Source organism: Stenotrophomonas sp. STEN054 (assembly GCF_056854535.1).
This window is the reverse complement of sequence record NZ_JBXFWG010000028.1, coordinates 1-54,018: the sequence shown is the minus strand read 5'-3', so window position 1 is coordinate 54,018 and position 54,018 is coordinate 1. Positions and strand designations below refer to the sequence as shown.

General features: G+C 67.5%; 42 protein-coding genes. 22 read left to right on the top strand and 20 right to left on the bottom strand.

Annotated features, from left to right (window positions below; all coding sequences use genetic code 11):
- The first annotated feature begins 537 nt into the window (after nucleotides 1–537).
- Entirely contained in the window at nucleotides 538–1,725 is a 1,188-nt protein-coding gene (locus AC1VXD_RS12510; RefSeq protein WP_482992309.1) for a mechanosensitive ion channel family protein, read from the top strand.
- Nucleotides 1,726–1,795: 70 nt separating this feature from the next.
- On the opposite strand, the gene AC1VXD_RS12505 is transcribed toward AC1VXD_RS12510, so the two are convergent.
- From AC1VXD_RS12505 to typA, 3 genes are read right to left on the bottom strand one after another with little or no spacing between them, the layout of a single operon-like run.
- Entirely contained in the window at nucleotides 1,796–3,418 is a 1,623-nt protein-coding gene (locus tag AC1VXD_RS12505) for an amidase (RefSeq protein ID WP_482992308.1), read from the bottom strand.
- Nucleotides 3,419–3,459: 41 nt separating this feature from the next.
- Nucleotides 3,460–3,927: a DUF2127 domain-containing protein gene (locus AC1VXD_RS12500; RefSeq protein WP_313054533.1), complete on the bottom strand. Its 468-nt coding sequence runs from the start codon at nucleotides 3,925–3,927 to the stop codon at nucleotides 3,460–3,462.
- 9 nt (nucleotides 3,928–3,936) lie between these two features.
- Complete coding sequence (typA, locus tag AC1VXD_RS12495) at nucleotides 3,937–5,784, bottom strand: translational GTPase TypA (RefSeq protein WP_049456418.1); 1,848 nt, start codon at nucleotides 5,782–5,784, stop codon at nucleotides 3,937–3,939.
- Between the two features lie 249 nt (nucleotides 5,785–6,033).
- Between typA and AC1VXD_RS12490 the strand changes: the two genes are divergently transcribed.
- From AC1VXD_RS12490 to AC1VXD_RS12465, 6 genes are all read left to right on the top strand, one after another.
- Nucleotides 6,034–6,525, top strand: coding sequence for a peptidylprolyl isomerase (locus tag AC1VXD_RS12490; RefSeq protein WP_079220769.1), 492 nt, complete (start codon nucleotides 6,034–6,036; stop codon nucleotides 6,523–6,525).
- Nucleotides 6,526–6,642: 117 nt separating this feature from the next.
- Nucleotides 6,643–7,629 (top strand): malate dehydrogenase, encoded by a 987-nt coding sequence (locus tag AC1VXD_RS12485; RefSeq protein WP_482992307.1) that lies wholly within the window; start codon nucleotides 6,643–6,645, stop codon nucleotides 7,627–7,629.
- A 206-nt stretch (nucleotides 7,630–7,835) separates the two neighbouring features.
- Nucleotides 7,836–8,450 carry an RluA family pseudouridine synthase gene (locus tag AC1VXD_RS12480; protein ID WP_482992306.1) on the top strand — a complete coding sequence of 205 codons (615 nt, stop codon included), beginning with the start codon at nucleotides 7,836–7,838 and terminating at the stop codon, nucleotides 8,448–8,450.
- Nucleotides 8,451–9,131: 681 nt separating this feature from the next.
- Nucleotides 9,132–11,012, top strand: a complete 1,881-nt coding sequence (gene prpE / locus AC1VXD_RS12475) for a propionate--CoA ligase (RefSeq protein ID WP_482992305.1) — start codon at nucleotides 9,132–9,134, stop codon at nucleotides 11,010–11,012.
- Between the two features lie 230 nt (nucleotides 11,013–11,242).
- On the top strand, nucleotides 11,243–11,746 hold the full coding sequence (locus tag AC1VXD_RS12470) for a hypothetical protein (protein WP_482992304.1): 504 nt from the start codon (nucleotides 11,243–11,245) through the stop codon (nucleotides 11,744–11,746).
- Nucleotides 11,747–11,796: 50 nt separating this feature from the next.
- Complete coding sequence (locus AC1VXD_RS12465; protein ID WP_482992303.1) at nucleotides 11,797–12,852, top strand: suppressor of fused domain protein; 1,056 nt, start codon at nucleotides 11,797–11,799, stop codon at nucleotides 12,850–12,852.
- 59 nt (nucleotides 12,853–12,911) lie between these two features.
- Here the strand turns inward: AC1VXD_RS12465 and AC1VXD_RS12460 are convergent, their stop codons facing one another.
- The 4 genes from AC1VXD_RS12460 to yczE all read right to left on the bottom strand — a co-directional run bounded on the left by AC1VXD_RS12460 (nucleotide 12,912) and on the right by yczE (nucleotide 17,136).
- A complete protein-coding gene (locus AC1VXD_RS12460; RefSeq protein ID WP_482992302.1) occupies nucleotides 12,912–13,523 on the bottom strand; it encodes a glutathione S-transferase N-terminal domain-containing protein in 612 nt (203 codons plus the stop codon).
- Between the two features lie 81 nt (nucleotides 13,524–13,604).
- Complete coding sequence (locus tag AC1VXD_RS12455) at nucleotides 13,605–14,063, bottom strand: cell wall hydrolase (protein ID WP_004154513.1); 459 nt, start codon at nucleotides 14,061–14,063, stop codon at nucleotides 13,605–13,607.
- Between the two features lie 295 nt (nucleotides 14,064–14,358).
- The gene (locus AC1VXD_RS12450) at nucleotides 14,359–16,389 is read right to left on the bottom strand and encodes an oxidoreductase (protein WP_482992301.1); all 2,031 of its coding nucleotides are present in this window, start codon (nucleotides 16,387–16,389) and stop codon (nucleotides 14,359–14,361) included.
- Nucleotides 16,390–16,494: 105 nt separating this feature from the next.
- Nucleotides 16,495–17,136 (bottom strand): membrane protein YczE, encoded by a 642-nt coding sequence (gene yczE, locus AC1VXD_RS12445; protein ID WP_482992300.1) that lies wholly within the window; start codon nucleotides 17,134–17,136, stop codon nucleotides 16,495–16,497.
- Nucleotides 17,137–17,692: 556 nt separating this feature from the next.
- On the opposite strand from yczE, the gene AC1VXD_RS12440 reads away from it, so the two are divergent.
- The 4 genes from AC1VXD_RS12440 (at nucleotide 17,693) to AC1VXD_RS12425 (ending at nucleotide 20,771) form a co-directional block, all read left to right on the top strand.
- Nucleotides 17,693–18,787 (top strand): OmpA family protein, encoded by a 1,095-nt coding sequence (locus AC1VXD_RS12440; protein ID WP_481562128.1) that lies wholly within the window; start codon nucleotides 17,693–17,695, stop codon nucleotides 18,785–18,787.
- A gap of 219 nt (nucleotides 18,788–19,006) precedes the next feature.
- Nucleotides 19,007–19,519, top strand: coding sequence for a hypothetical protein (locus AC1VXD_RS12435; protein WP_482992299.1), 513 nt, complete (start codon nucleotides 19,007–19,009; stop codon nucleotides 19,517–19,519).
- 20 nt (nucleotides 19,520–19,539) lie between these two features.
- Entirely contained in the window at nucleotides 19,540–20,349 is an 810-nt protein-coding gene (locus tag AC1VXD_RS12430) for a pseudouridine synthase (RefSeq protein WP_482992298.1), read from the top strand.
- An 86-nt stretch (nucleotides 20,350–20,435) separates the two neighbouring features.
- The gene (locus AC1VXD_RS12425; protein WP_150453301.1) at nucleotides 20,436–20,771 is read left to right on the top strand and encodes a hypothetical protein; all 336 of its coding nucleotides are present in this window, start codon (nucleotides 20,436–20,438) and stop codon (nucleotides 20,769–20,771) included.
- Nucleotides 20,772–20,840: 69 nt separating this feature from the next.
- Here AC1VXD_RS12425 and kbl read toward each other — a convergent pair whose 3' ends face one another.
- Nucleotides 20,841–22,049 carry a glycine C-acetyltransferase gene (gene kbl / locus AC1VXD_RS12420; protein ID WP_482992297.1) on the bottom strand — a complete coding sequence of 403 codons (1,209 nt, stop codon included), beginning with the start codon at nucleotides 22,047–22,049 and terminating at the stop codon, nucleotides 20,841–20,843.
- Nucleotides 22,050–22,244: 195 nt separating this feature from the next.
- Here kbl and AC1VXD_RS12415 point away from each other — a divergent pair, with 195 nt between their 5' ends.
- Nucleotides 22,245–22,940: a TorF family putative porin gene (locus AC1VXD_RS12415; RefSeq protein WP_482992296.1), complete on the top strand. Its 696-nt coding sequence runs from the start codon at nucleotides 22,245–22,247 to the stop codon at nucleotides 22,938–22,940.
- Nucleotides 22,941–23,033: 93 nt separating this feature from the next.
- Here the strand turns inward: AC1VXD_RS12415 and tdh are convergent, their stop codons facing one another.
- Complete coding sequence (gene tdh / locus AC1VXD_RS12410) at nucleotides 23,034–24,056, bottom strand: L-threonine 3-dehydrogenase (protein WP_482992310.1); 1,023 nt, start codon at nucleotides 24,054–24,056, stop codon at nucleotides 23,034–23,036.
- A gap of 216 nt (nucleotides 24,057–24,272) precedes the next feature.
- Here tdh and AC1VXD_RS12405 point away from each other — a divergent pair, with 216 nt between their 5' ends.
- From AC1VXD_RS12405 to AC1VXD_RS12375, 7 genes are all read left to right on the top strand, one after another.
- On the top strand, nucleotides 24,273–26,435 hold the full coding sequence (locus tag AC1VXD_RS12405) for a S46 family peptidase (protein WP_482992295.1): 2,163 nt from the start codon (nucleotides 24,273–24,275) through the stop codon (nucleotides 26,433–26,435).
- Between the two features lie 273 nt (nucleotides 26,436–26,708).
- Complete coding sequence (locus tag AC1VXD_RS12400) at nucleotides 26,709–27,353, top strand: histidine phosphatase family protein (protein WP_482992294.1); 645 nt, start codon at nucleotides 26,709–26,711, stop codon at nucleotides 27,351–27,353.
- A gap of 35 nt (nucleotides 27,354–27,388) precedes the next feature.
- Nucleotides 27,389–28,660, top strand: a complete 1,272-nt coding sequence (gene folC / locus AC1VXD_RS12395; protein ID WP_482992293.1) for a bifunctional tetrahydrofolate synthase/dihydrofolate synthase — start codon at nucleotides 27,389–27,391, stop codon at nucleotides 28,658–28,660.
- A gap of 79 nt (nucleotides 28,661–28,739) precedes the next feature.
- On the top strand, nucleotides 28,740–29,774 hold the full coding sequence (locus AC1VXD_RS12390) for an SPOR domain-containing protein (RefSeq protein ID WP_482992292.1): 1,035 nt from the start codon (nucleotides 28,740–28,742) through the stop codon (nucleotides 29,772–29,774).
- Nucleotides 29,775–29,820: 46 nt separating this feature from the next.
- On the top strand, nucleotides 29,821–30,573 hold the full coding sequence (locus AC1VXD_RS12385) for a CvpA family protein (RefSeq protein ID WP_482992291.1): 753 nt from the start codon (nucleotides 29,821–29,823) through the stop codon (nucleotides 30,571–30,573).
- 59 nt (nucleotides 30,574–30,632) lie between these two features.
- Entirely contained in the window at nucleotides 30,633–32,099 is a 1,467-nt protein-coding gene (gene purF, locus AC1VXD_RS12380) for an amidophosphoribosyltransferase (protein WP_108767876.1), read from the top strand.
- A 10-nt stretch (nucleotides 32,100–32,109) separates the two neighbouring features.
- A complete protein-coding gene (locus AC1VXD_RS12375) occupies nucleotides 32,110–32,934 on the top strand; it encodes a ferritin-like domain-containing protein (RefSeq protein WP_482992290.1) in 825 nt (274 codons plus the stop codon).
- A 112-nt stretch (nucleotides 32,935–33,046) separates the two neighbouring features.
- On the opposite strand, the gene AC1VXD_RS12370 is transcribed toward AC1VXD_RS12375, so the two are convergent.
- A complete protein-coding gene (locus AC1VXD_RS12370) occupies nucleotides 33,047–34,519 on the bottom strand; it encodes a DUF2235 domain-containing protein (protein WP_482992289.1) in 1,473 nt (490 codons plus the stop codon).
- A 220-nt stretch (nucleotides 34,520–34,739) separates the two neighbouring features.
- Here AC1VXD_RS12370 and AC1VXD_RS12365 point away from each other — a divergent pair, with 220 nt between their 5' ends.
- Complete coding sequence (locus tag AC1VXD_RS12365; protein ID WP_482992288.1) at nucleotides 34,740–35,990, top strand: M12 family metallo-peptidase; 1,251 nt, start codon at nucleotides 34,740–34,742, stop codon at nucleotides 35,988–35,990.
- A 94-nt stretch (nucleotides 35,991–36,084) separates the two neighbouring features.
- Here the strand turns inward: AC1VXD_RS12365 and lpxH are convergent, their stop codons facing one another.
- The 10 genes from lpxH to AC1VXD_RS12315 form a co-directional block, all read right to left on the bottom strand.
- The gene (gene lpxH / locus AC1VXD_RS12360) at nucleotides 36,085–36,831 is read right to left on the bottom strand and encodes a UDP-2,3-diacylglucosamine diphosphatase (RefSeq protein ID WP_482992287.1); all 747 of its coding nucleotides are present in this window, start codon (nucleotides 36,829–36,831) and stop codon (nucleotides 36,085–36,087) included.
- A 53-nt stretch (nucleotides 36,832–36,884) separates the two neighbouring features.
- Complete coding sequence (locus AC1VXD_RS12355) at nucleotides 36,885–37,424, bottom strand: phosphatase PAP2 family protein (RefSeq protein WP_482992286.1); 540 nt, start codon at nucleotides 37,422–37,424, stop codon at nucleotides 36,885–36,887.
- Entirely contained in the window at nucleotides 37,405–38,550 is a 1,146-nt protein-coding gene (locus AC1VXD_RS12350; RefSeq protein ID WP_482992285.1) for a glycosyltransferase family 4 protein, read from the bottom strand. Before AC1VXD_RS12350 ends, AC1VXD_RS12355 begins: the two co-directional genes overlap by 20 nt.
- A 124-nt stretch (nucleotides 38,551–38,674) precedes the next feature.
- Entirely contained in the window at nucleotides 38,675–41,626 is a 2,952-nt protein-coding gene (locus AC1VXD_RS12345; RefSeq protein WP_482992284.1) for a TonB-dependent receptor, read from the bottom strand.
- Nucleotides 41,627–41,948: 322 nt separating this feature from the next.
- Entirely contained in the window at nucleotides 41,949–44,855 is a 2,907-nt protein-coding gene (locus tag AC1VXD_RS12340) for a TonB-dependent receptor domain-containing protein (RefSeq protein WP_482992283.1), read from the bottom strand.
- Nucleotides 44,856–45,224: 369 nt separating this feature from the next.
- Nucleotides 45,225–46,751 carry an exopolyphosphatase gene (gene ppx, locus AC1VXD_RS12335; RefSeq protein ID WP_482992282.1) on the bottom strand — a complete coding sequence of 509 codons (1,527 nt, stop codon included), beginning with the start codon at nucleotides 46,749–46,751 and terminating at the stop codon, nucleotides 45,225–45,227.
- A gap of 365 nt (nucleotides 46,752–47,116) precedes the next feature.
- Entirely contained in the window at nucleotides 47,117–49,204 is a 2,088-nt protein-coding gene (gene ppk1 / locus AC1VXD_RS12330; RefSeq protein ID WP_482992281.1) for a polyphosphate kinase 1, read from the bottom strand.
- Between the two features lie 4 nt (nucleotides 49,205–49,208).
- On the bottom strand, nucleotides 49,209–50,540 hold the full coding sequence (gene phoR, locus AC1VXD_RS12325; RefSeq protein ID WP_482992280.1) for a phosphate regulon sensor histidine kinase PhoR: 1,332 nt from the start codon (nucleotides 50,538–50,540) through the stop codon (nucleotides 49,209–49,211).
- Between the two features lie 104 nt (nucleotides 50,541–50,644).
- A complete protein-coding gene (phoB, locus tag AC1VXD_RS12320; protein ID WP_108767888.1) occupies nucleotides 50,645–51,334 on the bottom strand; it encodes a phosphate regulon transcriptional regulator PhoB in 690 nt (229 codons plus the stop codon).
- Nucleotides 51,335–51,450: 116 nt separating this feature from the next.
- Nucleotides 51,451–53,097: a M48 family metalloprotease gene (locus AC1VXD_RS12315; protein WP_482992279.1), complete on the bottom strand. Its 1,647-nt coding sequence runs from the start codon at nucleotides 53,095–53,097 to the stop codon at nucleotides 51,451–51,453.
- A 112-nt stretch (nucleotides 53,098–53,209) separates the two neighbouring features.
- Between AC1VXD_RS12315 and grxC the strand changes: the two genes are divergently transcribed.
- Together grxC and AC1VXD_RS12305 are read left to right on the top strand one after the other, a co-directional pair.
- Nucleotides 53,210–53,530 carry a glutaredoxin 3 gene (gene grxC, locus AC1VXD_RS12310; RefSeq protein ID WP_305888387.1) on the top strand — a complete coding sequence of 107 codons (321 nt, stop codon included), beginning with the start codon at nucleotides 53,210–53,212 and terminating at the stop codon, nucleotides 53,528–53,530.
- Complete coding sequence (locus tag AC1VXD_RS12305; protein WP_053519434.1) at nucleotides 53,527–53,919, top strand: carboxymuconolactone decarboxylase family protein; 393 nt, start codon at nucleotides 53,527–53,529, stop codon at nucleotides 53,917–53,919. Before grxC ends, AC1VXD_RS12305 begins: the two co-directional genes overlap by 4 nt.
- Nucleotides 53,920–54,018: the final 99 nt, after the last annotated feature.

The window sequence follows — 54,018 nt, the reverse complement described above, 5'->3', positions numbered from 1 at the left end:
GTAATGGCGGCTGTTGGTGGGTGCCGACCGTTGGTCGGCACATCTGTCGGTTATCGAGTGAATTCATCCACGCATGGCGTGGCTCTACTGGTAATGGCGGCTGTTGGTGGGGGCCGACCGTTGGTCGGCACATCTGTCGGATATCGTATGAATCATCCACGCATGGCGTGGTTCTAATGGGGCGCGAGGCCTTTGGTAGGTGTCGACCTTGGTCGACACGATTTTCCTGTCAGATATCAATATTCAAAATGGGGTTGGAGCCCGTTGCGCAGCAACGGGATCCGACCCCCGTACCGACCAACGGTCGGCACCCACCATCAGCAGCGGGAAACTGTCGAAGGCGGGGTGGGCCCGGTTGAGGGGGCGTGAGCCGCATGGATGCGGCGACCGAGCTTACATGGACGTACTTGCAGCGTCCCCCTCAACCGGACCCACCCCGCCAACCCTCAGGAAACCAGCTTTTGACGTTGACGTTGACGTTGCCGTTGCCGCTGCGGGTGCAGGGCATCGGCCCTGCATACAACACACTCATGCCCCATGCGCGACCCTGTCCATCCGCGTGTTCGAGTGGAGGTGGCAAGGGTGCATTGGGAGCACATGCAGGCCTATGCATGGCCGTTGGGGCTGGCGCTGGTGATCGGCGGCATCGGTGCATGGGTGATCCTCTGGGTCTATCACCGGTTGAAGGGGCGCGATCGGCGTCGTGCGCGCATCGGTCGCGTGCTCGGCCTGCCGCTGGCGACGGCGTTGCCGCTGCTGCTGCTGATACCCGCACTGCAGGCAACGCCACTGCAGGATCCGCTGCTGGGCAATCTGCAGCGCATCCTGCACATCAGCCTGGTGGCCTGCTTCATCTGGTTGCTGGTGCGCGGTGTCGGCGCCATCGAGCGCGCGATCCTGCGCAGCCATCCCATCGACGTGGCCGACAACCTGGAAGCGCGCCGCATCCAGACCCAGACCCGGGTGCTCAGCCGGGTGATCATGGGCGGCATCATCGTGCTCGGCGCCTCGCTGGTGCTGCTGCAGTTCGACATGGTGGCCAAGATCGGTTCGGCGCTGCTGGCGTCGGCGGGCCTGATCGGCCTGGTCGCCGGTATCGCCGCCAAGCCGGTGTTCGGCAACCTGATCGCGGGCCTGCAGATCGCGGTGACCCAGCCGATCCGCCTGGATGACGTGGTGATCGTTGAAGGCGAGTGGGGGCGCATCGAGGAGATCGGCAGCAGCTACGTGGTGGTGCGCATCTGGGATGAGCGGCGGATGGTGGTGCCGTTGACCTGGTTCATCGAAAACCCCTTCCAGAACTGGACGCGGCGCAGCGCCGACCTGCTGGGTACCGCGTTCTTCTGGCTGGACTATCGCGCGCCCATTGCGGCCATCCGTGCCGAGCTGGAGCGCATCTGCCGGGGCGAGCCGCTGTGGGATGGCCGCGTGTGCGTGACTCAGGTGACCGACACCAGCGAGCGTGCGATCCAGGTGCGCCTGCTGGTCAGTGCGCGCAGCTCCGGCGATGCGTTCGACCTGCGCTGCCTGGTGCGCGAACGGATGCTGGATTTCCTTGCCCGCGAACACCCGCAGTCGCTGCCGCAGGTGCGTGCACGGCTGCAGCACGAGGACGAGCTGGACATGCCGCGCGGACCGCGTGCGCGCACGGCGGACGTGCGTTCGCCGGGGGCGGAGGATGGTGAGGCGGCGATCGTGCCGGGGGAGCCGGAACCCGGACCGTAGCGCCGGGCCATGCCCGGCGAGCGCAGCGGCACGTGCCGTCCGCCGGGCTTGGCCCGGCGCTGCCAGGTGACTACGGATCGCCGGCGTCGATCAATGCGTCGGTGGCGAACCGCGGTGGCTGCCGTGCGCGGGTGCGCTGTTCGTAGGCATAGGCCATCTCGATCAGCTTCGGCTCGCTCCAGGCGGTGCCCATGAACAGCAGGCCGGCGGGCAGGCCGTCGATCCGGCCCATCGGCACGCTCAGGCTGGGGTAGCCGGCCACGGCGGCGGCGCTGTAGCTCTCGCCTGGGAAATCATCGCCGCTGCTGCGCAACGGCCAGGCAATGCCGGTGGTGGGCGCGACCAGGCCATCGAGCTGGTGCGTGGCCAGCACCGCATCAATGCCCTCAGGGCCGGCCAGGCGGCGCGCATCGCTGCGCGCACGGATGTAGGCGGGGTCGGCCAGGCCGGGGGTGGCGTCGGCCTCCTGCAGCAGCTGCTGGCCGAACAGACCCAGTTCCTGCTTCGCATGGGCCTGGTTGAAGGCGATCAGCGCGGCCAGGCTGCGCAGCGGCGCCTTGTAGGTGACCAGGTAGCGCTCCAGCCCCGCCTTGAACTCGTACAGCAGGACGGTGCGCTCGGCCTCTTCCCAGGCGCCCTGGTTGGGCATCGCCACCGGCACCACCACGGCGCCGGCACGGCGCAGCTCGCTCACGGCCTGGTCCATCAGCGGCGACATGCCGCGGTACTTCAGCAGCGGCGTCTGCAGCAGGCCCAGGCGTTTGCCGCGCAGGCCCTGCGGGTCCAGCCGCGCGGTGTAGTCGTAGACCGCCCGGCCGGGCATGGTCGCCGTGGCCGGGTCGGCGGCATCGCGGCCGGCGATGGCGGTAAGCACGGCGGCCGCATCGGCCACGCTGCGGGTCATCGGCCCGGCGGTGTCCTGGCTGAAGGAGATCGGGATGATGCCCTCGCGGCTGACCAGGCCGACGGTGGGCTTGAGCCCGACCACGCCGTTGATCGCCGCCGGGCAGACGATGCTGCCGTCGGTCTCGGTGCCGATCGCCACGCTGGCCAGGTTAGCGGCCACGGCCACCGCGCTGCCGCTGCTGGAGCCGCACGGCGAATGGCTCAGGCGGTAGGGGTTGCGGGTCTGACCGCCGCGCGCGCTCCAGCCGGAGATCGAGTCATTGCCGCGGAAGTTGGCCCATTCGCTGAGGTTGGTTTTGCCCAGCACCACCGCGCCGGCCTCGCGCAGGCGCCGCACCAGGTAGGCATCGCCGGGCTTGAAGCCCTGCAGCGCCAGCGAGCCGGCCGTGGTGGCCATGGGCGCCGCGTTGATGTTGTCCTTCAGCAGCACCGGGATGCCGTGCAGCGGGCCACGCAGGCGGCCTGCGTGGCGCTCGCGGTCGCGCTCTTCCGCTTCCTTCAGGGCATCGGGGTTGAGTTCCAGCACTGCGCGCAGGCGGGGGCCGGTTCGGTCCAGGGCGGCGATGCGCTGCAGGTAGGCGGCGGTGAGGGTGGCGCTGTCCAGCTCGCCGCTGACCATCCGCGCCTGCAGATCGGCCACGTCGGTTTCGGCATAGGGGAACGGCACGTTGCTGCTGCTGGGCGCGGCGGCGTGTGCCGCCGGTGTCGCCGGACTGCAGCCCACGGCAAACAGCGCGGGCAGGGCCGCGGTCAGGCAGGTCAGCAGGGAAGGCAGGAACGGGCGCATCGGACGGCTGGGTCGGCTCCAATCGTCAGTGTAGCGGCTGCTCAGTGGCGGCGCTTGCGCAGGTCGCGGGCGAGCACGTAGACGACGATCAGATTGATCGCCAGCACGCTCCAGGACGCCCAGCCGGGGTGGCGGAGCACCGCGTAGATATCGAAGGGCAGGTAGATGGACGCGGTCAGGCAGCCGAGCCAGGAGGCCCAGGCCCTGGCCTTCCACAGGCCCCAGGCTTCGACCAGGTGCAGCAGCCCGTAGCCGATCATCGCCGCCGCGGCCAGGTGCACCGCGTCGGGACTGATCATGTTCAGCAGCGAGGGCAGGGTGCCGTGATCCGGGTCCAGGCTGAAACGCCGGATCAGGGCATTGACCCCATCGCGAAGCGGCTGCGGACCGAGCATTTCCAGCCCGGTCGCAGCCAACAGCGCCAGCATCGCCTTGCTCGCTTCGAGCAGGGCGATGACGTGGAGACCCGGATGCCGGTGCGGATCCGGGTTGTAGCCGTTCTGGCTCACGGGTCAGGCTCAGCCGCCGCGCGAGGCCTTCTTGCGGTCGCTTTCGGTCAGGAACTTCTTGCGCAGACGGATCTCCTTCGGGGTGATCTCGACCAGCTCGTCGTCCTCGATGAAGTCCAGGGCCTGTTCCAGCGAGTACTTGATCGCCGGGGTCAGCTGGATCGCATCGTCCTTGCCCGAAGCGCGCATGTTGGTCAGCGGCTTGGTCTTGATCGCGTTGACGGTCAGGTCGTTGTCCTTGGAGTGGATACCGACCAGCTGACCTTCATACACGTTGTCGCCTTCAGCGGCGAACAGCTTGCCGCGTTCCTGCAGCGGGCCAAGCGAGTAGGCCGGCGTGGTGCCCGGCGCATTGGCGATCATCACGCCGTTGATGCGCTTGGCGATCGCGCCCTGTTCCTTCGGACCGTAATGGTCGAACACGTGGAACAGCAGGCCCGAACCCTGGGTCAGGGTCTTGAACTCGTTCTGGAAACCGATCAGGCCACGGGCCGGGATCGAGTATTCCAGGCGCACACGGCCCTTGCCGTCCGGCTCCATGTTCTTCAGCTGGCCCTTGCGGGTGCCCAGCTTTTCCATCACGCCGCCCTGGTGGATTTCTTCGATGTCCACCACCAGCTGTTCGATCGGCTCCATCATCTGGCCGTCGATTTCCTTGATGATGACTTCCGGGCGCGACACGGCCAGTTCGTAGCCTTCACGACGCATGTTCTCGATCAGCACCGACAGGTGCAGTTCGCCACGGCCGGAGACCAGGAACTTGTCGGCGTCTTCAAGCTGCTCGACCTTCAGGGCCACGTTGTGGACCTTTTCACGGTCCAGGCGGTCCTTGATCTGGCGGCTGGTCAGGAACTTGCCACCGGACAGGTCCTTGTTGCCGGCGAACGGCGAGTTGTTGACCTGGAAGGTCATCGAGATGGTCGGCTCGTCGACGGTCAGTGCCGGCAGCGCTTCCGGGGTATCCGGGTGGCACAGGGTGTCGGAGATGGTCAGCTCCGGGATACCGGAGATGGCGACGATGTCGCCGGCTTCGGCGGTGTCCTGCTCGATGCGCTCCAGGCCCAGGAAGCCCAGCACCTGCGCGACCTTGCCGTTGCGCTTCTTGCCTTCACGGTCGATGACCGCGACCTGCATGTTCTTCTTCAGGGTGCCGCGCTGGATGCGGCCGATGCCGATGACGCCCACGAAGTTGTTGTAGTCCAGCTGGCTGATGCGCATCTGGAAGGCGCCTTCCGGATCGACTTCCGGCTTCGGCGCGTGCTGCATGATCGCTTCATACAGCGGGGTCATGTCGCCGTCGCGCACGGTGTCTTCCAGGCCGGCGTAGCCGTTCAGGGCCGAGGCGTAGACGATCGGGAAGTCGAGCTGCTCGTTGGTGGCGCCGAGCTTGTCGAACAGGTCGAAGACCTGGTCGATCACCCACTCCGGACGCGAGCCCGGACGGTCAACCTTGTTGACCACGACGATCGGCTTGAAGCCCATCGCGAAGGCCTTCTGGGTGACGAAGCGGGTCTGCGGCATCGGGCCGTCCATCGCGTCGACGAGGATCAGCACGGTGTCGACCATCGACAGCACGCGCTCCACTTCGCCGCCGAAGTCGGCATGCCCCGGGGTATCGACGATGTTGATCCGGTTCTTGATGCCGGTCTTCTTGTCTTCCCAGGTGATGGCGGTGTTCTTGGCCAGGATGGTGATGCCGCGTTCCTTTTCCTGGTCGTTGCTGTCCATCACGCGCTCGGCGAGGACGGTACGCTCGGACAGGGTGCCGGACTGCTTCAGCAGCTGGTCGACCAGGGTGGTCTTGCCATGGTCGACGTGAGCGACGATGGCGATGTTGCGAAGGTTTTCGATGGACATACGAAAGGGGGCCAGTCGGCGCCGGATTTGGAAAAAGAAGTCCAACATTATACGTCGAAGTTGACGATTGGCGAAAACCTTCATTTCAGATCCGGTCGGAGGCCCATTCAGGTGCCTGCCGGGGCTGCCTGAACGGTGCCCCCCGGCCGTCCGGGCCGGCTCCGTTGGCCCATGGTCGAAGGCGCGGCTGCCACGGGCGCGGTGTAAACTAGGTGGCTAGACGCATTCCCATCTGCAGCAAGGATCTCCATGTCCCTCATCGCCACTTTCGACACCACCCAGGGCCCGATCAAGGTCGAGCTGTTCGCCGACAAGGCGCCGCTGACGGTTGCCAACTTCGTCAACCTGGTCAAGCAGGGCTTCTATGACGGCCTTATCTTCCACCGCGTCATCGCCGACTTCATGATCCAGGGCGGCTGCCCGCAGGGTCGTGGCACCGGTGGCCCGGGCTACAAGTTCGAGGACGAGAAGAATGGCGTGAAGCACGAGGTCGGCTCGCTGTCGATGGCCAACGCCGGCCCGAACACCAACGGCAGCCAGTTCTTCATCACCCACATCAAGACCGACTGGCTGGACGGCCGCCACACCGTCTTTGGCAAGGTCCTGGAGGGCCAGGCCATCGTCGATTCGGTCAAGCAGGGCGACGTGATCCATTCGATCACCCTGGAAGGCGACGTCGACGCCGCGCTGGCCGCACAGGCCGACCGCGTCGCCGAGTGGAACAAGATCCTCGCCGCCTGATCCCCCTTCGAAACGGCCACCCCTCGGTGGCCGTTTCCCTGTTCCCCGCCGCCCGCCAGGCCTGCGTGCCACGCCCGCGGCGTTCCATCCAACGCTTGCAAGCAAGAGGAAACCCCCATGAAAGCACCCGTTCGTGTTGCCGTGACCGGCGCTGCCGGCCAGATCGGTTACGCCCTGCTGTTCCGCATCGCCTCCGGCGAAATGCTGGGCAAGGACCAGCCGGTCATCCTGCAGCTGCTGGAACTGCCGGTCGACAAGGCCCAGGCCGCCCTGAAGGGCGTGATGATGGAGCTGGAAGACTGCGCCTTCCCGCTGCTGGCCGGCATGGTCGGCACCGACGACGCCGAAGTGGCCTTCAAGGACGCCGACATCGCCCTGCTGGTCGGCGCGCGTCCGCGCGGCCCGGGCATGGAGCGCAAGGACCTGCTGCTGGAAAACGCCAAGATCTTCACCGCCCAGGGCGCGGCGCTGAACAAGGTCGCCAGCCGTGACGTGAAGGTGCTGGTGGTCGGCAACCCGGCCAACACCAATGCCTACATCGCCATGAAGTCGGCCCCGGACCTGAAGCCGGAAAACTTCACCGCCATGCTGCGCCTGGACCACAACCGCGCGCTGAGCCAGCTGTCGAACAAGCTCGGCAAGCCGGTCGGTGGCATGGAGAAGCTGGTCGTGTGGGGCAACCACAGCCCGACCATGTACCCGGACTACCGTTTCGCCACCGCCGATGGTGCCTCCATCGCCGATGCGATCAACGACCAGGATTGGAACGCCAACACCTTCATCCCGACCGTCGGCAAGCGCGGCGCGGCGATCATCGAAGCCCGCGGCTCGTCCTCGGCTGCTTCGGCCGCCAACGCTGCGATCGACCACGTGCGTGACTGGGTGCTGGGCAGCAACGGCAAGTGGGTCACCATGGGCGTGCCGTCCGACGGTTCCTACGGCATTCCGGAAGGCGTGATCTTCGGCTTCGCCGTGACCACCGAAAACGGCAAGTACACCCTGGTCAAGGATCTGCCGATCGACGACTTCAGCCAGAAGTACATCGACAAGACCCTGGCCGAGCTGGAAGAAGAGCGCTCCGGCGTCGCCCACCTGCTGGGCTGATACCGGCGTTGACCGGTAGGTACCGACCGTTGGTCAGTACGCGATCCAGAAGGTAGGTACCGACCGTTGGTCGGTACGCGATCCAGAAGGTAGGTACCGACCGTTGGTCGGTACGCGATCCAGAAGGTAGGTACCGACCGTTGGTCGGTACGCAGGAACGGGGAAGCTTCGGCTTCCCCGTTCCTGTTTGAGAACCAGGAAACCTAATGATCCACCTGCATTACATCGATGACGCACTGCTGGTGGCCGAGAAGCCGGCCGGCCTGCTGTCCGTGCCCGGCCGCAGCGAAGAGAACCAGGACTGCGTGGTGGCGCGGCTGCAGGCGCTGTACCCGGATGCGCTGACCGTGCACCGCCTGGACCAGGTGACCTCGGGCCTGCTGCTGCATGCACGCGGCAAGGCGATGCAGGCGGCGCTGTCGATGCAGTTCGAGCAGCGCCAGGTGAGCAAGCGCTACGAGGCGGTGGTGCAGGGGCTGCTTGAGGCCGATGCCGGTGAAGTGGACCTGCCGTTGATCGTGGACTGGCCGAACCGGCCGAAGCAGCTGGTCGACCACGAACGTGGCAAGCCGGCGCTGACGCGCTGGCAGGTGCTGGCGCGGGACGCGCAGGCGCAGCGCACGCGGGTGGCGCTGGAGCCGGTGACGGGGCGCAGCCATCAGCTGCGGCTGCACATGGCCAGTCTGGGCCATCCCATCGTGGGGGATGTGTTGTATGACGCCGCGCCGGCGCAGCGGGTGCATCTGCATGCATGCGCGCTTGCGTTCACGCATCCGGTGACGGGTGCCGTGCTCGCGTTGGAGTCAGAGGCTCCGTTCTAGGTGGGATGTGGGTTCAGCAGGGCTGCGCCCTGCACCTGCCGAAGCAACGTCAACGTCAACGTCAAAAGCAGGCTATCCGTGGGATGGCGGGGCGGTGTCGGATTGCGGGGACGCCGCAAGTACGTCCCTGCAGGCTTGGCAGACAGTTTCCCCGTGGATGTTGGTGGGTGCCGACCGTTGGTCGGCACGGGGTCAGATATCGATATTTGACAGATTTCATCCACGCATGGCGTGGCTCTACTGTGTCGACTCGGACAGGTTGTTGGTAGCTGTCGACCGTTGGTCGACACATCTTTCAGATAGTGAAATTCTTCTGGGGTCAGAGCCCGTTGCGCAGCAACGGGATCCGAGCCCCGTACCGACCCACGGTCGGCACCCACCATCAGCAGCGGGAAACTGTCGAAGGCGGGGGGGGGGCGGTTGAGGGGGCGTGAGCCGCATGGATGCGGCGACTGAGCTTACAGGGACGTACTTGCAGCGTCCCCCTCAACCGGACCCACCCCGCCATCCCGCAGGAAATCCGCTTCCGCTGTTGCGTCTGCTGTTGCTTCGGCTTCGGCTTCGGCAGGTGCAGGGCGGCAGCCCTGCAGAACACACCCCACCCCCTACCAAGGTAGGGCGGCCCGCATGCCAGCACCGGACTATCCTCGATTGCATGACTTTGTCTGGGAGGGCTGCGTCATGAACTACGAGGAAACCTACCGCCGCTCGATCGACGAGCCGGAGGCCTTCTGGGGCGAGGAAGCCAGGCGCATCTACTGGCATGTGCCGCCGAAGCAGGTGCTGGATTACAGCAACCCGCCGTTCCGCCGCTGGTACGTCGGCGGCCAAACCAACCTCTGCTACAACGCCGTCGACCGCCACCTTGTCGATCGCGCCGACCAGCTCGCGCTGGTCGCGGTCTCCACCGAAACCAACGTCACCCGCGAAATCACCTATCGCCAGCTGTACCGCGAAGTGAATGACTTCGCCGCGGTGCTGCAGCGCCTCGGTGTCGGCCACGGAGATCGAGTGGTCATCTACATGCCCAACATGGCCGACGCCGTGTTCGCCATGCTGGCCTGCGCGCGCATCGGCGCCGTGCACTCGGTGGTGTTCGGTGGCTTCGCCGCGCACAACCTGGCGCTGCGCATCGACGATGCCAAGCCTAAGCTGCTGATCGCAGCCGACGCCGGCATGCGCGGTGGCAAGGTCATTCCGTACAAGGCCATGGTCGACGCGGCCTGCGCCGAAGCGGCCAACCCGCCGCCGCACGTGCTGATCGTCTCGCGCGGGCTGGATCCGGCCGAGCCGCGCGTGCAGGGGCGCGATGTCGACTACGCCGAGCTGCGTGCGCAGGTGGGCGAGGTGGACGTGCCGGTGAAATGGCTCGAATCCAGCGAACCCAGCTACCTGCTCTACACCTCCGGCACCACCGGCAAGCCCAAGGGCGTGCAGCGCGATGTCGGCGGATACGCGGTGGCGATGGCGCAGTCGATGCAGACCGTGTTCGACTGCAAGCCCGGCCAGGTGATGTTCTCCACCTCGGACGTGGGCTGGGCCGTCGGCCATTCCTACAACGTCTACGGGCCGTTGATCGGCGGCTGCACCTCGCTGCTGTACGAAGGCCTGCCGACCAACCCGGACCCGGGCATCTGGTGGGCGCTGTGCGAGCAGTACAACGTGCGCACGATGTTCTCCTCGCCCACGGCCATCCGCGTGCTGAAGAAACACGATGCCGACTTCATCCACCGCCATGACCTGGATGCGCTGAAGTATCTGTTCCTGGCCGGCGAGCCGCTGGATGAGCCCACCGCGCACTGGATCAGCGAGGCGCTGTGCAAGCCGATCATCGACAACTACTGGCAGACCGAAACCGGTTGGCCGGCGCTGACCCTGCTGCCGGGGCTGGACATGAAGCCGGTGCGCTTCGGTTCGCCGGGTTTCCCCAATCTCGGCTATCGCATGAAGGTGATCGACGAGAACACCGGCGAGGAAGTCGCCGCCGGGCAGAAGGGCGTATTGGTTGTCACGCCGCCGCTGCCGCCGGGCTGCATGAGTACGGTCTGGAACGACGATGCGCGCTTCATGCAGAGCTACTTCAGCCACTTCAAGGAGCTGCTGTACAGCTCGCTGGACTGGGCCATCCGCGATGACGACGGCTACACCTTCATCCTCGGCCGCACGGACGATGTGATCAACGTGGCCGGCCATCGCCTGGGCACGCGCGAGATCGAGGAAGCCATTTCCGGGCACCCGCGCGTGGCCGAGGCGGCGGTGATCGGGGTCAAGGACGAACTGAAGGGGCAGGTGCCGCTGGTGTTCGTCACCCTCAAGCAGGGACTCAACGGCGAGGATCCGGCACCGGTGGTGGCCGAGATGATGGCGGCGGTGACCGCCTCGCTCGGCGCGGTGGCGCGGCCGGCGCATGTGCACGTGGTCAATGCGCTGCCCAAAACCCGCTCGGGCAAGCTGCTGCGGCGTTCGCTGCAGGCGCTGGCCGAACAGCGCGACCCGGGCGATCTGTCGACCCTGGATGACCCCGGGGCGCTGGAAGAGATCCGCCGCGCGTTGGGGCGGTAAACCGATTCTGTAGAGCCGAGCCCGCGCTCGGCTGCGTTTGCGTGGTGGAGAAAAGCCGCCAGGCATGGCCTGGCGCTACCCAACCACCGCACATGCGCTAAGCTCGGCCTGTCATCGATCTGCAACAGGGCCTGCGCTTCGGGGAAGCTGCGCAGGCTCCGACGATGGCGAGCAAGGGGGCGCGTCCGTCCGGGCGCGCAGATGAAGCGCATCAAGGATCGGGGGGATGCATGGCACTGCTGCACGCCAAGACGGCCGCTGGCCGCCAGGAAATCGAAGACCGTGGCCGTCGCCTGCCGGCGGGACTGCGTTCGATCCTGTTGATGGTCGATGGCCGACGCGATGACAACGAACTGCGCGGCCTGCTTGAAGGCCTGCGCGCACCGCAGGATGCATTGCAGCAACTGGCGGCGCTGGAACTGATCGAGGTGGTTGGCGGTTCGGTCGAGCCGGTGGCCGCGCGCGGCCTCAGCAGCGGCCGCGAGCAGGACCCGGCGCTGTACCAGCAGCTGTACGACGCGATGAGCGACGCAGTCCGTCGCCATCTGGGCCTGAAGGGCTATTTCATGCAGCTGAAGATCGAGCGCTGCAAGGACGCGTTGTCGCTGGAGCGGCTGTGCCCGGAGCTTCAGGAGGCCGTGGCGAAAGCGCGCAGTCCGGCGCTGGCCCAGCGCTGGTGGCAGGAAACCCAGGCGCAGCTGTCGCCGGCCACCGGCGGGGTCGTGCAGGCCTGAGGTGGCGGGTAAAGTGGGCGGTGGATTCCACTGCCCCCGAGGAGACCTGCGTGCAGGACGAACACGACACCACCGACACGCCCGGTTGGGACGCCATCAACGCCGCGCTGGCACCTCTGTATGCCGGCCAGGAGCCGCTCCATTACGGCACCGCGTTGCCCTACACGCTGGGCGGCCAGGATCCGCTGGATGGGATCAGCGTTTACTGGGCCGACGCGCCGATACCGCACTGGCACTACGTCACCTACGGCTTATCCGAACTGTATGCGAAGGAAAGCAGCGATGCCGACGCCAGCGGTTATGGCTTCGAGCTCACGTTCCGGCTGGCGGCAGCGCCCGGCGAGGACGCCACTGGCACGCCGCCGGTGTGGCCGCTGAACCTGCTGCAGAACCTGGCGCGCTATGTGTTCGGCAGCGGCAACGTGTTCGAGGATGGCCACCATCTCAATGCCAACGGACCGATCGCGCTGGAGACCGACACCCGCCTGTGCCATCTGGCCTTCATCGCCGACCCGCAGCTGCCGGCGCGCGATACCGCCAACGGCCACCTGCAGTTCCTGCAGCTGGTCGGCCTGACCGACGAAGAGATGGAAGCGGTCAAGCGCTGGTCGACCCGCGATGTGCTGCTGGCCCTGCAGCCGGCGATGCCGCTGTGGATCACCGACCTGCACCGCGGCAACATGCTGGATGACCCGGCGCTGGCGGCACAGGTGCGCGAGGGCAGTGAACGCGAAGGTTCCAGCACCGGCATGCTGTTCATCGAGACGCTGCAGTGGCGGCAGGAAGCGGGTGTGACGACGCTGGTGCTGGGCGCCGGCCAGGTGTCGAGCGTGTGCGAGCTGCTGGGCCTGCGCCTGCGCCATGGCAGGCCGCTGGAGCTGGTCAGCCGTGAGCGGCAGTGGACGTTCGTGCCTGTCGCTGGCGAGCCTGCAAAAGATGTTGGAAGCGACAGCGCGCGCTGGGCCCTGGACGAGGCCGGGCTGCAGGCGATGGCGGCGGTGCCGGCCGAACGCGGGCTGTACCCGGTGGCGCATTCGCTGCGCATTGAAGTGGTGCCGACCCAGCTGCGCGACGGCAAGGGCGAGGTCATCCGCGAGATCGGCTGAGCACGCGGGGTGGGGTCGGAGCCGTCTGCTGCGCAGAAGGATCCGACCCCGCTCAAACGTCAGGCCAGGCCTTCAGCCTTCAGCACGGCCTGCACGCCGGTATCGGCTTCCATGCGGGTCTTGAAGGCAGCCACGTTGTCCAGGCCGACCAGGTCGACCTTGGCGGCCGCGGCCCAGCGCAGGGTAATGTAGAAGTAGGGATCGGCGAAGCTGCGGAAACCGGCCAGCCACGGCTTGTCGGCCAGCTGCTTGTCGGCGGTTTCGAACAGGCCACGCAGGCGCTTGCGCGCGGCGGCGCGGATGGCGTCGAACTGGCCTTCATCGGCGATGAACTTGGCCGGCGCGAACAACGGCGAGAACGCCGGGTGCACGTCCGAATTGACGAAGGACAGCCAGCGGGTGGCTTCGGCGCGCTGCTGCGCACTGCCATCACCGGCCAGGCCAGCCTGCGGGAAGCTGTCGGCGATATAGCCCATGATGGCCGCGTTCTGAAGCAGGATGAAATCGCCATCGACCAGGGCGGGCACCGCACCGGCTGGGTTGATCTTGAGGAATGCGGGACCCTTCAGGGTGTCCTTGTCCAGCAGTTCCACGTCGTAGGGCTGGCCGGTCCACTGCAGGGCGATGTGGTCGGCGGTGGAACAGGCACCGGGCTTGCTGTACAGCTTCATGGGAACTCCAGGCGGGGCGGGAAACGACCACTATCCCAGAGCCTGCCGGCGCGCGGCAACGCTGCCGCCGGCAACAGATCGTTACGACTGGCGAGGCTTGAGGTTCTGCACCTTATAGAAGGTGTGGTCGCCGATGGTCGCCACCTGGTAGGCATTGCGCCAGTTCGGGCTGGCGATGGACAGCGCGGCGAAGTGGCTGGCGCCGGGCACGATTTCGCGGCGTTCGCCGGCCGGCAGCGCCCAGTTGCGCTCGGCGTCGAAGGCCACGTTCATCGCCTCGCTCCAGGCTGCGTCGTTGCCCAGCTGGGTGCCGGGGGAGACGATGGTCGGGGCGAACTGCTTGCGCGCGGTGACCACCTGGCACATCGAATCACCCCACAGGCCGCTGTCGAGGCGGCGCAGTGCGACTTCGGCGACGGCCTGCTGGCCGCGCAGGGTCTGGTCGCGGGCTTCCAGGTAAACGGTGGTGCTCAAACACAATGAATCAGCGGCCGGCTGCGGCAACAACTGCGACAGCCAGAGAATCCAGGCCAGTTTCATATAACTCCTTGCTCCGTGTGGGCCGCACCTCTGGATTCCCGCAGCGGGGGCTGCGGGCCGGGGTACGACTTGGCGTCATGGGGAGGCGGCCATCGGGGCCGCCCCGTGGGCGACCCCAAAAGAAACGATCAATCCGATCGAGGGGGTCGCGCCGGCTCACCGGAAACTGGCTGGTGAGCGGAAAGTTGGCGCAAGGTAGGGGGGGATTGCCGAACGCATCCTGAATCGGCTTGCTTGACATTCAGGTTTGGGGCGGGAGACGGAAATCACATTCCGCCCCCCATTCAGGCTCGGATTACAGCAAAGCAGCCACCCGGCTGCCCTGATCGATTGCTCGTTTTGCGTCGAGTTCGGCCGCCACATCCGCACCGCCGATCAGCTGCGCGGCGATGCCCGCGGCCTGCAGTTCGGCCAGCAGCACACGGTTCGGTTCCTGCCCGGCACAGACCACCACGTGGTCGACCGGCAGCAGCTGTTCGCTGCCCTCGACGCGGATGCGCAGGCCATCGTCGTCCACGCCCAGATACTCCACGCCGCCGAGCATGCGCACGCCCTTGGCCTTCAGCGTGGCGCGGTGGATCCAGCCGGTGGTCTTGCCCAGCCGCGCACCGGGTTTGCCGGCACTCCGCTGCAGCAGCCAGAGGCGACGCGGCGACGCCTCCACCTGCGGGGTGGCGAGGGCGCCGCGGGCCTCGAAGCGGCTGTCCACGCCCCATTCGGCCATCCAGCGCTGCGGGTCCAGCGACGGCGAGGGGCCGGCATGGCTGAGGAACTCGCCGACATCGAAGCCGATGCCGCCGGCGCCGATGATCGCCGCGTTGGCGCCGACCTCGACCTGGCCCAGCAGCACGTCCAGGTAGCTGACCACCTTGGCGTGGTCGGCACCGGGGAAATCGACCTTGCGCGGGGTGATGCCGGTGGCCAGCACTACCTCGTCGAATCCGGTCAGGGCGGCCACGTCGGCGCGGGTGTCCAGGCGCAGCTGCACGCCGGTTTCGGCCAGCTTGTGGCGGAAGTAGCGCAGGGTCTCGTGGAACTCCTCCTTGCCCGGGATGCGCTTGGCCACGTTGAACTGGCCGCCGATCTCCCCGCCGGCATCGAACAGGGTGACCTGGTGGCCACGTTCGGCGGCCACCGTGGCGCAGGCCAAGCCGGCCGGGCCGGCACCGACTACGGCGATCTTCTTCGGTGCGGTGGTCGGGTGGTAGACCAGCTCGGTTTCGTGCGCGGCACGCGGGTTGACCAGGCAGCTGGCCAGCTTGTTCTCGAACACGTGGTCCAAGCAGGCCTGGTTGCAGGCGATGCAGGTGTTGATCGCCTCGGCGCGGCCGGCGCGGGCCTTGTTCGGCCACTGCGGATCGGCCAGCAGCGGGCGTGCCAGCGACACCATGTCGGCGCCGCCGCCGGCCAGGATGCGCTCGGCCACGTCGGGCATGTTGATGCGGTTGGTCGCCACCAGCGGCACCTTCACGTGTGGCTTGAGCTTGGCGGTGACCCCGGCGAAGGCCCCGCGCGGCACCGAGGTGGCGATGGTCGGAATGCGCGCCTCGTGCCAGCCGATGCCGGAATTGATGATCGTCGCGCCGGCCGCCTCGATGGCCTGCGCCTGCTGCACGATCTCTTCCCAGTTGCTGCCGTCATCGACCAGGTCGACCAGCGACAGCCGGTAGATGATGATGAAGTCCGGCCCGCAAGCCTCGCGGATGCGGCGCACGATCTCCACCGCGAAGCGCATGCGCTGCTTTGCGTCGCCACCCCAGGCATCGGTGCGCGTGTTGGTGCGCGGGGCGATGAACTCGTTGATGAGGTAGCCCTCCGAGCCCATCACCTCCACGCCGTCGTAGCCGGCCTCGCGGGCCAGCTTCGCACTGCGCGCGTAGTCGGCGATATGGCGTTCGACGCCGCTGGCCGACAGCGCACGCGGGGTGAACGGATTGATCGGCGCCTTCAGCTTCGACGGCGCTACCGACAGCGGGTGATAGGCGTAGCGACCCGCGTGCAGCAGCTGCAGGCAGATCTTCGCGCCGTGCTGGTGCGCGGCGGCGGTGAGCTGGCGGTGCGGGCGCACTTCCCAGGGCCAGGACAGCTTGCCGCCGAACGGCTTGAGCCAGCCCACCACGTTCGGCGCGAAGCCACCGGTGACGATCAGGCCGACGCCGCCCTCGGCGCGTTCGGCAAAGTAGGCGGCCAGGCGCGGGAAGTCGCGGGCGCGATCTTCCAGACCGGTGTGCATCGAGCCCATCAGCACCCGGTTGCGCAGCTGGGTGAAGCCCAGGTCCAGCGGTGAGAACAGGTGCGGGTAGGCGGTTTCGTTGGCTGGCGACATGATCGATACGCTTGCGTACGGAAGCGCGCAGCGTGCCGCGAAACCGCGGCCGGGGCAAGGGCTGGTGCAGCGCCCGGTAGCGACGGGCCATGCCCGGCGACGATGTCATCCGTGGCCGCGCTGCGCGCTCGCCGGGCGTGGCCCGGCGCTACTACCGGCCGGGCGGCCGATGCCGAACCAACCCAGGGTGAATCCGCACAGCGGGCCGATCAGCACGGCGAAGGCCAGCGTGCCCAGGCCGATGTTGCCGCCCAGCCACCAGCCCACCGCCAGTGCGCTGCCTTCGATGAGGGTGCGGACCTTCCAGATCGGCCAGCCGGTGCGTGCATGCAGGCCGGTCATCAGCCCATCGCGCGGACCGGGGCCGAGCCGTGCGCCGATGTACAGCCCGGTGGCCAGCGCGATCAGCAGCAGGCCGGCGCAGAACAGCAGCAGCTGCCACGCCAGGCCGACGGCGGGCGGCAGCAGCCACAGGCCAAACTGCGCGGACGGCCCGATCAGCAGCACGTTGAGCACGGTGCCCACGCCGGGCTTCTGCCGCAGTGGCAACCACACCAGCAGCACCACCAGGCCCACCAGGTTGGTGACCAGGCCGAACGACAGCGGCGAGTGCAGGGTGATGCCCTGTGACAGCACGTCCCACGGCGCCACGCCGATGGCCGCGCGCACCATCAGGGCGATGCCGAATCCGTACAGGAACAGGCCGGTGACAAGTTGCAGCAGGCGCAGGGGCAGGGCGGTGGGCATGGGTGTTCCGGGGGAGGGGAGATCTGTTCCCACCGTAGTCCGGCTTTGGCGTTCGTTACAGATACAGATGCAAGGCAATGCGCGCGTACAGCGGCGCTGCCGCGAGCGGGCTGTTCCGCATCAACGGTAATGACGGGCAGGCGCGGCAGAATATCGGTCGGTGCGCAGCTGAAACCACGACATCCAATGACGATTTCGCTACTTCCACCACCCGGGCACGCTTCCTGTCATAAGGTTCCTCACTTCAATGGGCGCACGCTGAATCCCGCCGCGAAGCCCTTCGCAGAACCTGTCGCGTTTCCCCCTTAATCCCCTCCAAACCCTTGTCGCACGGGGGTCTTGCGGATTTTCATGATCCTGTATAGGGTTTCAACGTCGGACCGGTGGCTGGTCGGCTGCGACGCTTCACATGTTACGGGACTGTTAACATGACCTTCACCCGCCTGAGCATAATGTTCGCGGCGGTGGCGTGCTGAATCGGCTGTCGAACATCGACGCAGTAGTGCTGGCCCATGCCTCTACCGGTTTCATACCCCCGAAATAGGAGCTGTACTCAATGAACAAGAAGATCCTTACTGCCGCGCTGCTGGGTGGTCTGGCTTTCGCCCAGGCTGCGTCCGCGCAGGAGTTCGATGACCGCTGGTACCTGACCGGTTCGGCCGGCTTCAACTTCCAGGACAGCGACCGTCTGACCAATGACGCTCCGTTCGTGACCCTGGGCCTGGGTAAGTTCATCAGCCCGAACTGGTCGCTGGACGGTGAGCTGAACTACCAGAACCCGAACTTCGACGCCAACCAGGACCTGAACTGGTCGCAGTACGGCGTGTCGTTCGACGTGCGTCGCCACTTCATTCAGGAAGGCCGCGGCTGGAATCCGTACATCGTCGGTGGCCTGGGCTACCAGAAGTCGGAAGAAGAGTACGCTGCCGTCAACAACAACGGCCCGCGTGAGCGCAAGGACGGCAACCTGTCGGCCAAGCTGGGCGTCGGCCTGCAGACCACCTTCGAAAAGCGCGTTGCTGTCCGCGCCGAAGTGGCCTACCGCGCTGACTTCGACGACCAGAGCGTTGCAGCTCCGAACGAAAGCTGGTTCGGCGACGTGCTGGCTTCGGTCGGCGTCGTGATCCCGCTGGGCCCGGCCCCGGTGGCCGCTGTTGCTCCGGCTCCGGCTCCGGTTGCCCCGAGCTGCGCCGACCTGGATGACGACGGTGACGGCGTCAACAACTGCGACGACAAGTGCCCGAACTCGCAGCCGGGTCAGACCATCGGTCCGGACGGTTGCCCGGTGCCGGTTTCGATCGACCTGAAGGGCGTGAACTTCGACTTCGACAAGTCGAACCTGCGTCCGGACGCTGTGGCCATCCTGTCGGAAGCTTCGGAAATCCTGAAGCGTTACCCGGACCTGCGCGTTGAAGTCGCCGGTCACACCGACTCGAAGGGTACCGACGCTTACAACCAGAAGCTGTCCGAGCGTCGCGCCACCGCCGTGTACAACTACCTGACCCAGAACGGTGTGGACGCTGGCCGTCTGCAGGGCCCGATCGGCTACGGCGAGAGCCGTCCGATTGCCCCGAACACCAACCCGGATGGTTCGGACAACCCGGAAGGTCGCGCCAAGAACCGTCGTACCGAGCTGAACGTCCAGAACTAAGTTCTGACGCTCCGCCAGTAAGACACAGCAGGACCCGGCTTCGGCCGGGTCTTGTTGTTTGTGGGCTCAGGAAACACGGCCGTCACGCGCTCTGAATGACCGTTCGTCGGCATTTTGCCCGCAAAACCAATGAGTTGCCGTATTCATTGAAAGTGGCGCTTGAAAGCTGTCGCGGCATTGCTAAACTCGCCGCGTCACTTCCTTTCGTGGATGCACCTCATGCTGCGCTCTGCATCGGCCGCCGTCCTGGCGCTGGCTCTGGTTCCCGTCGCCCACGCGGCGGTTGATTGCTCGGTCAACACCAGCGCCTCGCCGCTGCCCCTGCCGGCCACGGCCATTGCGCCGGTGGCCGATGAGCTGTACATCCGCGGCACCCAGCTGGGCATGTCCAGCGGCGTGCTGGGCAGCAGCTACGATCCCTCGCAGTCGCTGGACCAGGTGCTGCAGCGACTGCGCATCGATGGTTGCCAGAACATCGCCAACGCCATCCCCAGCGCACCGGCGGTCAAGCCGAACGATCCGGCGGCCTACAAGCCGCAGACCGAGTTCGACAACACGCCGTGGCGGTTTGACATGAGCCAGAACGGCAAGCGCATGACCGCCGAAGAGTTCGACGCCTGGATGAAGGCGCGCGGCGTACGCGTGGTCAAGGCGCGTCCGGCGCCGGCCGCTGCCGCTGCTCCGGCCACCACCGAAGCACCGGCTGAAACCAAGCCGGGCGAGAAGAAGTAGGCCGCGCGGGGAGCAGAGGCTTGCGCACGCGCCGCCCTCCTGCCACCCCCGCCGCCCGCTCCCACGCTCCGCGTGGGCGTGCGAAGCCCGCTGCCGCACCCGCCGGTGTCCGCCATGGCCTGGCGCGCGTGCTGTCCAAGGCGGGCGTCTGTTCGCGTACCGAAGCCGCGCGCTGGATTGCTGACGGTCGCGTGCGGGTGTCCGGGCGCATCGTCCGCGATCCCGAGTTCCCGATTGCGCAGCCGGTACCGCCCATCGAAGTGGACGGCCAGCCGCTGGGCGCGCCGCAGCGCCTGTACCTGATGCTCAACAAGCCCCGCGGGGTGGTGACCACCGCGCAGGATGAGCGTGGCCGCGACACCGTCTACCGGTGCTTCGATGGCGCTGGCCTGCCGTGGATCGCGCCGGTCGGGCGCCTGGACAAGGCCAGCGAAGGCCTGCTGCTGTTCAGCAACGACCCGCAGTGGGCCGCGCGCCTGGCCGATCCGCAGACCGGGCCGAACAAGACCTACCACGTACAGATCGACCGCCTGCCGGACGAGGCCACGCTGGCCGCGCTGCAGGCCGGTATCGACGACGAGGGCGAGTTCCTGGTCGCCCGGGCCGTGCGCGTGCTGCGCAGCGGCGACAAGACCGCATGGCTGGAGGTCGTCCTCGAAGAGGGGCGCAACCGCCATATCCGCCGCCTGTTGGCGGCCTTCGACCTGCAGGTGCTGCGCCTGGTCCGGGTTGCGATCGGCGGGCTGGCGCTCGGCGATCTCGGCAAGGGCCAGTGGCGGGTGCTGGAGGTCAGCGACCAGCAGCGGCTGGGGGCCGCTGCACCGGGCTGAAGTCCGGCCCACGGCTGGCAGCCGCCGGCCACCGTTCCAGGCGTAGGGGGCGCCTGGTTTTCGATTCATTTGAACGGAGCGTGCCCATGTACCCGACCCTCGACCGAACCCTGCGCTGCGCCGGCCTGCTGCTGCCGCTCGCACTGCTGACCGCCTGCGGCGGCCACAAGAAAGTGGCCAAGGCAGAAACCCCGGTGGAAACGCCGGTGGTGGAAGTGAAGACCCCGGAACTGGACGGCCGCGGCAGTTACCGCTTCATGATGAGCGACGGCGACCACAAGATGACCGCCGACGAGTTCGATGCCTGGATGAAGGCCAACGGCATCCGCGTGGCCAAGGGCAACGCGCAGGACGCCGCCGCCAAGCCGGTGGTGGTGGCCAGCAAGGACGAGCCCAAGGACAAGAAGAAAAAGAAGAAGTGACGCGCGTTGCGCGTCACGCCGGTAGCGCCGGGCCGTGCCCGGCACGCCATCAGCCCCCTTTTTGTCTTGTCAGCCCTTGATCACACCCAGTTCCAGGCCGATGCGGGTGAACGCATCGATGGCGCGGTCCAGGTGCGCACGCGTGTGCGCGGCGCTGATCTGGGTGCGGATGCGCGCCTGGCCCTTGGGCACCACCGGGAAGAAGAAGCCGATCGCGTAGATGCCTTCTTCCAGCAGGCGCTCGGCGAACTTCTGCGCGAGCGGGGCGTCGTACAGCATCACCGGGCTGATCGGGTGCACGCCCGGCTTAACGTCGAAACCCGCAGCGGTCATCTTCTCGCGGAAGTAAGCGGTGTTCTGCGCCAGGCTGTCGCGCAGGTCGTCAGCGGCGGCCAGCATCTCGAAGGCCTTGATGCCGGCGGCGACCACGTGCGGCGGCAGCGAGTTGGAGAACAGGTACGGGCGCGAGCGCTGGCGCAGCAGCTCGATCACTTCGGCGCTGGCGCAGGTGAAGCCGCCCAGCGCGCCGCCCATGGCCTTGCCCAGGGTGCCGGTGATGATGTCGATCTTCTCCAGCACACCCTTCACTTCGGCCGAGCCGCGGCCGCTGGCACCGAGCAAGCCGGTGGCATGGCATTCGTCGATGTGGACCAGCGCGTTGTACTTCTTCGCCAGCGCGGTGATCTCATCCAGCGGGGCGATGAAGCCGTCCATCGAGAACACGCCGTCGGTGGTGATCAGCTTGGTCTTGCAGCCGGCGGCATCGGCTGCCTGCAGCTGCGCCTCCAGGTCGGCCATGTCGCAGTTGGCGTAGCGGAAGCGCTTGGCCTTGCACAGGCGCACGCCGTCGATGATCGAGGCGTGGTTCAGCGCGTCGGAAATGATCGCGTCGTTCTCGCCGAGCAGCGGCTCGAACAGGCCTCCGTTGGCGTCGAAGCAGGCCGCGTACAGGATGGTGTCCTGCTTGCCGAAGAAGTCGGCGATCTGCTTTTCCAGCTGCTTGTGCAGGTCCTGGGTGCCGCAGATGAAGCGCACCGAGGCCATGCCGAAGCCGTGGGTGTCCAGGGCGTCCTTGGCCGCCTGGATCAGGTCCGGGTGGTCGGCCAGGCCCAGGTAGTTGTTGGCGCAGAAGTTGAGCACGGTTCGGCCATCGTCGAGGGTGATCTCGGCCGACTGCGGGCTGGTGATGATCCGCTCGGACTTGAACAGGCCCTGGGCGCGGATGGCGTCCAGTTCCTCGGCGTAGTGGCGGGTCAGGGCAGAGGAGGTCTCGGTCATGGCGTGGGCACGGCTCAGCACGGGAAACCGCTGATTCTACCGGGCAACGGTGGCCGGCAGCCGCCTGCGGCGGGCCATCGCCGTGGCCGGCACATGTTGCATCGCAATATCAAACAGGTTAAAAAACCGTGAACCGGTAGCGATTCCGCCGGCCACGCCACCCGCCGCCCCCGCCACCGCCATCCGGAGATGCACATGAAGCCTGCCCGCAGCTGCCTCGCCCTCGCCGCCGCCCTCTGTCTCGCGCCCTTCGCCGCCAGTGCCCAGGATGAGGCCGCATCGCCGTACAGCTGGAACGTGACCGGCGTGTCCGACTACGTGTTCCGTGGCGTCTCCCAGACCGACGAAGATCCCACCCTGCAGGCCGGCTTCACCTATACCAGCCCGGTTGGACTTTACGCCGGCGTGTGGGGATCGGGTGTCGATTTCGGGCCGGGCGACCCGAGCGTCGAGCTGGACTACCTGATCGGCTACGGCTTCGACGTCAGCGACAAGGTCAACTTCGACCTGCTGCTCAACCGCTACACCTACCCCGGTGCCAGCGAACTGAACTACAACGAGCTGATCACCACCACCACGTTTGCCGAGCAGTACAAGCTCACCGTGGCCTACACCAACGACCTGTCCGGTTCGGATACCAAGAGCTGGTATTACGCCGTCGGCGGGGAGTGGGGCCTGCCGCAGGACTTCACGCTGAGCGCCAACGTCGGCCGCACCACGCTTGAAACGGCTTACGGCAAGGATTACACCGATTTCAACGTCGGCGTATCCCGCCAGTTCGGCATGTTCAACCTGGGCGTGGCCTACCACGGCACCGATGGCGCAGGTCGCGACAACAACGGCAAGCTGGCCGACAACCGCGTCGTGCTGACCGTCGCGATCGGTAACTGATCCGACGCTGCTGTTGCCCACGAAAAAGGCGCCCGATGGGCGCCTTTTTCTTTCCCGCAACGCCGGGCATGGCCCGGCGCTACCGTATGCCGGTCAGTTCCAGCTCAGGACCACTTTGCCGGCCTTGCCTTCTTCCATCAGGTCGAAGCCCTTCTGGAAATCGTCGATCGGCAGCTGGTGGGTCATCACCTTGCCCAGCGGGAAGCCGGAGAGCACCAGCTGGGTCATCTTGTACCAGGTCTCGTACATCTTGCGGCCGTAGATGCCCTGCACGGTCAGGCCCTTGAAGATGATCTTGTCCCAGTCGCAGCCAGCGCCCTTGGGCATGATGCCGAGCATGGCGATCTTGCCGCCGTGGTACATGCAGTCGAGCATGTCGTTGAAGGCGCGCGGGTTGCCGCTCATTTCCAGGCCCACGTCGAAGCCCTCCATGTGCAGTTCCTTCATCACGTCCTTCAGCGACTGGTTGGCGACGTTGACCACGCGGGTGGCACCCATGTCGGCCGCCAGCTTCAGGCGGAAGTCGTTGACGTCGGTGACCACCACGTTGCGCGCACCGATGTGCTTGCAGATGCCGGCGGCGATGATGCCGATCGGGCCTGCACCGGTGATCAGCACGTCCTCGCCGATGACGTCGAACTCCAGTGCGCAGTGCGCGGCATTGCCGTACGGGTCGAAGAAGGCGGCCAGCTCGGAGGGGATCTGGTCGGGGATCGGCCACAGGTTGCTGGCCGGCATCACCATGTATTCGGCGAAGGCACCGTTGACGTTGACGCCGATGCCGACGGTGTTCGGGCACAGGTGCGGGCGGCCGCCGCGGCAGTTGCGGCAGTGGCCGCAGACGATGTGGCCTTCGGCCGAGACGCGCTGGCCGATGTCATAGCCGGTGACCGCCGAGCCGAGTGCGGCGACGCGGCCGACGAACTCGTGGCCGATGGTCAGGCCCGGCTTGATGGTGCGCTGGCTCCACTCGTCCCACAGGTAGATGTGCAGGTCGGTACCGCAGATGGCGGTCTTTTCCAGCTTGATCAGGACCTCGTTCGGACCCGGGGCCGGCACCGGAACCTCTTCGAGCCAGATGCCCTTGGCTGCTTCGCGCTTGACCAGGGCCTTCATCGTTTGCTGCGCCATCGGGTGGAACTCATCAGGGGGAAAACGCGGATTATAGAGGGCTGCGCGGAATTCCCATGTTGCGCTGCGGGTGCTTTGGGGCTCCCGGTAGCGCCGGGCCGTGCCCGGCGGAGGCCAGTGGGGCGGCCCATGACTTCCGGGGATCGGGGCGGGACAGGGGGCTGGGCTACACTCGGCGGTTCTTTCACCAGGGGCCGCTCCATGCGCTCGAACCTGCTTGCATTCTCCGTCGTCGCCAGCCTCGGGCTGGTCCAGGTCGCCCATGCCGCCGAAGGCATGTGGGTGCCGCAGCAGCTGCCGGAAATCGCCGGCCCGCTGCAGAAGGCCGGCCTGAAGCTGTCCCCTGAACAGCTGGCCGACCTGACCGGCGACCCGATGGGCGCGGTGGTCGCGCTCGGCGGCTGCACCGCCAGCTTCGTGTCCCCGCAGGGCCTGGTGGTCACCAACCACCACTGTGCCTACGGCGCCATCCAGCTGAACTCGACCGCGCAGAAGAACCTGATCAAGGACGGCTTCAACGCGCCCACGCTCAGCGACGAACTGAGCGCCGGCCCGAACGCCCGCGTGTTCGTGCTCGACCAGATCACCGACGTCACCGCCCAGGCCAAGGCTGCCATCGCTGCCGCCGGCAAGGATCCGCTGGCCCGCAGCCGCGCCCTGGATGCCTTCGACAAGGCACAGGTCGCCGCCTGTGAAGCCGATGCCGGCTTCCGCTGCCGCCTGTACTCGTTCAGCGGCGGCAACACCTACCGCCTGTTCCGCAACATGGAAATCAAGGACGTGCGCCTGGTCTACGCGCCCCCGGGCAGCGTCGGCAAGTTCGGTGGCGACATCGACAACTGGATGTGGCCGCGCCACACCGGCGATTTCTCGTTCTACCGCGCCTATGTCGGCAAGGACGGCAAGCCGGCGGCATTCTCGGCCGACAACGTGCCCTACCAGCCCAAGCACTTCCTGAAGTTCGCCGACCAGCCGCTGGGTGCCGACGACTTCGTGATGGTGGCCGGCTACCCGGGCCGCACCAACCGCTACGCCCTGGCCGGTGAGTTCAACGAGACCGCCAGCTTTACCTACCCGACCATCGCCCGCCACTACAACGCGGTGCTGAAGATGATCGACGAGGCCGGCAAGGCCGACCCGGACGTGAAGGTGAAGTACGCCGCCACCGCCGCCAGCATGAACAACGTGGCCAAGAATTACCTGGGCCAGCTGGAAGGCTTCAAGCGCATCGACGCGGCCGGCCAGAAGCAGGCCGAAGAAGCCGCCGTGCTGGCCTGGCTGAGGAAGCAGGGTGCCGCCGGCAAGCCGGCCCTGGCCGCGCACGCGCAGCTGCTCAAGCACCTGGACACCAGCAAGGCCACGCGTGAGCGCGACCTGTTCGTGTCGCAGTTCAACAACACCTCGGCCGTCAGCGCCGCCATCACCCTGTACCGCCTGTCGATCGAGCGCAGCAAGCCGGACGCCGAACGCGAAGCCGGCTACCAGCAGCGCGACCTGACCACCATCGAAGGTGGCCTGAAGCAGATGGACCGCCGCTACGTGGCGAAGATGGACCAGCAGCTGCAGACCTACTGGCTGGACCAGTACGTGGCCCTGCCGGCCGCGCAGCGTGACAACGAAGTCCTGAACACGTGGCTGGGTGGCAGCGACGAGGCCGCCGTGAAGTCGCTGGTCGGCAAGCTGTCGGGCACCCAGCTGGGCAGCCTCGATACGCGCCTGAAGTGGTTCACCGCCGACCGTGCCGCCTTCGAAGCCAGTACCGATCCGGCCATCCGGTACGCCGTGGCCGTCATGCCGGCGCTGCTGAAGCAGGAAGAACAGCGCAAGATCCGCGAAGGCGAATCGCTGACCGCCCGTCCGCTGTACCTGCAGGCCGTGGCCGACTACAAGAAGAGCCAGGGCGAGTTCGTCTACCCGGACGCCAACCTGTCGCTGCGCATCACCTTCGGCAACGTCATGGGCTATGCCAAGGACGGCGTGCAGTACACCCCGTTCACCACCCTGGAAGGCGTCGCCGCCAAGGAAACCGGGGAAGATCCGTTCGATTCGCCGAAGGCGCTGCTCGATGCGGTCAAGGCCAAGCGTTACGGCGGCCTGGAAGACAAGCGCATTGGCTCGGTGCCGGTGAACTTCCTGTCCAACCTGGACATCACCGGCGGCAACTCCGGTTCGCCGGTGCTGGACGCGCACGGCAAGCTGGTCGGCCTGGCCTTCGACGGCAACTGGGAATCGGTCAGCTCCAACTGGGTGTTCGACCCGGTGATGACCCGCATGATCGCCGTGGACAGCCGCTACATGCAGTGGATCATGCAGGAAGTGGCGCCGGCGCCGCAGCTGCTGAAGGAACTGAACCTGGCGAAGTAAGGTAGTGCCGGCCGCTGGCCGGCAACGCCACCGGGCGGAGCATCCACGCATGGCGTGGATCTACTGACCGGGCCGAACCGGGCGGAGCATCCACGCATGGCGTGGATCTACTGGCGCAATCGGTGTTCAAACCTGAAGCCCCGCGACCCTGGTCGCGGGGTTTTTTCATGCCCCGACCGGCCCGGTCCGCCGAACAGGTATCATCCCTGTTCCGCGTACTTCACAGGATGTGAACGAGCGTGGACTCCTCCTCCCCCAGGACCCCTTGTTCGCATGCGCATCCTGCTTGCCCGTCACGGCGAAACGCCGTGGAACGCCGAAGGCCGCTACCAGGGCCAGATCGACATCCCGCTTTCGCCCATCGGCGAAGCCCAGGCCCAGGCTTTGGGCGCCCGTCTCGCCTCGGTGGACATCACCCGTGCGGTGGCCTCGCCGCTGTCGCGCGCCCAGCTGACCGCCCAGCTCGCCCTCGGTGCCGACCGCGCCGCCATGCTGCAGACCGAACCGGAACTGCAGGAAATCGCCCACGGTGAGTGGGAAGGCCTGCTGGCCAGCGAGATCAATGAAAAAGACCCGTCGCGCCTGAAGGCCTGGCGCGAGGAACCCGATACCGTGCTGATGCCCGGCGGCGAATCGCTGCGCCTGGTGCTCGAGCGCAGCTGGCGTGGCCTGGCGCGTGCCGCCGAAGGCCTCGGCGAGCACGACACCCTGCTGGTGGTCGCCCATGACGCGGTCAACCGGGTGATCCTGTGCAAGGTGCTCGGCCTGCCGATTTCCCGCCTGTGGACCTTCCGCCAGGCGCCGACCACCCTGAACCTGCTCGAAGGCCCCGACCTGGACAACCTGGAAGTGGTGCGCCTGAACGACTGCGCCCACCACACGCCGTTCTTCGGCGAAGCCAAGCACCGCGCCCTCTGATTCCCGAACCACCTGCTTCTGCTGGAACCGCTGCCGTGACGAACACCCCGACCACCCTGGCCGACTGGCTGGACTACATTGAACGCCAGCACCCGGCGACCATCGACATGGGCCTGGAGCGCGTGCGCGCAGTGGCCACGGCAATGGGCCTGGGCGCGCCGGCCGGGCACACCATCGTGGTCGGTGGCACCAACGGCAAGGGCTCCACGGTTGCTTTCATCGAGGCCATCGGCCGTGCCGCCGGCTGGAAGGTCGGCGCGTACACCTCGCCGCACCTGCTGCGCTACAACGAGCGGGTGCGCATCGATGGCCAGGACGTGGACGACGCCGCGCTGGTCGCGGCGTTCAACACGGTGGAAGCGGCGCGCGGTGACATCACCCTGACCTATTTCGAGTACGGCACGCTGGCCGCGCTGCAGCTGTTCGCCGATGCCGGGCTGGACCTGGCCGTGCTCGAAGTGGGCCTGGGCGGCCGCCTGGATGCGGTCAACATCATCGATGCCGACGTCTCGGTCATCACCACCGTGGATATCGACCATGCCGAGTGGCTGGGCGAGGACCGCGAGGCGATCGGCACCGAGAAGGCCGGCATCATCCGCGGCTGGAAGCCGGTGATCCTGGGCGAGACCGATCCGCCGTCCAGCGTGCTGGCACGCGCCTACCTGGTGGGCGCCAATGCCATCCGCGGCGGCAGTGACTATTTCTACGAGCCGATCGACGCCCAGCGCTGGCGCTGGCGCGATGTCGGCCTGCGCATGGAACTGCCGACCCCGGCCCTGGCCGGCCCGATCCAGCTGGCCAATGCCGGTGCTGCCATTGCCGCGCTGCGCGCGCTGGACAAGCCGGTGCCGCGTGCCGCCTGGGCCGCGGGCATCGCTGCCGCGCGCATTGCCGGCCGCATGCAGGCCTTCGAGCGCGACGGCGTGCAGATCCGCGTGGACGTCGGCCACAACCCGCAGGCCGCCGGCCAGCTGGCGCGCGCGCTGAACGCCGCAGTGGCGCCCGGCCGCACCCTGGCGGTGTACGCGGCGCTGCAGGACAAGGACGCCGTTGGCGTGGTGCAGGCGCTGCAGGACAGCGTCGCGCAGTGGACCCTGGCCGGCCTTGAAGGGCCGCGTGGACAGACCGCGCAGCAGCTGCAGGCGCGCCTGGCCGATACGCCGGCCGCCACCGCCACACTGGCCGACAGCGTCGAACAGGCGCTGCAGCAGGTGCTGGCCCAGGCCGGGCGCGGTGACCGGGTGCTGGTGTTCGGCTCGTTCCACACCGCTGCCGCCGCGCTGCAGTGGCTGCAGGACCGTTCCTGATCCGCGTTCAGCCAGCGCCGACGCCGTCTGCTCCGGCACCCGTATAATCGACCCTTCTCCGCCCTGTCGCCTGCCTCACGTGGATACGCCTCTGAAACAGCGTCTGATTGGTGCCATCGTCCTGGTGGCCTTGGCCGTGATTTTCCTGCCGATGCTGGTCAAGGGGCCTGCCCCGGACAGTGGCGTGGCCAATGTGCCGATCGCCGCGCCCGACGCGCCGGGCGATGGCCAGTTCGAAACCCGTGAGCTGCCGCTGGTCGCCCCGGCCGGTGGCGCCACCGGCCTGCAGAGTGGCCAGGCCAAGCCGGTCGAGGAGGCTGCCGCGCCGGCCACCCCGCCCACCGTCGATACCTCGCCGGCTGTCGCTGCCGGCAATTACGCAGTCACCTTCGGTGCTTACGGCAGCCAGGCCGATGCCGATGCCGTCATCGCCTACCTGAAGCGTTCGCAGCTGCCGGGCTTCACCGAAACCGCATCGATCAATGGCCGCCCGGCCTGGCGCGTGCGCGTGGGGCCGTATGCCGACCGCGCGCAGGCCGAAGCCGCACGCCTGCAGGCCGTCAAGGTCCGTGGTGACGTAAAGGCCGAAGTGATCACCCTGGACGCCAGCGCCGCGCCGTCTTCGGCCGTGGCCGCCACCCCGGCCGCACCCAGCGCCAGCACCCCGGTCGCTGCGCCGTCGCCGACGGCTGCCGGCAACCCGGTGCGTAGCGAGAGCCTGCCGGCCAGCACCCCGACCGCCGCAGCGCCGCCGGTCGCCAAGCCGGAAGCACCCAAGCCGCAGCCCAAGCCGGAACCGGCCAAGCCGCAGCCCAAGCCGGAAGCCACGGCCAGCAAGCCCGAGGCCCCGGCCACGCCGGCCGCCCCGGCTGCCAGCAGTGTCGGCTTCGCCGTGCAGCTGGGCGCGTTCGGCCAGGCCAACGATGCCAACGCGCTGCGCGACAAGGTCCGCGCCGCCGGTTTCAGCGCCTTCGTCGAGCAGGTCCGTACCGAGAAGGGCACCCTGCACCGCGTGCGGGTCGGGCCGGTGGCCAACCGCGCCGACGCCGAACAGCTGAAGGCGCAGGTCGCCGCCAAGGTCGGCGTGGCCGGCATGGTGCGACCACACCCATGACCTGCCCGCAGCCCCGTTGCCAGCGCCGCCGAAGGAGCGGGGCGCCATGATCGACGTGGTGCTGCTGTTCGTGATTGCCGCCTCGGCCCTGCTCGGCTTGCTGCGCGGCTTCGTGAGCATCGTCATCGGCACCGTCTCGTGGCTGGTCGCCGCCTGGGCGGCCTTTGCCTTCGGCAGTGATGCCGCGCGCTGGTGGTCGGCCCCGGCCGCACCGGGCGGCGAGCACTTCATCGGTGGCTACCTGGGCGTCGGCATCGGCGTGATGCTGGTGGTTGCGGTCATCGGCATGGTCATCAAGCACATCGTCCACCGCAACATGCTGGGCAGCCTGGACCGCCTGCTGGGCGGGGTGCTGGGCACCGTGCGCGGCGGGCTGATCGCGGCCATCCTGTTGCTGCTGGGCAGCTTCACCCCGTTGACCGCCGAGCCGTCCTGGCGCAACTCCAGCCTGCGCGCGGTGCTGAACCCGGCCGTGGCCTGGATGAACAGCAAGCTGCCGCAGTGGGAGGTACCGGGCGCCGATCTGCTGCCCAAGGCCTTGCCAGTGGACACTTTGTCCCCATCTGCGTTGATGGAAATGGGCAAGAACGCGGGCGCCGGGTTGGGCAAGCCGGGCGCGACAGGCGATAATGGCATCCTCAACCAGGTAGTGGCGGGCAGCGGATGGCTGCGGCCTGCGAAAGCGGAACAGGGCAGCGAACATGATCCGGCCGAAGTGCGCCCGGATGCCCCAGCACTGCCAGGCAACATCGAGCCGGACGATCCGGCCAACGTCGACCGCAGGCGCGGCGATCACTGAAGGCCAGGCATGGCCACCTTCCCTGTAACTGGGCGCATGCCCAGCGGAGACCTCGCACCATGTGTGGCATCGTCGGAATCGTCGGCAACCAGAACGTCGCCGGGCAGTTGTATGACGGCTTGACCGTCCTCCAGCATCGCGGCCAGGACGCGGCAGGCATCGCCACCGCCAGCGGCAGCCGCCTGCGGGTACAGAAGGCCACCGGCCTGGTCCGCGACGTGTTCGACGCCCGCACCATGTCCACCCTGGAAGGCAACATCGGCATCGCCCACGTGCGTTACCCGACTGCCGGTTCGGAAGGCATGGACGAGGCCCAGCCGTTTTACGTCAATTCGCCGTACGGCATCGCGCTGGCCCACAACGGCAACCTGATCAACACCGAGGACCTGCGTCGCCAGGTGTTCGAGCAGGACCGCCGCAACGTCAACACCGATTCGGACAGCGAAGTGCTGCTGAACGTGTTCGCCTACGAACTGGAGCAGCAGCGCCAGCTCAGCCCGGAAGCGGCCATCCGCGCCGTGGCCGGCGTGCACCGCCGCTGCAAGGGCGGCTACGCGGTGGTCAGCGTGGTGCTGGGCCTGGGCCTGGTCGCCTTCCGCGATCCGCATGGCATCCGTCCGCTGGTGCTGGGCAAGCGCAGCCACGCCGAAGGTGACGAGTACATCGTGGCCTCCGAATCGGCGGCGCTGGACGTGCTGGGCTTCCAGCGCGTGCGCGACGTGCAGCCGGGCGAGGCGCTGGTGATCACCGCGCGTGGCGAACTGTTCTCGGAGATCTGCGCCGAGCCGGCCGAGCACACCCCGTGCATCTTCGAGTACGTGTACTTCGCGCGCCCCGATTCGATGATCGACAACGTGTCGGTGCACAAGGCGCGCATGCGCATGGGCATCAAGCTGGGCGAGAAGATCCTGCGCCTGCGCCCGGACCACGACATCGACACGATCATCCCGATCCCGGACACCTCCCGCGATGCCGCGCTGGAAATCTCCAACGTGCTCGGCGTGAAGTACCGCGAAGGCTTCATCAAGAACCGCTACATCGGCCGCACCTTCATCATGCCGGGGCAGGGTGAGCGGGTGAAGTCGGTGCGCCGCAAGCTCAACCCGATCCACCTTGAGTTCCGCAACCGCGTGGTGCTGCTGGTGGACGACTCGATCGTGCGCGGCACCACCAGCCAGCAGATCGTGCAGATGGCCCGTGACGCGGGCGCGCGCAAGGTCTACCTGGCCAGCGCTGCACCGCCGGTGCGTTTCCCGAACATCTACGGCATCGACATGCCGGCGGCCGAGGAACTGGTCGCGCACAACCGCACGGTGGAAGAGATCGAAGCCCACCTGGGCTGCGACTGGCTGATCTACCAGGACATCGAGGACATGGAAGCGGCGGTGAGCGAAGGCAACACGGCGCTGCGCAGCTTCGATTCGTCGTGCTTCAACGGCCATTACCCGACGGGCATCGAGCCGGGCTACTTCGAGCGCATCCAGCAGCTGCGTTCGGACGACGCCAAGCACAAGCGCCGCGCCTGAGGCCCAGGCCGTGGTGGATGTCCCCGACGTCGGTGGTGACCTGCTGCGCGCTGCGCAGCAGTGCCTCGCCGAAGCCGACCCGCTGCGCAAGGTCGCGCTGACCCAGGCCTATGCGGCCGCGTTCCGTGCTGGCCGCCTGAAGGTGGCCGCCGACGCGCCGCCGCCCGACGCGATCCGCATGCCCGGCCGTCCCGCGCAGCTGGTGCTGGTACACCCGCGGCAGGTGCCGCGTCGCGGGTTGGGCGGGGTCGAAGGCCGCGCCGCTTTCATCCACGCCATCGCCCATATCGAACTGAACGCGATCGACCTGGCCTGGGATGCGGTGTATCGCTTCCGTGGCCTGCCGGCGGCGTTCCATGCCGACTGGGTCAGCTGCGCCGATGACGAGTCGCGGCACTTCCTGCTGCTGCGCGAGCGGCTGCAGGTGCATGGCCACGAATACGCCGATTTCCCCGCGCACAACGGCCTGTGGGAAATGTGTGAGAAGACCGCCCACGATGGCCTGGCGCGCATGGCACTGGTGCCGCGCGTGCTGGAAGCCCGCGGGCTGGATGTGACGCCGGGCATGATCGAGAAGCTGCGCAACGTCGGCGACGCTGAAACTGCCGACGTACTGGAAGTAATCCTGCGCGAGGAAGTGGCGCACGTCGCCGCCGGTTCGCGCTGGTACCGCTGGTACTGCGAGCGTGCCGGCGTTGAACCGCGCGCACGCTTCAAGGAACTGCTGCTGGAATACGCCGGCGGCTACCTGCACGGCCCGTTCAACCTTGAAGCCCGACTGCTGGCCGGGTTCGATGCCGAGGAACTGGCCAACCTGATCGAACAGGCCGGTTGATCCGCGCCGGGTGGCGGCATCCACGCATGGCGTGGATCTACCGACGGGGCGGCGCGTTGCGTGGATCGCGGCACGCTGCATGAAGTAGATCCACGCCATGCGTGGATGCGCCTTACGCGTTGGGCAGGACCACGCGCCTGCCATCCACCGTTGGTCGGTTGATGTAGAACAACCCCGGCCCGGGTCGATACGGCAACTCGCTCACCCCGGCATCGGCGGCATAGGTCAGCGCGGTGTCGCCGAGGGCATCGAAATTCCAGTGTGCCGACTGCATCAGGTAGCGGCGGCGCAGCAGTGCTTCCTGGGTCGGGGTCAGTGCCTGTCCCTCCAGCAGTCGCCGCGCGATCGGCTGCAGGGCTGGGGGCAGCGCCCATGCCGCCACGTCGGCGGCCTCGGCGGTCCACTGCACGCCGGCGTCGCGGGCCTGCCGCTGCATCACCTGCAGGGCGATCAGCTGGTAGCGCCAGTCGATGGGCCGGCGCAGCACTACCGCTGCGGTCACGTACAGCACCGGGGCCAGCAGCACGCTGCGGCTGCCGGCACGGCGCTGCTGCTGCCACTGGTGCCAGACATCCACCCAGACCTCCTTCTCATCCACGCCCAGCTGCTGCCGCCAGCGCTCGGCATCGGCCTGTGCTTCGGCGTACACCGTGGTCGCCTGCAGCTGCGCCAGTGAAGGCGTCTGGTAGTCGGGCACCGGCAGGCGGCGCAGCTGCTGCCGGCGCGGACGGCTCAGCAGCTTTGGACCTTCCTCGGTCTGGTCGTAGCCACCGCCGATGTTGGCGTGCACGCCGGGCAGCACGATCTCGGCATGCGCCGCTGCCACCGTGGTCAGCGGGTAGTGCTGGCGGTGCTCATCGCGGGCCACCAGCTGCACCACGCGGCCGGCGATGCCCGCAGGCAGGGCCAGCTGCGGCTGCTCGTCGGCGCGGCCGCCGCTGACCGCCACCACCGTGTCGAACAGGCCGATGAAGCGCAGCGCCGGGCGCTGCACCGCGAAATCCGCCGCGCAGGCCAGGCCCGCCTGCAGCAGCAGCTGACGCCAGCGCGCGCCATCCCAGCCGCGCAGCTGGTTGGCGACATCGCGCGCCGCCGCTGCGCCACGCGAATAACCGAACAGATCCACCTGCACGTTGTGCAGCGGGGTGTGCTGCCTTGCAGCGAGTGCGGCCAGGGCGGCCGGCAGCAGCACCTGCAACGCACGCTGCACCTTGGCGCGAACGCCGCTGGCGCCCACGCCGAACGCCAGTCCGATCAGATCATCCTCGGCATCATCGCGGGTGCCGACGCCTTCGATGTAGATCGCCAGCGATGCGCCCGCCCCGGGGGTGCGCCGGCTGTCCGGGTACAGCTGGTACAGCCGGGTGATGTTGGTGGTGCCGTTGTCGTAGCTGCTGGTCAGCCGGCTCTGGTAGGTCGAGTCGTCGTCGGCACGCAGCAGGGCGGGGCGCGGCTGCGGGGCCTGCGGGCGCCCGCGCGCGAGGTTGTGCGCGTTGTTGCGGGTGCCGTCGAAGAACAGGCCGATGCGCAGGACCCCGGGATCGGCGTCGGTGTCTGCCTGGTGCTGGCCTGGTGCCATGTGCATTCCCCGTCGTGGCCACGTCACGGTGGCGCGAAAGCTGCGTGTTGGCGAAGTGTACTGCCGCTTTCTACCTGACTGAACGCTGCTGCGCTCCATCACAGATCCGGATTTCCACGGGGATCTTCTATTGAATTCACATGCGCCGGACAGGCCGAATGGCCGGACCCGGCAAACCGGGTCGCGATGCATCAAGGCTGTCCACCTCACTTCAGGAGCGACCAGAATGATGTCCAGATCGATGGGTAGAACCGCGGTTGGCGTGTTGTTGGGCCTTTCGGCGGCGGCGGCCAGTGCCGCGCCGTTGTTTGAACCGGTAACCATCCTCAGCCGCGCTTCGGCCGGCAGTGATCCCGCGCTGGCCCGGCTGCTGTCGACGCCGTCCACCGCCACCGTGCAGGAAGTACGCATCGATGCGGCCGCCACCGCGCAGGCGCAGCTGGAATTCGAGCTGCTGGGGCAGAAGGTGCAGGCAACCCGCAGCAGGGTCGAAGCGCTACCCGATGGCGGCAGCGTCTGGTATGGCCAGATCCGCACGCCGTCGGACCGCCTGCAGAAGGCTACCTCCAACGGCCAGGATGATCCGGGCAATTCGCTGATCGTGGTGCGCTCGGGCAACACCCTCACCGGCTCGATCCGCAAGGACGGCAAGCTGTACCGCCTGCGTCCGCTCGGCGACCGCCACATCCTGGTGGCGGTGGATGAAACCCGGATGCCGGCCGATCATCCGGCCGACTACAACCAGCTGCCGAAGATTCCGATGGGGGACAGTGAACGCCTCGGCACCGCCCAGGCCTCGTCGGGCACGCCAGCCACCCTCCGCGTGCTGGTGGTGGCCACGAATGCGGCGGTGGCGGCCTACGGCGGCAACATGCAGTCGCTGGTGCAGCTGGCAGTGGCCGAATCCAACCAGGGCTATGCCAACAGCAACGTCGGCATTACCATGCAGCTGGCCGGTTATGAAACCACCAGCTACACCGAGTCTGGCAACTTCACCACCGACCTCACCCGCTTCCGCAACACCAGCGACGGCTACATGGACAGCATCCATGCCAGCCGCAACTCCACGACCGCGGATGTCGGCGTGCTGCTGATCAACAACACCAGCTACTGCGGCCTGGCCTCGGGCATCGGTTCAACGGCGGCGACGGCGTTCGCGGCGGTGTACTGGGACTGCGCGACGGGCTATTACTCGTTCGCCCACGAGATCGGCCACCTGCAGAGTGCCCGGCATGACATTGCCAACGATCCGAGCACCTCGCCGTATGCGTTCGGCCACGGCTACCGCTACGAGCCGGCCAGCGGTACCGGCTGGCGCACGATCATGGCCTACGACTGCACGCGCGGCTGCCCGCGCCTGAACTACTGGTCCAACCCGAACATCAGCTACAACGGCATCCCGATGGGCATTGCCAGTTCGGCCGACAACCAGCGCGTACTGGTTACGACCAAGCAGACGGTGGCCGGCTTCCGCTGAGGCGGTTACCGGATGGCACCCGCCGACCAGGGGCGGCGTCTACCGGCCTGCGCGGTCTGGTAGATGCCAACCCTGGTTGGCACCCGCCAATCCATCAGTCGCGCTTGAGCGAATCCAGGCGCCAACCGTCGGCATCCACGCGCAGCACCGAACCCTGTTCGTACCAGTCGCCCAGCACGATGCGGGTGCAGCTGCGGCCGCCGGCCTGCAGGGTGTGGATGGCGGGGCGGTGGGTGTGGCCGTGGATCATCGTGTCCACGCCATGGCGCACGAAGGTGGCCTCGACTTCGCCCGGGGCCACGTCGGTGACGGTTTCGAACGTCGCGCGGTCGGCCTGCTTCATTTCCGACTGCTTCGCCTGGCTCGCGTCACGTGCCTTCTGCGCGAACGCGATGCGCGCGGCCAGCGGCTGCGACAGGAACTGGGCCTGGAACACCGGGTCGCGGGTCTGCGCGCGGAACTGCTGGTAGGGAATATCGTCGGTGCACAGCAGGTCGCCGTGCTGCAGCATCACCGGGCGGCCGTACAGCTCGATCACCGTCGGGTCCGGCAGGATGCGCAGGCCGGCACGGCGCGCGTACTCCTCGCCCAGCAGAAAATCGCGGTTGCCGCGCATGAAGAACACCGGCACGCCACTGTCGGACAGCACCTTCAGCGCATCGGCCACTGCATCGGCCGCCGCCGAAGGCGTGTCATCGCCGATCCAGGCTTCGAACAGGTCGCCGAGGATGTACAGCGCGTCCGCGCCGGGCGCGTCCTCGCGCAGGAAGCGCAGGAACAGGTCGGTGATGGCTGGACGGCTCGGGTCCAGGTGCAGATCGGAAATGAACAGCGTCGTCATGCGGGCATTCTAGGGCATCATCCGCCGGGCATGGCCCGGCGCTACCGGTGTCTTCATACCGGCAGCGGCAGCCAGGCCAGGCTGGCCGCGGCCAGCAGCGCGGCGATGCCGGTGGCGGCCAGCACGTCGCTCGGGTAATGCAGGCCCAGCACCACGCGCGACAGGCCGACGCCGAAGGTGAAGGGCACCAGCAACGGCGCCAGCCACGGGTAGTAGGCCAGCGCCACGATGGTGAACGACACCGCGTGCAGGGTGTGCCCGGAGGGGAAGCTGAACTCGTCCAGCGGTGCCACCCAGGCGCGGATGCGCAGGTCGGCAGCGTACGGCCGCGGGCGCCGGGTCCAGCGCTTCAGGCCCTTGTACAGCAGAAGGGCGGCCAGGCCGGTGGCGGCCATGTGCACCGACGCGCGCAGGCCGTCGAAGCCATCGACCAGTACCAGTGCGCCCATCAGCACGTACCAGAACACGCCATCACCCAGCCGGCTGATGACCGAGAACAGGCGGCGCACGCGGCGGCGCCGGCAGTAGTGGTTTGCCCGGCGGCACAGCCGCGTTTCGCGGCCGGCCAGTCCTTCAAGCGGCGTTGTGCGCATGTCCGGTCCTCCGTGCCTGGGCCAGTTCGGCCAGCAGCGTTTCGAATTCGGCCACCACCTGCTGCGGGTGCAGGCGCTTCATCGCGCGGGCGGCGTTGCTGCCCAGTTCGCGGCGCAGCGCATCGTCGCTGGCCAGGTGCACGGCCGCCTCGACGAACGCCTCGTCGGTATCCACGGCCGCGCCGTTTTCACCGTTGCGCAGGTACTCACGCGCAGCGCCGTAGTCAAAGGCCACCGTGGCCAGGCCGCAGGCCATGCTTTCCAGGGTCACGTTGCCGAACGTCTCGCTGCGGCTGGGGAAGAGGAACAGGTCGCCGCTGGCGAAGTGGCGGGCCAGGGCGTCGCCGCGCTGGATGCCGCAGAAGATGAAGTCCGGATTCTCGTGCGCCAGCTTCTCGCGCGCCGGGCCGTCGCCGACGAACACGAAGCGCGCTTTCGGCCGCACCTGCTGCAGGCGGCGGAAGGCCTTCACCGCCAGCCCGAGGTTCTTCTCGGCGGCGATGCGGCCGACGTAGATGGCGACCAGGCCGTTGCCATCGACGCCCCATTCCTCGCGCAGTGCCGGGTCGCGCCGGCTGGGTTCGAACTGCTGGCTGTCGACGGCGCGGGCCAGCAGGCGCACCCGCTCGAAGCCCTGATCGGTGAGGAACTGCTGCAGTTCGCGGGTCGGCACCAGGGTGGCATCGGCCTGGTTGTGGAAGCGGCGCATCCAGCGCATTGCCGCCGTCTGCAGCCAGGCCACGCCGTAGTCGGGCAGGTATTCGTCGAAGCGGGTGTGGAAGCCGGTCGCCACCGGGATGCCAAGGCGGCGGGCGGTGCGCAGTGCCGACCAGCCCAGCGGGCCTTCGGTGGCGATGTAGACCGCATCGGGGCGCTGCTGCTGCCAGTGCCGGCCGAGCCGGATCGGCGCGGGCAGGCCGAAGCGCAGGCCAGGGTAACGGGGCAGGGCGGCGCCCGGCACCAGCAGCGTGCCGGGCGGCGAGTCCAGTGCTTCACTGGCCTGTCGTGGACGGATCAGGTCGACCTCATGCCCGGACGCGCGCAGGCCCTGCTCCAGGCCCTGCACGGTGAGCGCGACGCCGTTGACTTCCGGCGGATAGGTCTCGGTGACAATGGCATGGCGCATGGCAGGCCTCCGGTTTTCCGGCATGCTCAGCCCTGCCCATGTAGTGGTTGTGACCACAGTGCGACCGTCGGATGACGGCCGCGCCGGCCGGCAAAAGCACGGCCCCGAAGGGCCGTGCGGTGGATCAGAAGCGCTGCTGGTACTTCATGTAGATGAAGCGGCCGATGTCGTAGCCGCCGTAATAGGAGAAGTTGGCGCTCGGCTGGGTGTACATGATCGGGCCGTATTTCTCGAACACGTTGTTGGCACCAACCGAGACGGTGGCGTCCCACGGCAGCGAGTAGCGGACCTGCAGGTCGTGGAAGGTGGTCGAGCCGCGGCGGTTGTAATTGCGCACGCCGCTGTACCACGGGGCCTGCTGGCCCGGGTGCGAGCATTCGTCGGCATGCAGGCGCGGGCTGAAGCACTGTTCCTTCACCGCCGAGTAGTAGCGCAGGCCCCAGTTGATGCCGACGTTGCCGCGCTCCCAGTCCAGCGACAGGTTGGAGCGGGTGCGGAAGCCGATGCCGCCTGCGCCGGCCAGGCCGTTGCCGGGTGTAGGCACCACATCGGCATCATTGGTGCTGCGCGTCAGCGCCGACACCACGTAGGTGCTCTTCCAGTCGGTGCGCAGGGTGCCCCAGTCGGTGTCCCAGCGATGGCTCAGTTCCAGGTCATAGCCTTCGGTTTCGCGGAAGCCGCTGTTGCGCACGCCATAGTTGAGCTGGTTGACGATACCCAGCACTGGATCGCGGGTGAAGTTGGCGCAGCGCTCGGCAATGCCGAGCTCGTAGCAGTCGCGCAGCATGTCGTTGGGGTGGTCGGCCACGATGGTGTTGTCGATGCGGATCTTCCACCAGTCCAGCGCGACGTTCAGGCCGGGCGCGAAGCCCGGGCTCCAGACCACGCCCAGGGTGCGGCTGGTCGAGGTTTCCGGCTGCAGGTCGGGATTGGCGCCGTTGGTGAATGGCAGCGGGGTCTGCGCACTGCTGCTTTCAATGGGCACGTTGCCCTGGCCCAGCTGGCGGTAGGTATCTGCATTGGCGATATCGGCCGCGCAGCGGGCGCGCACTTCCGGACTGGTGGCCGATGCCCCGTAGACCGTGTCGCAGGGGTCGCGGAAGCCGGTGGTGAAGGTCTGCGAGCCACCGCCGTACAGATTGGCGATGGTCGGGGCGCGGAAGCCCTGTGCCCACGTACCGCGCAGCAGCACCTGCTCGATCGGCTTCCAGGTGAAGCCGAACTTGCTGTTGAGGGTATCGCCGAAGGTGCTGTAGTCGGAGTAGCGGGTGGCGGCATTGACGGTGAGCTCGTGCGCCGCGGGCAGGTCGCGCAGCAACGGAACGCTCAGCTCCAGGTAGGCTTCATCCACCCGGTAGCCACCGCCGGTCGGTCCCGCGGCGAGATTGGTGGTGGCGCCAGTCTGTGCCAGCGGGTCGGGAATGAAGCGGCCGTCCTCGCGGCGGCTCTCCACGCCCACGGCCATGCCGAGGTCGCCGCCCGGCAGGGTCAATACGGTGCCGCTCACGGTGGCGAACAGATTGCGGCTGGTGGTGCGGCCGCGGCTGATTTCCTCCGGGAACAGCCAGTCCATCAGGGCCTGGTTGCCGGTCAGGCCGTTGGGATCGTTCTGGCCGTAGGGCACCAGGGGATTCCACGGCATGCAGCCCGCCACCGGGGCGCCGGGCGTACCGCATTCGACCTTGCCGGTTTCGGGGTTGAAGAACGAGGGACCGGTTGCATCCTCGACGCGCTGCTTGTGCAGGTTTCCGGTCGCGCGCTGGGTCAGTTCGCTGCGGTTGTACTGGTACCCCACTTCCCAGTCGAAGCCATGCGAACCCACTTCGAAGCTGCCTTCGAACGCGGCCACGCCCTGCCAGGTGGTGAGGTCGCTGACGCTCACGCGCGGGATCTCCCAGATGCGCCGGTTCCAGTCCACATCGCTGGGCGTCTGGTAGCCGTGGTGGCTGCCGAACGGGTTGAACCAGCTGTCCTTCGACATCGGCTTGATGCCGGCGCCGCCGGACTGGAACGGATAGCCGGCGATCTGCCGGGTGGTCTCGCGGCGGTTGTAGGCCAGCTGGGTGTTGAAGTGCAGTGAATCGATCAGCGCCACGCGGCCATCGACGAAGATCGAATCGCGCTTGATCGGCGTCTGCACATGCATCTGCTCGTTGCTGTTGCTGACATCGCCGGTAAAGGGGGTATCGTCGCTCAGGTGGAAACTGTCGGGGCCGCCGGGCGTGGCGCCACGATCCAGCGAGTAGCTGCAGCCGCGGCTGCTGGCGCAGCCCGGGCCATTGAAGCCGGTGATGCGGCCCCACTGGCCGACCGAGGTCCAGCCATCGGCGGAATGGCGGTCGGTGTTGGTGTGGGCACTGAACCAGCGATCGCGGGCCCACACGCCTTTCTCCTCGACGTGCTCGGCGGCGAAGCTGACCGAGGCGCGGTCGTTGGACCAGCCACCCACCACGTCGAACTGCGTGCGGGCACCATCGCCCTGGCTGTACTGGCCCTGGTAGACGCTGGCGCTGACACCTTCCACGTTGCGGCGGGTGATGATGTTGACCACGCCGGCCATCGCATCGGAACCATAGATGGCCGATGCGCCGTCCTTGAGCACTTCCATGCGTTCAACGGCGGCGGCAGGCAGGGTGGAGATGTCCTGCAGGCCGCCGGTGGTCATGCCCATGCGCTTGCCGTTGACCAGCACCAGGGTGCGTTGCGCGCCCAGCCCGCGCATGTCCACGAAGCTGCCGCCGGAAGCCTCGCCTGCTGACAACGGACTGGCGCGGCTGGCGGCGGGGCTGCCCATCGCGGTCAGGTTCTGCAGGATGTCGGCCACCGAGTTGAAGCCCTGGCGCTCGATGTCGGCGCGGCTGATGGTCAGCACCGGCTGCGCGGTTTCCAGGTCGACCTGGCGGATGCGCGAACCGGTGATCTCGATGCGGTCCAGCGTGGTCGGGGCGGCGGAATTCGTGGCCAGTCCGGCCGTGGCGGCGGAATCCTGGGCCAGTGCGGGCAGGGCGGCGGCGGTGCCGGCCGTGGCCAGCGCACAGCGGATCGCCCAACCCAACGGGGAGGTGCTCGGCATCATGCGGTCTCTCTCTCTGTGTGTGGAAGCGGACACCCGAATCGCGGGCCTGTCCGGCCGCCACGACCTGCGTCGCGACGGCATCCCACTAACGCGCAGCGTTCAAATTCCGTAAAGGCGGAAAGCGACCACTGACCGCACCGAGGCTGTCGTATTCCGCGTTACCCCCGCATGCTCAACAGCTTGCGCGCGCTGCAGCGCAAAATGACAGGCCCGGGAAGAACATCCTGCAGCCTCGCCAGCGCAACGCAGAGCAGTTCATTGGCGACAAAAAAAACCACGGCCCCGAAGGGCCGTGGTCGTGGTGGTGCGGCGGCGCGATGGATCAGAAGCGCTGCTGGTACTTCATGTAGACGAAGCGGCCGATATCGTAGCCACCGTAGTACGAGAACACCGAGTTCGGCTTGGTGTACATCACCGGGCCGTACTTCTCGAACACGTTGTTGGCGCCGACCGACACGGTGGCATCCCACGGCAGGCTGTAACGGAACTGCACGTCGTGGAAGGTGACCGAACCACGCTCGTTGTAGTTGCGGGTACCGGCGTACCACGGTGCGCGCACGCCCGGATCGGAGCACTCGTCCGGATGCGCGCTGAGGCTCAGGCACTGCTCCTTGACGCCGGAGTAGTAACGCGCGGTCCAGGTGACGCCGAAGTTGCCCAGGTCCCAGCCCACGGTCAGGTTGGAGCGCACGCGGAAGCCGCTGCCGATGCCGTTGGTCGGGGTCGGCACCACGGTGGTGTCGTTGGTCGAACGGAAGATGTTCGAGCTGACGTAGGTGGTCGACCAGGCGCTGCTGAACTTGCCGTACGAATCGGTATCCCAGCGGTAGGTCACGTCCATGTCGTAACCTTCGGTTTCCAGGAAGCCGGCGTTGCGGTTGCCGTAGGTCAGCTTGTTGACGATGCCGTTGACCGGATCACGGGTGAACTGTGCGCAGCGCGAGGTCACGCCCTGCTCGTAGCAGTCGATCAGGATCTGGTTCGGGCTGTCGGCAACGATGGTGTTGTCGATGCGGATCTTCCACCAGTCCAGCGAGGCGTTGAAGTTCGGGATGAAGCTCGGGCTCCACACCAGGCCCAGCGTCTTGCTCTTGGAGGTTTCCGGCTGCAGCAGCGGGTTGGAGCCGCTGGTGAACGGCACCGGGGTCTGGTCGGTGCTGCTGGTGATCGGCACCAGGCCCTGCTTCAGCTGGCGGTAGTTGTTGGCATCGGCGATGTCGCGGGCGCAGCGGGCACGCACTTCGGCGCTGGTGCGCGAAGCGCCGTACACGGTGTCGCAGGGATCGGCGTAACCGGTGGTGAAGGTTTCCGAACCGCCACCGTACAGGTCATTGATGGTCGGTGCGCGGAAGCCTTCGGCCCAGGTACCACGGACCAGCAGCTGCTCGAACGGCTTCCACTTGAAGCCGAACTTGCTGTTGAGCGTGTTGCCGAAGGTGTCGTAGTCGGAGAAGCGGGTCGCTGCGTTCAGCGTCAGCTCCTTCGCACCCGGCAGGTCGGCCAGCAGCGGTGCGTTCAACTCCAGGTAGGCTTCGTTGACGCGGTAGCCGCCACCGGTCGGGCCCGAGGCCAGGTTGGTGGTGGCGCCGGTCTGGGCCAGGGCATCGGGAATGAACTCACCGGTTTCCTTGCGGTTTTCCAGGCCGAATGCAAAGCCCAGGTCGCCGGCCGGCAGGGTCACGATGCTGCCCGCGATGGAGGCGAAGAAGTTCTTGCCGACGGTCTTGCCGGAGGAATCCTCGGCCGGCATCAGGTAGTCGATCAGCGCCTGGTTGCCGGTCAGGCCGTACGGATCGACCACGCCTGCGGCGATCAGCGGATTCCAGACCATGCAGTTGGCGATCGGCGCCGCAGCGGTGCCGCACTCGACCTTGCCAGTGGCGGCGTTGTAGTACGACGGGCCGACGGCATCCTTGACGCGCTGCTTGTGCAGGTTGCCGGTGGCGTGCTGGCGCAGCTCGTTCTTGTTGTACTGGTAGCCCACTTCCCAGTCGAAGAAGCGCTCACCGATATCGAACGAACCACCGAAGGCGGCCACGGCACGGTAGGTCTTCAGCGAGCTGTCGCTGACGCGCGGCACTTCCCAGGTGCGGTGGTTCCAGGCCACGGCGGTGGGGGTGGCGTAACCGTGCTGGCTGCCGAACGGGTTGAAGTAGCTGTTGACCGACATCGCGCCGATGCCTGCGGTGGACGACTGCAGCGGATAGCCGGCGATCTGGCGGCTCGAGTCACGCTTGTTGTAGCCCAGCTGCGTGCTGAAGTGGATCGCGTCGGTGATGTTCAGGCGGCCATCGACGAACACCGAATCCCGCTTCAGCGGATAGTTCAGGTGCATCTGCTCGTTGGTGTTGCTGACATCGCCGTCCGGGGCATTCGGATTGGTGATGTGGTAATTGGCCGGGTTCAGCGGGTCGCTGCCGCGGTTGAGCGAGTAGCCGCAGCTGGCGGTGGCGCAGCCCGGGCCCTTCAGGCCGGTGATCTGGCCGTACTGGCTGACGGTGGTCCAGGCTTCGGTCGGATGGCGGTCGGTGTTGCCGAAGGCGCTGAACCCGCGGTCCTTGGCCCACACGGCCTTTTCTTCGGCATGTTCGGCCGAGATGGTGATCGAGCCGCGGTCGTTGGACCAGCCGGCGACCACGTCGATGCGGTCACGGCCGCCGTCGCCCTGGCTGTACTGGCCGTGGTAGACGTTGGCGGTCACGCCGGACACGTCATGGCGGGTAATGATGTTGACCACGCCGGCCATGGCGTCGGAGCCGTAGATGGCCGAGGCGCCGTCCTTCAGCACTTCGATGCGCTCGACCGCCGACACCGGCAGGGTCGAGATGTCCTGGTAGCCGGAGGTGCTGATGCCCAGGCGCTTGCCGTTGACCAGCACCAGGGTGCGCTGGGTACCCAGGTTGCGCATGTCGATGTAGGTACCACCGGCGTTCTCACCGGCAGTCAGCACGTTGGCGCGGCTGATGGTCGGGCTGCCCATCGCGGTGACGTTCTGCAGGATGTCGGACACCGAGGCGAAGCCCTGGCGTTCGATATCGGTGCGCGAGATCGCCAGCACCGGGTTCGCGCTCTCCACGTCGACCTGGCGGATGCGCGAGCCGGTGATTTCGATGCGGTCGAGGGTCGTGGGGGCGCCGTCCTGGGCGAATGCGGGCAGCGCAATGGTTGCGGTGCCGACGATCAGGGCCTGGCGGATCGCCTTGCCCAGCACGGTGGTGCGTGAAGTCATCGCGTCTCTCTCTCTCTCTGTGAAGCTGCGGGCGCAGGGCCAAAGGGGCCCCAGCAAATAGCGGTTCGGGTCGAAGCGACTGAGCCGGTGACTTCGATTTATTCTCGTTCGTTAACCGGATGTAAAGGGGGTGTTGCCAAATGTGTCAAAAGTTGTCGCGTGACTTTCATCTAAACTTAATAAAAGCAAGGCCTTAGGGTCACGGTGCTGTCGCCAGATTCGGCACAGTCCGGCAGCCTGAATGCCCATTCAGTTTCAAAAGTGCGCAAACGCGCACGCGAAAACGGCCCCGTCAGGGGCCGTCGTCATGAGGGATGGGGCGTGTCGGGATGGGCTGTCGCGGCGGCTGGCGATGCCAGGCCGCCGGGGTCAGGCCACGAAGGGGCGGAACTGGATGCCCAGCCCGGCCAGGCCCTCGGTCTCGCCGATCAGGTCGGCGCGCAGCAGCGGCCGCGGGTCGATGAAGGCCTGCGGCACGATCAGCGACAGGCGGGTGTCGTCAGCGGTCAGTTCCAGCTTCGGCAGCGGCGCGTCCTCGTGGGCGCGGTTGAGCAGCACGGCCAGCCGCAGCAGGGCGGTCAGGCGGCGCGCGGTCAGCAGCAGGCGCTCGGGCAGGGCCTCAAAGGCCGACTTGCCGACGCTGCGCCGGTGGCTGCGCACCAGGGCGGCCAGCATCTGCTGTTCCTGCCGCGAGAAGCCGGCGATGTCGGAGTTCTCCAGCACGTAGCTGCCGTGCACGTGGTAACCGCTGTGGGCGATCATCAGGCCCAGCTCGTGCAGGCGCGCGGCCCAGCCAAGCATGCGGGCGTCGTCGGCATCCAGCTTCCAGCGCTCCTGCACCTGCTCCAGCAGCGACAGGGCGGTGTCCTGCACGCGGTCGGCCTGCACGGTGTCGATGCCATAGCGCTGGGTCAGTGCCGCTACCGATTCGTCGCGCGGATCGTTCTCGCCGGCACGGCCGACGATGTCGTACAGGATGCCTTCGCGCATGGCGGCCTTGCTGACCAGCAGCTTCTCCAGGCCCAGCGTCTGGAAGGCGGCTTCCAGCACCAGGATGCCGCCGGCGATGATCGGCCTGCGGTCGGCGGACAGCCCGGGCAGCACGATGTCGTCGATCTTCTTGGCCTTGAGCAGTTCGTCGCGCAGCTGCGGCAACGCCTCGGCGGTGATCGCGCCCTTGCTCAGCTTCATCGTGGCGCAGATCTCGCTGATCGCCTTGTGCGTGCCCGACGAGCCCAGGGCTTCCTGCCAGCCCAGCGCGCGGTACTTGCTGGCGAACGGCTGGAACTCACGGCCGATCTCGGCCAGCGCGTCCTTCCAGCGCTTGCGGCTGAGCTTGCCGCCGGGGAAGAAGCGACGGGTGCTGGCGATGCAGCCGGCCTGCAGGCTTTCGCGCTCGAGGGTCTGCATGCCCTTGCCGATGATGAATTCGGTGGAACCGCCGCCGATGTCGATCACCAGGCGGCGCTGGTCGGCCTTGGGCGGCTGTGCATGGGCCACGCCAAGGTAGATCAGGCGCGCTTCTTCGCGGCCGCTGACCACTTCGATGGCATGGCCGAGCGCGGTTTCGGCCGGCACCAGGAACGATTGAGGCGAACGCAGCTGGCGCACGGTGTTGGTGGCCAGGGCGCGCACGCGGTGCGGGGGCACGTTGCGGATGCGCTGGCCGAAGCGGGCCAGGCATTCCAGCGCGCGCTGCCGTGCGGCGGTGGACAGGCCGCCCTTTCCATCCAGGCCATCGGCCATGCGCACGGTTTCGCGCAGGCGGTCGATGACGCGCAGCTGGCCGAGCGTGTAGCGCGCGATGACCATGTGGAAGCTGTTGGAGCCAAGGTCGATGGCGGCCAGCAGGTCGCCATCCTGCAATGCGGGCGGAGTCGTGGTGGTATGCGGCATGGGCGAATGTTAGCCGAAGGGGCGGTGCGCTCGTCACCGCGCGGCCTTCACATTTTGTTGGGGGAGTGCGGCAGGGCTGCGCCCTGCACCCGCAGAGGCCGAAGCAACGTCAACGTCAAGAGCTGGGTGCCTTCGGGACGGCCGGGTGGGTCAGGCTGCGGGGGACGCCGTAAATCCATCCCTGGAGGCTCGGTCGCGCCATCCATGGCGCTCACGCCCCCGCAACCGGACCCACCCTGCCTTCGACAGTTTCCCGCGAGCTGTTGGAACAGCACGGGGTCGGATCCCGTTGCTGCGCAACGGGCTCTGACCCCGGTGTTTCTGCGTGGCCGCGTTGTGCCGACCAACGGTCGGCACCTACCGGATCAGAGACCCTGCATCAACGCCATCTGCGCCGAATGCGGCGCTTCGTCGTGGGCCGGGGTGCGCTTGTGGTAGATGCCGTCGGCATCCAGTTCCCAGGCGTTGAGGTTGTCGTCCAGATAGTTCTGCAGCACTTCGCGGTACACGCGCTTGGCCAGGTCCGGGTCGAGGATCGGGAAGCAGGTCTCGACGCGGCGCAGCAGGTTGCGTTCCAGCCAGTCGGCGCTGGCGCAGTACAGCTCCGGTGCACCGTCGTTGCCGAACCAGTAGACGCGGCTGTGCTCCAGGAAGCGGCCGACGATCGAGCGCACGCGGATGTTGTCCGACACGCCCGGCACGCCCGGGCGCAGGGTGCAGGCGCCGCGGATGATCAGGTCGATCTGCACGCCGGCCTGCGAGGCCGCATACAGCGCGCGCACCACCTGCGGTTCGTTCAACGCGTTCATCTTGGCGATGATGCGCGCCGGACGACCGGCCGCAGCGATGCGGGTCTCGCGCTCGATGCGGGCGAGGATGCCGGTGTGCAGGGTGAAGGGCGACTGCAGCAGGCGCTTCAGTTTCATCTTCGAGGCCAGCCCGGACAGCTGCTGGAACAGCAGGTGCACGTCATTGCCGATGTCCGCATCGGCGGTGATCAGGCTGATGTCGGTGTAGGCGCGGGCGGTACCGCTGTGGTAGTTGCCGGTGCCCAGGTGCACGTAGCGGCGCAGCTTGCGGCCCTCGCGGCGCACGATCAGCAGCATCTTGGCGTGGGTCTTGAAGCCGACCACGCCGTACACCACCTGCACGCCGGCTTCCTGCAGGCGGTCGGCCAGGCCCAGGTTGGCTTCTTCGTCGAAGCGCGCGCGCAGCTCGACCACCACCGTCACGTCCTTGCCGTTGCGGGCGGCCTGGATCAGCGCATCGACGATCAGCGAATCCTTGCCGGTGCGGTACAGGGTCTGCTTGATCGCCAGCACGTTCGGGTCCACCGCGGCCTGCTTGATCAGGTCCAGCACGGCGGTGAAGGCATCGAACGGGTGGTGCAGCAGCAGGTCTTGGCGTCGGGCGATCTCGAAGATGCCGTCGCTGTCGCGCAGGGTGCGCGGGTTCATCGGCGGATACTTCAGGTCCGGCTGCGGCACCAGATCGTACAGCTGGATGATGCGGTTGAGGTTGACCGGGCCATCGATCCGGTAAACCGCGTTTTCGGTCAGGCCGAAGTTCTGCAGCAGGGTACGCACGATGTCCTTCGGCGTGTCCTCGGCGATCTCCAGGCGCACCGCCGGGCGGTAGCCGCGGTCGACCAGTTCATCGCGCAGGGCCAGCGCCAGGTTCTCCACTTCTTCCTCGTCCACCACCAGCTCGGAATTGCGGGTGACGCGGAACTGGTAGGCCCCCTGGACTTCCAGGCCGGGGAACAGCTCGTCGACGAAGGCCGACAGCACCGAAGACAGGAACACGAAGTTCTGCCCGCCGCCCAGGCTTTCCGGCAGCTGGATGATGCGCGGCAGCGAACGCGGTGCGCGCACGATGGCCAGGTGGCCTGCGCGGCCGAACGCATCGGTGCCCTTCAGCACGACGACGATGTTCAGCGACTTGTTGAGGATCTTCGGGAACGGATGCACCGGGTCCAGGCCCAGCGGCGACAGCACCGGCATGATCTCGTTGCGGAAGTACGCGCGCAGCCAGCGCTTCTGCCGGTGGTTCCAGGAATGGCGGCCGAGCACGCCGATGCCGGCCTCGGCCAGCGCCGGACGCAGCGTCTCGTTCCAGCAGCGGTACTGCTGGTCCACCAGTTCGGCGGCACGATCATGGATCGAGTTCAGGATGGCCTGCGGGCTCATGCCGTCCGGGGCCGGCGGCAGGCCGAATTCCTGCGCGTGGCGCACGGCCGCGGCGCGGATCTCGAAGAACTCGTCCAGGTTGGTGCAGGAGATGCACATGAAGCGCAGGCGCTCCAGCAGCGGCACCTGCGGGTCCATCGCCTGCGCCAGCACGCGGAAGTTGAAATCCAGCTGGGACAGTTCGCGGTTGATGTAGAGCGCCGGGTCACGCAGTGGATCGTTGTCCGGGCTCACGGGGAGGGGGAGGGATCCGAGGCTGCTCATGGCTTCATTCTTCGATGGAGGTCAGGGGGGCGGACTCGCGCGGGCGCACGTGGTCGGCATCGAAATGACAGGAGAACACCGAGCCCTTGCCCACTTCGCTTTCGATCTCCAGCCGTGCATGGTGCAGGCCGAGGATGTGCTTGACGATGGACAGGCCCAGGCCGGTGCCGCCGCTTTCGCGCGAACGGCTGCTGGACACCCGGTAGAAACGTTCGGTCAGGCGCGGCAGGTGGGTGGCGGGGATGCCGTAGCCGCTGTCACGCACGGCCAGCACGGCACCGTCGCCCTCGCGGCGGAACTCCACCGCGATGCGGCCATCGGCCGGGGTGTAGCGCACGGCGTTGGTGACCAGGTTGGAGAATGCGCTGTGCAGTTCCTTGGTCGAGCCCAGCAGGTCCACGCCGGCCAGGTCGTCGATGCTGATCTGGTGGCGGCCCTGGCTGTGCGCCTCGGCTTCGCGGCGCAGGGTGGCCAGCATCGGCTGCATGGCCACGGTCTCCGCTTCGCTGTGCTCCTGCGATTCCAGCCGCGACAGGGTCAGCAGGTCTTCCACCAGCTGGGCCATGCGCTGGCTCTGCTTGCGCATTTCTTCCAGCATCGGGCCGGTGCCGGGGAAGTCTTCCGGATCCATCATGTCCAGGTAGCCATGCACCACGGTCAGCGGCGTGCGCAGTTCGTGGGACACGTTGGCGACGAAATCGCGGCGCACCTGTTCCAGGCGCAGCAGCTTGGTGACGTCGCGGGCGATCAGCAGCCAATAGTCCGAGGAATAGGGGATCAGGCGCAGGTTCAGGCGGATCGCGGGGTCCACCGGCGAGGGCGCGTCGAGGATCGGTTCGGCATTGCGGCCGCCGGCCAGCCAGTGGGCCAGCGGCATCGGCTGCAGGCGCTCGACCAGGGCTTCGCCGAGGTCGCCGGGGTGATGCAGGCCGAGCAGGGCGGTGGCCGCTTCGTTGAACCACTGCACGCGCTGGCTGTTGCGGTCCAGCACCACCACCGCATCGGGCAGGGCGGCAGCGGCGGCGCGATAGCTGCGCAGCATGTCCAGCAGGCGGCGCTTGCGCACGCGCATTTCCACCTGGTTGCGGTACAGCAGGCGGTCGAGCTCGTTCCACACGCCGGTACCTTCCTCGGCGGTCTCCCAGCGCTGGCGCGCGGTCAACCGCCGCAGCACGCGGCGCAGGCGCCAGTAATGCCAGGTCAGCGTGGCCAGTGCGGCCAGCGCGATGCACAGCCACAGATGCCCGCTGAACCATCCGACCACGCCGGCCAGCACCAACACCGCGGCCACGGAGGCCAGCGTCTTCAACCAGGCGGAGCGGATGTGGCGGGGCATTGCGGTCTCGTCGTTGGAGGCGGCGGCTCACGCGGTGAACCGAGGGTTATAGCAGAGTTGCCGACACCGGCACCGGCGGGTGCGCGGTGCCGGCACGACGAGGCTCAGGTCGCGTTGGAGAAGCGGTAGCCGGCGCCGCGCACGGTCTGCACCATGTTCTCGGCGTTGAACGGTTCCAGCGTCTTGCGCAGGCGGCGGATGTGCACGTCGATGGTGCGTTCTTCCACGTACACGCTGCCGCCCCACACATGGTCCAGCAGCTGGGCGCGGGTGTAGACGCGCTCGGGGTGGGTCATGAAGAAGTGCAGCAGGCGGTATTCGGTCGGGCCGATCGGCACCGGCTGTTCGTTGGCGAATACGCGGTGGGCGGCGCCGTCGATGCGGATCGGGCCGACGGCCACGCTGCCGTCTTCGTCGTCGTCACGGGCGCGGCGCATGACCGCGCGGATGCGGGCCAGCAGTTCGCGCGCCGAGAACGGCTTGACCACGTAGTCGTCGACCCCGGCTTCGAGGCCGCCGACGCGATCGTTCTCTTCGCCGCGCGCAGTCAGCATGATGATCGGCACTTCGCGGGTCAGGGTTTCCTTGCGCCAGCGACGGGCCAGGTCCAGGCCACTGGTGCCGGGCAGCATCCAGTCCAGCAGGATCAGGTCGGGGACGCGGTCGGCGATCGCGGTCTGGGCCTCGCGGGCATCGCCGGCGTGGACTGGTTCGTAATCGCCCTTGCGCAGGGCGAAGGCGACCATTTCGCGGATCGCGGGCTCGTCATCGACGATCAGGATGCGTTTCTGCACGAGGACACCGTAGGGCTCGGTTACTGGAGTGGTGCCAGTAGACTACGGTTTGATGACATGTTTGTGACTACCTGGCCGGGATCGGCGCGGATTGCCATCCCCCGGTCATGCGGCGCTCAGCGCCGGTCCAGCTCCGGGTCCTGCACGCCCTGGCGGCGCAGCTCCAGCACGGTGGGGGTGATGGTCTCGATGCGCGCATCCACCCGCGCGCGGCCCACATAGTCCAGCTCAGGATTGCGCTTGAGCGCCTGCAGCTGCATCAGCGCCTGTTCCGGGCGGCCGCCGAGAAAGGCCGCCTCGGCATAGGCCTCGCTGGCCCGCACGCTGTCCCCAGCGAGCTCGCTGGCGCGGGCGTAGCGCTGCTGGAAAACCGGATCGTTACCGCTTTGCGACAGCAACGGCCGCAGCATCGCCTGGGCGCGCTGGCCGGCTTCGCGGCCGCCCTGTTCGTTCAGGATCTCGGCGTAGGTCAACGCCACCGGGCGGCTGTTGGTGTGTTCGCGCAGCAGCTGTTCGAAGCGCGCGTTGGCCTGGGCCGGCTGGCCAGCACGGGACTCCGCCTCGCCCAGGGCCAGGGCCACGAACAAGCTGTCCGGATGGGTCTGCAGCAGGTTGGCCAAGGCCTGCCGGGCCTGGTTGGCGCCGCTGCGGCCGCCACGCATGGCGGCCAGGGCCTGGCCATAGCGCTGGGCGTCGGTCAGGCCGCCCTTCTGGCGCCGGGCCAGGTCGGCGTACTCGCGCTCCAGCTCCGGCGTGGTGTCGGCGCTGAGCACCCGCAGGCGCTCGCGCGCCCAGTCGAAGTCGCCACTCGCGCCGCGGCTGAGCTGGCCGATCGGCAGGCGCAGCACGCTGCTGGGCAGCAATGGGTTGGCGCCGCGCAGCAGCGGCTCGCCCAGGCTGGGGTCGGCCGGGTTGACCCGCTCCTTGCGCTCGCCGCTGGGGGTGCTGGTGGTCAGCAGCACCGTGTCCTTCTTCATCTGCTGGGCGCGGGCCTTGGCCTCGCTGATGCGGGTGGTGTTGACCGGGTGGGTCTGCAGGAAGTCCGGGGCCTGGTAACCGCCGTCGTTGCCGCGCATGGCCGCCGACATCCGCTCGAAAAAGCCGGCCATGGCGTCCACGTCGTAGCCGCTGCGCGACAGGGTGCGGATGCCCAGGCGGTCGGCCTCGGATTCGTTGGAACGGGTGTAGTTGATCTGCCGCTGCTGCAGCAGGCCCATGCCCGAACTGATCGCGGCCATGGTCGCGTTGCCGGAGGAGGAGCTGTTGCTGGCCTGGGCGGCCACCACTGCCGCCAGCATGCCCAGCAGGATCGGGATCTGGTCGCGCTGGGCCCGCTCGACGCCACGCAGCACGTGCTGCTGGGTGACGTGGGCGATTTCATGGGACAGCACCGCCGCCACCTCGTCCTCGCGCTCGGCCGTCAGCACCAGGCCGGCGTTCACCCCGATGTAGCCGCCAAGGGTGGCGAAGGCGTTGATCTGGCGGTCCTTCATCACGAAGAACGTGTAGGACTGGCGCGGCTGGTCGCTGTTGGAACCCAGCCGGGTGCCCATGGTCTGCAGCCAGTCATTGACCAGAGGGTCGTCGAGCAGGTAGCCGTAGTTGCGCAGTTCGCGCAGCATCATCGCGCCGTACTCGGCCTGCCGTGCCGGGGTCAGCAGTTCGCCGGCCGACGACCCGATGTCCGGCAGCTTCTCCTGGGCCTGGGCCAGCGGCATGGCCAGGGCCAGGGTGACGGCGGTAGTCAGCAGCAGGGCTCGCAAGCGGGAGATCCTCGGGCGGGGCGCGCCAAGCGTGGCAGGGCAGGGGGCAACCATTCGTTAATCCACAGTGTTGCGGTCATGGCGTGGAAATTCCAGCACACCGGTACCATATATGGACCGTCGATCCATCGTGGAGTTTCCCGTGACAGACCAGCCCGCTGGCGCCTCGCCCGCCATCACCATCTATTCCACCGCCGTCTGCCCGTACTGCGTGGCGGCCAAGAACTTCCTCAAGAGCAAGGGCCAGCAGTGGACCGAAGTCCGCATCGACCTGGACCCGGTCGAGCGCGAGAAGATGATGTCCCTGACCCGCCGCACCAGCGTGCCGCAGATCTTCGTCGGTGACGTCCATGTCGGCGGCTACGACGACATGATGGCCCTGCATCGTGAAGGCAAGCTCGAGCCGCTGCTGGCCGGGCAGGGCCAGGCATGAGCGCGGCCGACGACGGCAGCAAGGACCGCATCGCCGAATTCACCGCGTTCCGCAAGCGCATGAACGAGCGCATCCTGGGCGAGCCGAACCAGGTGGTGCGGCGCTTCTTCGCGCTGGACACGCAGACCTACCAGGCCGGCGCGCTGGATGTGAAGACCAAGGAACTGCTGGGCCTGGTGGCCTCGATGGTGCTGCGCTGCGACGACTGCATCAGCTACCACGTGGCCCAGTGCAAGGAAGCCGGGGTGACCCGTGAGGAGTTCTTCGAGACCTTCTCGGTCGGCCTGGTGGTCGGCGGCTCCATCGTGATCCCGCACCTGCGCCGCGCGGTCGACTTCCTTGACCAGCTCGAAGGCGGCGCCGCCGCCCCGGAAGCGCACGAGCACTGAGGCAGCGCCGGGGGCCAGGCCGCCGGGCCCCGACACCAAGGCCCGCCGGGGGTGGCCCGGGCGACCCCGCGCCCCCGCGGGGCCGGTCCACCAGGGACC

Bases quoted from the DNA above. Each gene is read 5' to 3' on its own strand.
- AC1VXD_RS12355 (WP_482992286.1), bottom strand. From the start codon at position 37,424: ATGCGCACAACGCCGCTTGAAGGACTGGCCGGCCGCGAAACGCGGCTG.
- typA (WP_049456418.1), bottom strand. From the start codon at position 5,784: ATGTCCATCGAAAACCTTCGCAACATCGCCATCGTCGCTCACGTCGAC.
- yczE (WP_482992300.1), bottom strand. From the start codon at position 17,136: ATGCCCACCGCCCTGCCCCTGCGCCTGCTGCAACTTGTCACCGGCCTG.
- AC1VXD_RS12485 (WP_482992307.1), top strand. From the start codon at position 6,643: ATGAAAGCACCCGTTCGTGTTGCCGTGACCGGCGCTGCCGGCCAGATC.
- tdh (WP_482992310.1), bottom strand. From the start codon at position 24,056: ATGAAGGCCCTGGTCAAGCGCGAAGCAGCCAAGGGCATCTGGCTCGAA.
- AC1VXD_RS12340 (WP_482992283.1), bottom strand. From the start codon at position 44,855: ATGACTTCACGCACCACCGTGCTGGGCAAGGCGATCCGCCAGGCCCTG.
- AC1VXD_RS12415 (WP_482992296.1), top strand. From the start codon at position 22,245: ATGAAGCCTGCCCGCAGCTGCCTCGCCCTCGCCGCCGCCCTCTGTCTC.
- AC1VXD_RS12400 (WP_482992294.1), top strand. From the start codon at position 26,709: ATGCGCATCCTGCTTGCCCGTCACGGCGAAACGCCGTGGAACGCCGAA.
- AC1VXD_RS12385 (WP_482992291.1), top strand. From the start codon at position 29,821: ATGATCGACGTGGTGCTGCTGTTCGTGATTGCCGCCTCGGCCCTGCTC.
- lpxH (WP_482992287.1), bottom strand. From the start codon at position 36,831: ATGACGACGCTGTTCATTTCCGATCTGCACCTGGACCCGAGCCGTCCA.
- AC1VXD_RS12350 (WP_482992285.1), bottom strand. From the start codon at position 38,550: ATGCGCCATGCCATTGTCACCGAGACCTATCCGCCGGAAGTCAACGGC.
- AC1VXD_RS12365 (WP_482992288.1), top strand. From the start codon at position 34,740: ATGATGTCCAGATCGATGGGTAGAACCGCGGTTGGCGTGTTGTTGGGC.
- kbl (WP_482992297.1), bottom strand. From the start codon at position 22,049: ATGACCGAGACCTCCTCTGCCCTGACCCGCCACTACGCCGAGGAACTG.
- ppk1 (WP_482992281.1), bottom strand. From the start codon at position 49,204: ATGAGCAGCCTCGGATCCCTCCCCCTCCCCGTGAGCCCGGACAACGAT.
- AC1VXD_RS12460 (WP_482992302.1), bottom strand. From the start codon at position 13,523: ATGAAGCTGTACAGCAAGCCCGGTGCCTGTTCCACCGCCGACCACATC.
- AC1VXD_RS12450 (WP_482992301.1), bottom strand. From the start codon at position 16,389: ATGTCGCCAGCCAACGAAACCGCCTACCCGCACCTGTTCTCACCGCTG.
- AC1VXD_RS12440 (WP_481562128.1), top strand. From the start codon at position 17,693: ATGAACAAGAAGATCCTTACTGCCGCGCTGCTGGGTGGTCTGGCTTTC.
- AC1VXD_RS12505 (WP_482992308.1), bottom strand. From the start codon at position 3,418: ATGCGCCCGTTCCTGCCTTCCCTGCTGACCTGCCTGACCGCGGCCCTG.
- AC1VXD_RS12345 (WP_482992284.1), bottom strand. From the start codon at position 41,626: ATGATGCCGAGCACCTCCCCGTTGGGTTGGGCGATCCGCTGTGCGCTG.
- AC1VXD_RS12435 (WP_482992299.1), top strand. From the start codon at position 19,007: ATGCTGCGCTCTGCATCGGCCGCCGTCCTGGCGCTGGCTCTGGTTCCC.
- AC1VXD_RS12305 (WP_053519434.1), top strand. From the start codon at position 53,527: ATGAGCGCGGCCGACGACGGCAGCAAGGACCGCATCGCCGAATTCACC.
- AC1VXD_RS12455 (WP_004154513.1), bottom strand. From the start codon at position 14,063: ATGAAACTGGCCTGGATTCTCTGGCTGTCGCAGTTGTTGCCGCAGCCG.
- phoR (WP_482992280.1), bottom strand. From the start codon at position 50,540: ATGCCCCGCCACATCCGCTCCGCCTGGTTGAAGACGCTGGCCTCCGTG.
- purF (WP_108767876.1), top strand. From the start codon at position 30,633: ATGTGTGGCATCGTCGGAATCGTCGGCAACCAGAACGTCGCCGGGCAG.
- AC1VXD_RS12510 (WP_482992309.1), top strand. From the start codon at position 538: ATGCGCGACCCTGTCCATCCGCGTGTTCGAGTGGAGGTGGCAAGGGTG.
- AC1VXD_RS12480 (WP_482992306.1), top strand. From the start codon at position 7,836: ATGATCCACCTGCATTACATCGATGACGCACTGCTGGTGGCCGAGAAG.
- AC1VXD_RS12490 (WP_079220769.1), top strand. From the start codon at position 6,034: ATGTCCCTCATCGCCACTTTCGACACCACCCAGGGCCCGATCAAGGTC.
- AC1VXD_RS12405 (WP_482992295.1), top strand. From the start codon at position 24,273: ATGCGCTCGAACCTGCTTGCATTCTCCGTCGTCGCCAGCCTCGGGCTG.
- grxC (WP_305888387.1), top strand. From the start codon at position 53,210: ATGGACCGTCGATCCATCGTGGAGTTTCCCGTGACAGACCAGCCCGCT.
- AC1VXD_RS12425 (WP_150453301.1), top strand. From the start codon at position 20,436: ATGTACCCGACCCTCGACCGAACCCTGCGCTGCGCCGGCCTGCTGCTG.
- AC1VXD_RS12470 (WP_482992304.1), top strand. From the start codon at position 11,243: ATGGCACTGCTGCACGCCAAGACGGCCGCTGGCCGCCAGGAAATCGAA.
- prpE (WP_482992305.1), top strand. From the start codon at position 9,132: ATGAACTACGAGGAAACCTACCGCCGCTCGATCGACGAGCCGGAGGCC.
- ppx (WP_482992282.1), bottom strand. From the start codon at position 46,751: ATGCCGCATACCACCACGACTCCGCCCGCATTGCAGGATGGCGACCTG.
- AC1VXD_RS12370 (WP_482992289.1), bottom strand. From the start codon at position 34,519: ATGCACATGGCACCAGGCCAGCACCAGGCAGACACCGACGCCGATCCC.